We start from the raw sequence: 53,823 nt of genomic DNA, 5'->3' as shown, positions 1-53,823 counted from the left end.
GAAGGCACGGCGAACGACCGCCAGCTCCCGCTCGCCGAACGGCTCGCCCGCCACCGGCCGCGCCATGCCGCCCCTCCTCAGTCGCCGCTGGCGACGCGGCGGGCGGTCTCGCCGATGTTGGAACCGACCGCCAGCTCGGTCTCGTCGAAGTCGCCGACGGTCCGGTCGGGCGGCGTGATGATGCCGCCCGAGACGACCAGCTTCAGGCCTTCCTCGACGGTCATCGACAGGCGGACCACCTCGGAGTCCGGCACGAACATCAGGAAGCCGGAGGTCGGGTTCGGCGTCGTCGGCAGGAAGACGTTGATGACGTGACTGGCGGTCAGCTCCTGGACGTGGCCCTCGGTCTTGCCGGTGATGAAGCCGACCGCCCAGACGCCGCGCCGCGGGTACTGGAACAGCACGCACTCCCGGAAGGCGTCGGAGCGCGCCGCCATCACGGTCTCCATGATCTGCTTCAGCGCGCCGTAGATCGAGCCGACGATCGGCACGCGGGCCAGCGCCAAGTGGGTCGCCCGCATCAGCGAGCGGCCGATCAGGCCGGCGGCGAGCATGCCGATCAGGGTCAGGCCGACGAAGACGATGAGCAGGCCGACGCCGGGAATGTCGACGCCGACGCCGCCGGCCGGAATCCACTGGGCGGCGTGCCAGCCGGGCGGCAGCAGCGGCACCAGGTAGTCGTGGAAGCCGCGCGCCAGCAGGAAGCCCGGGCTCCAGTGCAGCGGGATCGGCGGCGCGACCCGGGCGTCGACGAAGGAGACGACGCGCCAGGCCAGCCACAGGGTGATCGCGAAGGGCGCGGTGACCAGCAGGCCGGCCAGGAAGTAGTTGCGCAGCTTGGCGAACAGCCCGAGGCGCCTCGGCGGCGGCGGGGCGGCGACCTGCAGCGCGCTCGGCCGCGCGTTCGGGTCGGGCACGACGATGCCGCCGGAGATCACCAGCTTCAGCCCCTGCTCGACCGAGATGTCGAGGGGATGGACCTGGGGCTTCGGCACGAACAGCAGGAAGCCGGTGGTCGGGTTCGGCACGGCCGGGATGAAGACCGCGACGACGTCCTCGCTGGTCAGGCGCTGGACCTCGCCGCGCGCCTCGGCGGTGACGAAGCCGATCGCCCAGCAGCCCTCGTAGGGGTACTCGACCAGCACGACCTGGCGGAAGGCCTGGGAGCGCTGGGCCAGCACCGTCTCGAAGATCTGCTTGATCGCGGAATAGACGCTGCGGAACACCGGCACGCGGGCCAGCAGGCGCTCGCCGTAGCCCATGAACAGCCGGCCCAGGTAGCCGGCCGCGACCATGCCGGCCAGGGTCACGAAGGCCAGGGTCAGGAGGACGCCGATGCCGGGCACCGAGAACGGCAGGTAGGTCTCGGGATTCCAGCCCTCCGGCAGCATCGGCATGACCGTCTCGTCGACGAAGGCGACGACGCCCCAGGCGATCCAGACGGTGATCGCCAGCGGTGCCGTGACCAGCACGCCGGCGAGGAAATAGTTCCGGATACGGCCGAGCGGTCCGCGGCGGTGCGCCAGCTTCGCCATCGGATCGCCGTCGGCCGGCCCGTCGTCCTTGTTCTTCCGCATCAATGTCCCGGATCGAGGGAGGGTTTCGCCTCTATATGGCCCTCTTTCGGGCCTGCGCTATAGGCGCCGCCGCGTCGCAGGCCCGCGACGGCCCGCAGGCCGCCGGCGTTGCTGCACCGCCGAAGGAGCTTAGCGCGACTCGGGCCTCCGGGGCCATGCCCGGCCGGGCCCGGCGGCCGCTCAGGAGGCGCCGCTGCCGAAGAAGCCCGAGAGCGCGGCCAGGGTCTCCTCCGGCGCCTCCTCGGGCAGGAAGTGGCCGCCGGGCAGCGGCCCGCCCTCGACCCGCTCGGCCGCCACGCGCCACAGGGCCGGCACGTCGTAGGTCCGGCCGACGAGGCCCTGCCCGCCCCAGAGCGCCAGCAGCGGGCACTCGACGAGGCGGTTCTCGTCGGCGGCGTCGTGCTCCAGGTCGATGGTCGCCGCCGCCCGGTAGTCCTCGCAGGTCGCGTGGATCGCCGCCGGCTCGCGGAAGCAGCGCTTGTACTCGGCGACCGCCTCGGGATCGAAGGCCCCGGGCGTGCGGCCCCAGCGGTCCAGGCAGGTCTGCAGCCAGCCGTCGGGATCGGCGCCGATCATGCGCTCCGGCAGGTCGTAGGGCTGGATCAGGAAGAACCAGTGGAAATAGGCCGTCGCGAAGGCCTGGTCGGTCGCCTGGTACATCGCCCGGGTCGGCGCGATGTCGAGCACCGCGGCGCGGATCAGGCGCTGCGGATGGTCGAGCGCGAGCCGGTGCAGCACGCGGCCGCCGCGGTCGTGGCCGGCCGCCGCGAAGCGGACGAAGCCGAGCGTCTCCATGACCTCGACGACGTCACGGGCGAGCGCGCGCTTGGAATAGGCCGAGTGGTCGCCGCCGCCCGGCGGCTTCGAGCTGTCGCCGCAGCCGCGCAGGTCGGGACAGACGACGGTGAAGCGCTCGGCGAGCGCCGGGGCGATGCGGTGCCAGATCAAGTGGGTCTGCGGATAGCCGTGCAGCAGGATCAGCGGCGGGCCGTCGCCGCCGATCCTGAGATGGATCTCCGCCCCCGAGGTCGCGATGCGCCTCGTCTCGAACCCGTCGAACACGTTGCCGTGACTCCGCCCGCCAGACTTTGCCTTCGCCGCGTTCCAAGCAATATCACGCACAAGCGCCCGCCCCGGAGCATAATCACCGAATGACACTCAGACCGCGCCTGGTCTCGCTGGCCACGGCACTGCCCCCCCATCGCCTCGACCTCGCGTCCGTCGAAGCCTTCGCGACCCGCCTGTTCGATCCCGCCGACAGCGAGATCGAGCGGCTGCTGCCGTCGTTCGGCAACACCGGCATCGCCGAGCGCCGCTCGGCCCTGCCGCTCGAACGGCTGGCCCGGCCGCGCGGCTGGCGGGAGCGCCACGCCGACTTCCTGGAGACCGCGCCGCCGCTCGCCGAGCGGGCGATCCTCGACTGCCTGGAGCAGGCCGACCTGGCGCCCGACGAGGTCGACGCCCTGGTGGTGACCTGCACGACCGGCTTCACCGTGCCCTCGCTCGACGCCCAGCTGATGCAGCGCCTGCCCTTTCGGGCCGACCTGCAGCGGCTGCCGGTCTTCGGCCTGGGCTGCGCCGGCGGCGCGCTCGGCCTGGCGCGCGCGGCCGCCCTGGCGCAAGCCGCGCCCGGCTCAAAGGTGCTGTTCCTGTCGCTGGAGCTCTGCACCCAGACCCTGCGGCCGCAGGACCACTCGAAGAGCAACATCATCGCCTGCGCCCTCTTCGCCGACGGCGCCGCCGCGGCGCTGCTCTCGACCGACGCCGAAGCGCCGGCGCCGGCGCTCGCCGGCTGGGGCGAGCGGCGCTGGCCGGACAGCCTGGACGTCATGGGCTGGCACGTCGAGGACGACGGCCTGGGCGTGCTCTTCTCGGTCGAGATCCCGCGCATCGCCCGCAAGGGCTTCGCCGAGGCAGCCGACGCCTTCCTGGCCGGGCGCGGCCTCGCCCGGGGCGACCTCGACGGCTACGTCCTGCACCCGGGCGGCGCCAAGGTGCTGGCGGCGCTGGAGCAGTCGCTCGGGCTGCCCTGCGGCAGGCTGCAGGACGAGCGCGAGGTGCTGCGCCTCTACGGCAACATGTCGGGGCCGACCGTGCTCTTCGCGCTGGCCCGCAAGCTGGAGCGCGGCCTGACCGGTCGGCACCTGCTGGGCGCCCTCGGTCCCGGCTTCACCGCCGGCTTCGTGCTGCTCGAGACCTGAGCCGTGGAGTTCGGCTGGCTCGGCTGGGCCCAGGCCGTCGCGCTGCTGGTCGCGGCGCAGCGGCTGGCGGAGCTCGCCTGGGCGACGCGCAACGAGCGGCGGCTGCGTGCCGCCGGCGCCGTCGAGCACGGCCGGCGGCACTATCCGCTCTTCGTGCTGCTGCACGGCGGCTGGCTGATCGCCCTCGGCCTCGGCGTGGCGCCGGCGACGCGCCCCGACTGGGCGCTGCTCGGGCTCTTCGTGCTGCTGCAGCTGGCGCGGCTCTGGGTCGTCGCCAGCCTCGGGCGCTTCTGGACGACCCGCGTCATCACCCTGCCCGGCGCGCCGCTGCGCCGCCGCGGGCCCTACCGCTGGATCGCCCATCCGAACTACCTGGTCGTCGCCCTGGAGCTGGCGGTGCTGCCGCTGGCCTTCGGCGCCTGGTGGCTGGCGCTCGCCGCCAGCCTGCTGAACCTGCCGCTGACCTGGCACCGGATCCGCGTCGAGGAGGCCGCGCTCGCCGATCGGGCGCCGGCGCCGCCCCGGTGAGCCGCCCTCTCACGCGCTTGTCATCGGCCGTGATTGGCCGCGACCGGCAGCGGGACTAGCTCCGCGCCTGGGCGGTGAGCCCTTCATTGGCAGGGAGTTGAACGACATGACATCTCTTCGCGCGGCGCCGGCCCTGGCCGCCGCCTCGATCCTGGTCGCGGCCCTGGTCGCCGGCTGCGCCGCGCCCGCCTTCGACGCCGGCGGACCGGGCGCGACCCGGCAGACCAGCGCCGGCAAGGTGCTGGTCGATGCGCACGGCATGACACTCTACGTCTACGACGAGGACAGGGACGGCCGCTCGAGCTGCACCGGCCTCTGCGCCGCCGCCTGGCCGCCGGCCGAGGCCGCGCCGGGCGCCAGGCCGCACGACGGCTTCAGCCTGGTCGCCCGCGGCGACGGCGCGATGCAGTGGGCCTACGACGGCCGGCCGCTCTACGGCTATGTCGGCGACACGAAGCCCGGCGAGGTCAACGGCGACGGCGCCGAGGGCGTCTGGCACGCGGCGCACGGCTGAGCCGGGCCGCCGCCGGGCAGGGACACGGCGCCGCCTCCCCCGGAGGGGGCGGCGTCTCGTCTCTGTCTGGAAGCCGTCGGACGAAGGGTTGGTGCGGCTGAGTGGACTCGAACCACCACGGGGTTTCCCCCACAAGAACCTGAATCTTGCGCGTCTACCAATTCCGCCACAGCCGCGGGACACGCACCAACCTCGGGCCCGTCCAGGCCCGTCCTGCCGCACCGGAAGCTCGCCTTCCAGCCCGCCCAAGGTCCTCGAGGAGGAGGCTTGGTGCGGCTGAGAGGACTTGAACCTCCACGGGGTTTCCCCCACAGCGCCCTCAACGCTGCGCGTCTACCAGTTCCGCCACAGCCGCCTAGGGCCGAGCCGTCCCGGCGCGGTAGGCCGCACTATCTAGCGGGGGCGAAAAGGAAAGACAAGGGCAGTCTTGCCCCCCTCGGCACGATTTTCGGGCGGCCCCGGCGGGCCACCGGACGGCACCTTGGAGGCGCCCCCGCGGGCGGCTATATGAAGCCCATGAAACGCCATCCCCGCCTCGCCCAGATCCTGCTCGTCTGCGGCCTGCTGCTCGCCTTCGCGGCCGTTTCCTGGAGCCGCATCGCCGGCACGGAGATGAGCTGGCAGGGCTGGCTGGCCTTCGCCCTGGGCTGCACGCTGTCGCTCGCCCTCGCCGTCGTGCTCATGGGCCTGCTGTTCTACTCCAGCCGGTCCGGCGCCGACGAGGAGGCGAGCGACCAGAGCGTCTTCGACCGCCGGGCGGCCCGGCGCCCGGGCGCGGCCCCGGGGGCCCGGACCGGCGACGGACGCCCCGGCGCGAAGCGCTGAGCGCTCGCCCCGGCGGCCTCGCCCGGCCGACGCGCAGGAGCCGTTAAGAAAGCGGGAACCTGCAGGCGGCAGGATGCCACGCCATGGTCACGGAATTCCGCCAGATCGTCTTTCCCATGCCGGTGCTGCGCCAGGCCCTCGACAGCGCCCAGTTCAGCAGCGGCCTCGCCTGCTACGCCCTGCCGCCCGGCACGATCGTCGGCGTCAAGCTGCACGAGGAGGTCACGCTGCTGATCGACGCCCTCGACGGCGGCGAGCAGGCCGACTGGACGCTGAGCGCCGCCGAGATCGGCGCGGCGATGATCCGCTGGTGCGTCACCGGCGGCGTGCCGCTGCCGCGCGCCGGCGACAAGCGCCTGTCCAGCGTCGCCGGGCACCTCTGCCTGGAGATCTACCTGCCCGGCGGCGTCGACCCGCTGCCGCCCGAGACCCTCGGCGCCGGGCTGCCCTTCGAGGCCGGCGCCGTCGAGATCCACTTCACGGAGTGAGGGCCGCGGAGGCGCGCGCCCCTACCCCGGCCCGTTCATGATCGAGGGCAGGTAGGTCGCGACCTCGGGGAACCAGACCAGCAGCACGACCGCCAGCACCATGATCAGGAACATCGGCAGGCTGGCGCGCGCGATGAAGCCCATGTCGTGGCCGGTCATGCCCTGCAGCACGAAGAGGTTGAAGCCGATCGGCGGCGTGATCTGCGCCATCTCGACGACGATCATCAGGTAGATGCCGAACCAGATCATGTCGAAGCCGGCCTGGCGGACCAGCGGCTCGATGACCGCCATGGTCAGCACGATCGAGGAGATGCCGTCGAGGAAGCAGCCGAGCACGATGTAGAAGACCGTCAGCAGCGCGATCAGCTCGAGCGGCCCCAGGTGCAGCGCCCCGATGCCCTCGGCCAGCGCCGCCGGGATGCCGGTGAAGCCCATGGCCAGCGACAGGAAGGAGCTGCCCATCAGGATGAAGGCGATCATCGCGGAGGTGCGCACGGCGCCGAGCAGGGACTCGCGGAAGGTCTCCCAGGTCAGGCTGCGCTGGATCGCCGAGAGCGCCAGCGAGCCGACGACGCCCAGCACCGCCGCCTCGGTCGCCGTCGCGAAGCCGGTGTAGATCGACAGGATGACCGCCAGGATCAGGCCGAGCACCGGCAGCAGGTCGAGCAGCGAGCGCAGCCGCTCGCGGGCGGTGAAGCGGATGTACTCGCGCTTGGTCTTGCCGCTGACCAGGTCCCAGACGACGACGTAGGTCATGAACAGCAGGGCCAGGCAGATGCCCGGCAGGATCCCGGCGATGAACAGCCGGGCGATCGATTCGTTGACCGTGACGCCGTAGATGATCATCGAGATCGAGGGCGGAATCAGCAGGCCCAGCGTGCCGGCACCGGCCAGGGTGCCGATGTTCATGCGCTCGGGATAGCCGCGCTTGCGGAGCTCCGGCACCGACATCTTGCCGACCGTCGCGACGGTCGCCGCCGAGGAGCCGGAGATCGCCGCGAAGATCGCGCAGCCGGCGATGTTCACGTGCAGCAGGCCGCCCGGCAGGTACTGCAGCCAGGGTGTCAGCCCCCGGAACAGCACCTCGGAGAGCCGCGAGCGGAACAGGATCTCGCCCATCCAGACGAACATCGGCAGGGCGGTCAGGGTCCAGGACGACTGCGAGCTCCAGATGGTGATCGCCATCGAGTCGCCGACCGGCCGGTGGGTGAAGAGCTCCATGCCGATGAAGGCGCAGACCAGCAGGCTGCTGCCGACCCAGACGCCCGAGCCGAGCAGGAAGAACAGCGAGAAGACGAAGAGCGCGATCAGCGGCAGCTCGCTCACGGCTCGCCTCCCGAGCCCTTGGTGTCGGCCTCGGGCGAGGCCAGGGCGCGCTCGGGCTCGATGAGCACGCGCAGGAAGGAATCGAGCGTCGCCAGGGCCAGCGCCGCGGCGCCGATCGTCACCAGGCTCTGGGGGACCCACAGCAGGAAGGCGGCCGAGCCCTCGCTGCGCTCGCCGAACAGCCAGGAGAACCAGGCGAGGCGCCCCATGTAGAAGGCGAGATAGCAGGCGCCGGCCGCCATCACCGCGCGGCACCAGCGCTCGGCGTTGACCCGGCCGCGGTCGCCGAAGCGGTTGATCAGCAGGGCGACGCGGATGTGCCCGCCGGTCTTGAAGGTCCAGGCGAGGGCGAAGAACGAGCCGGCCGCCATGGCATAGCCGGCCAGCTCGGTGACCCCGCCGAGGAAGACGCCGGCGAGGCGCGACAGGATCGACGCCAGGACGAGCCCCGTGAGCGCGATCAGGAAGCCCGCGGCGACCAGGCCGCAGGCGCGGTAGAGCGGCTCCAGACGGTCGAGCAGGCGCAGGACCGGCGAGGCGGACGAAGGGGTGTCAGTCACGGGACGGCGACCAATGGAGGGCGAGCGGGGCCGCAAGGGACCGCCGGCGCGGCGCCGTCGTCAGGCGCCGCGCCGGCCCGGTCCTACATCTTGCTGTAGGCGTCCAGGACCTTCTGGCCGGCCTCGCCGGCCTTCTCCTTCCACTCCTTGGCCATGGTCGCGCCGACCGTCTTGAAGCCGGCGGCCAGCTCGGCGCTCGGCGGGCCGACCTCCATGCCGTGCTTGGCGAGCTCGGTCTTGTACCAGTCCGACAGCTCCTCGGCCTTGGCCCAGCCCGCCTTCTCGGCCTTGGCGGCCTCGTCGCGGATGATCTTGCGGGTCGCCTCGTCGAGGCCGTTCCAGGCATCCTTGTTGGCGAAGACCATGTTCTTCGGCAGCCAGGCCTGGGTGTCGTACCAGTACTTCACGTACTCCCAGAGCTGCCGGTCGTAGCCGGTCGAGCCGGAGGAGATCATCGATTCGGCGACGCCGGTCGCGAAGGCCTGGGACAGCTCGGCGGTCTCGATCTTGGTCGGGATCGCCCCCATCAGCTCGGCCAGGCGCGAGGTCGCGGCGTTGTAGGCGCGGAACTTCACGCCCTTCATGTCCTCGATCTTGGTGACCGGCTTGTTCGTGTAGAGCCCCTGCGGCGGCCAGGGCACGGCGAAGAGGAAGACCAGGCCCTGCTCGTCCATGATCTTCACGATCTCCGGCTTCGAGGCCTTGTAGAGCTTCATCGCGTCCGCGAAGGAGGTCGCCACGAAGGGGATCGCGTCGATCTCGAACAGCGGGTTCTCGTTGCCCAGCGCCGACATCAGGCGCTCGCCGATCGGCGCGATGCCGCGCCGCACCGAGCTGTAGATCTCGCCGCCGCCGATCAGCGAGCCGCCGGGGTGGGTCTTGATCTCCAGCTTGCCGCCGGTCGCCTTGGTCACCGCGGCGGCGAAGGCGGCGTTGTTCTCGGAGTGATAGTTCGTCGCCGAATAGGCCTCCGGCATGTCCCAGGTCTCGGCCGCGGCCGGGCCGGCCGCGACGCCGAGGCCGGCGGCGAGCAGAAGCCCGGCGCCGAGGCCGAGCAGGCCTCCACGCAGGCTGCGGTGGCTGGTCTCGATCATCTTTTGGTTCTCCCTGTTCTTCTTGCCGGTCCCGGCGGACGCCGTCCCGAGGCGACCCGACCGAGCCGGTCGTGCCGCGCATTGCATCTTAGGGCCGCGCGCTACGCAAGCGCGAAAGGGCGACCGGCCGAGGGTTGCGGCACGCCAGCCCGGGGGCTAGCGTTCGCGCCAGGGGTGCACGCGACCTTGGGGGACCTGTCCGGGGGACAGGCCATGCGACTCCTGACGAAGGCGCTGGCGATCTCGTGCTGCGCCGCTTTCCCGGTCGCCTTCGCCGCCGCGGCGCGGGCTGACTGCACGATTCCCGGCTATGCCGCCGACGCCGAGCCGCGGCTCGGCGGCTCGGCGTCCTGCGACGACATCGCCACCTTCAACATCCAGACGCCGCGCGGGCCGCGCCAGGTGCACATGGTCCGCGACCAGACCATCCGCGACGACTGGGCGGTCCCGGTCGAGACGACCCGCATGGCGATCGAGCGCTCCGCCGAGACGCTGCGCGAGATCGGCAGAGGCACGGTGCCGAACCTGCTGGTCGTGGTCACCGGGCTGCTGCCCAGCGCGACCGCCCCCGATCCCCGCGATCCCGAGGCGGTCGAGGCCGACCGGCGCAGCTTCGCCGAGGGCGTCGCCGACGGCCGTTCCGGCGACGAGTGCCTGATCCTGGTCTATCCGGGCAACGTGGCCGAGGAAGAGCTCGACGTCATGGTCGCGCACGAGTTCTTCCACTGCGTGCAGTACGCCCTGGCGCCGGAGCAGATGCGCGGCCGGCGCGCCGGCCGGCCGGACGACTGGTGGGTCGAGGGCAGCGCCGAGTGGTTCGCCAACCTCGCCTATCCGGAGCGCGACGCCAGCGCCAGCTACCTGCCGGCCTACGACAAGCGCACGCCCGACCATCCGATCGTCGATTCCAGCTACGACGCCTTCGTCTTCTGGTCCTGGTACGGGCGCAGCTGGGGCCCGGCGGCGGTCTTGAACTACCTGCATCTGGCACCGGACGGCGGCAAGGCGGCGCAGCTGGACGCCGCCGCCGAGGTGATCGACCGGGAGCACTGGCAGGAGTACCTGCAGGACTACCTGGACCGGGACCTGCTCTATCCCGACGCCCGGCGGCTGCCGGTCAACCCGAAGCCGGGCGAAAGCTTCCTCTGGACCGAGGACGCGACCCGCAGCCTGAAGGGCGAGCGCCTGGCGCTCTATCGCGCCGACCTGATCTTCACCTGCGGCAGGTGGACGATCGAGACGCGCGACGAGGTCGGCGGCTGGAAGGTCCGCGACCCGGCGGAGACCGGCGGCTGGCGGGAGCTGCCGGAGCGGATCGAGGTCGAGGCCGGCGAGGAGAAGCGCTTCCGCCTCGGCGGCATCGGGCTGACCGACGAGGGCTTCCGCCTGACCATCCAGGCGACCCGGGACGAGGCAGGCCGCGAGGCCTGCGGCTGCGGCGGCTACCGGGAGCGGACCCGCGGCGCGGACCACGACTCCTGCCTGGTCGGCACCTGGCGGCTGACCTCCGGCGGCCTCAACGAATGGCTGGCGACCCAGCTCGAGGCGATCGAGCGGGCCTCCGGGACCTGGGCGAGCTACGACACCGAGACCACGGCCGACGACGAGGGGCGCAAGCTGACCGTCGGCGGCGACGGCCGCTACCACTATGGCGTCAGCACGATCGGCACGACGACCGACGCCTACACCGAGAAGGGCGACCACTACGGCAGCCGGATCCGGGCGAGCGGCGGCGGCGCCGGCTACTGGAGCACCAAGAACGGCATCCTCGACGTCTGCGCGCTCAGCGAAGCCTCGGCCGGCACCGCCGAGCTGATCCTGAAGGACGAGCGCATGACCGTGCGGCTGCCCCAGTACTTCTCGGAGCACCTCTACTCCGCCGGCTACGTCTACGACTGCTCGGAGGGTCATCTCCACCTGCGCATCGCGCGGATGCCGGGCGCTCCGGCGCCGATGGAGTGGGACTACGAGAAGGTCGGCCCGGGCCCGCCGCCCGACGACCCCTGACGCCGCCGCCGGCGCGCCGGCGGCTCTGCCCGGCCCCCGGTCGACCGGCGTCCCCCGCTCGGCTAGACTTCACGCCGCGGTCGATCGGGTTGTGGGGGACGGCGGTCGGCCCTGTTCGCAAGAGCTGAAACAGCGACGAACGGGGAGACGGCAATGACCAGACTTGGGGCCCTCGCCGGCCTGATCGGCCTTGTCGCGGCGCTCGCCGCGCCGGCGGCCGCGCAGGCCGCCGACGCCAAGGGGGCAGCGGACCATCCGATGATCCAGCGCTATCCGGGCGCCGAGATCATCCGCTACCAGCGCGACGCCTTCACCGACTACCACCTCTTCACGGAGCCCGCGACGGCCTACGGCGGGCTCGACAAGAACCTCGATCACACCGAGGAGCTCGAGGGTGCGGTCACGCGCATCACCTACCGCCTGCCGGAGAAGCGCTCGACGCTGGAGATCTTCCGCAACTACGAGCAGGGCCTGAAGAAGGCCGGCTTCGAGATCCTCTTCGACTGCTCCGACCAGGCCTGCGGCGGCCGCAACTTCAACAACGCCGTGGTGCCCTACAACGCGCAGTTCGGCGACAACTACCGCGACCAGCGCTATCTCGCCGCGCACCTCTCGCGGCCGAAGGACGGCGACCTCTACGCCATGCTCTACATCGCGCGGAACACGACGAGCGGCGGCAAGGACAAGAACCGCGTCTTCGGCCAGCTCGACGTGGTCGAGCTCACCCCCATGGACACTGGCCTGGTGACGGTCGACGCCGAGACCATGGCCAGGGGCCTGGAGGACGAGGGCCGGATCGCGCTCTACGACATCTACTTCGACACCGACAGCGCCGGGCTGAAGCCGGAGTCCGATGCCGCCCTGGCGCAGATCGCCAGGCTGATGACGGACGAGCCGATGCTGAAGGTGCTGATCGTCGGCCACACCGACAGCCAGGGCAGCCTGGACTACAACCTGATGCTCTCGCGCAAGCGCGCCGCCGCCGTGGTGGAGGCCCTGGCCAGCCGGTTCGGCGTGGCGGCGGAGCGCATGACCCCGGCCGGGGTCGGCTTCCTGGCGCCGGTCGCCAGCAACCGCACGGAAAAGGGCCGCGCCCTCAACCGGCGGGTCGAGCTGGTGGACTACCGATGACCCCACTTGCGACTCGCCCCGCGGCACCCCACACTGAAGGTCTCATTCAACAAACGAAAGGAGGTGATCCAGTGTCTCACTCTCATTCTCGGACGGCCGCCGGGACCTGGGTCATCACCGCCGCAGCGCTGGCGTGAGCTGACCCGGACTGACGGTCCTCGGCACCGACCGAGGTTTGACGAGGGGAAGGGCTGTCCGAGAGGGCAGCCCTTCTCTCTTTCCGGGGCCTGGACCGGCCCCGCGACGCCGGACGAACGGTCATGAGCCATGAACCCGCAGCGGCCCCCGTCGGCGTGGTCCTGCTGAACACCCGCTTCCCGCGGCTCCTCGGCGACATCGGCAACCCGGCCTCCTTCGACCGGCCGGTGCTCTACCGCCGCGTCCCGGCCGCGACCGTCGGGGCCGTGGTGCGCGCCGAGGGGGTCGAGGGCCCGCTCGCCGAGGCGATCCTGGCCGCGGCGGAGGCGCTGGTCGCCGAGGGTGCCGCGGTGATCGCGACCAGCTGCGGCTTCCTCGGCGAGCTGCAGGACCGGCTGGCGGCCGCCCTGCCGGTCCCGGTCGCCGCCAGCGCCCTCGCCCTGCTGCCGCGGATCCGCGCAGACCTCCGGACGCGCCAGGGCCCGGCCGCGCGGATCGGCGTGCTGACCTTCGATTCGCGGCGCCTGAAGCCGCTGCACTTCGCTGGGCACTGGTCCGACGACCTCGTCGTCGAGGGCCTCGAGCGGGGCCGCGAGCTCTTCCCCGTGATCACCGAGGACCGCGAGACGCTCGACCGTGCCGCCGCCGAGCAGGACGTCGCCGAGGCGGCGCAGCGGCTGCTCGCCCGCGCCGGTCGGCTCGACGCCGTCGTGCTGGAGTGCACCAACATCGGCCCCTATGCCGAGCGCGTGCGTTCGGTCACCGGCGCCGCCGTCCACGACCTGGTCGGCAGCCTGCGCGCGGGCCCTGCGACGACCTAGCGGGGGCCCGATCGGGTCGGCGCCCTAGATGTCGCCGCCCCATTCGACGAGGCAGCAGCCGGCCGCGCCGGGACCGCCGGAGCGGCTGTTGCCGCCCGACCCGCCGCCGCCACCGCCGCCGAAGCTCTGCCCCGGGATGCCGTCCCCGTTGCCGGTGCCGGGACCGCCGCCACCCCCTGGAGCGTTGCCCGCTCCGGGCGCGGCACCGCTGCCGGAGCCGCCGCCACCGGTAGCGCCCGCCGCTCCGCCGCCGCCACCTCCGGCCCGATTGCCGGCGCCGTCGCCCGCACCGCCGTTGCCCCCGGCGAAGCCGCCGGCGCCGCTGCCGCCGGCGCCGCCGGCACCGCCGTCGTTGCCGCGCAGGCCGGCCTGGCCGCCACCGGCCGAGAGGTAGGCGCCGAAGGCGCTGGTGCCGCCGCCGTTTCCGGTCTGCTCCGCGCCGCCCGGCGGCCCGCCGACGCCGATGGTCACGGGCACGGTCGCTCCCGGAGCGAGCTCGACGATGCTCCTGGCCGAGCCGCCGCCACCGCCGCCGCCGCCACCGCGTTCGCCGCTCTTCCCGCCCCCGCCGCCTCCGCCGCCGCCGACCAGCGTCACCCGCAGGCGTGTCACGCCGGCAGGGACGACGAAGGCGCCGTCGGCGGTGAAGGTCTGGGCGCCGTAGGCGATCACCGGCCGCACGCCCGGCAGCAGCTGGGGCAGCATCAGGCGTCCGTCCCCCGGCTGAGGGTGAAGGTGACGATCAGGCCGAGCAGGCGGGCGTCGCCGGCGTGGCTGTCGGCGGCGTCGGCGGCCTCGCGCCGGACCTGAAGGTGCAGCAGGTCCTCGGCGGCCGGCGTGCCGCCGGGCAGGACCGCGACACGCGCGCTGCGCCGGAGCACGCCCACCGTCGCGCCGAGGACGTCCGTCAGGCCGGCGTCCGCGCCCCAGGCCGGCGGGGCCGCCCCGTCGCTCGCCGCAGCGGCGCGCAGCACCCACCTGACGGCGCCGCCGCCGGTCGTGCCGGGCGCGTGCAGCACGGCCACCTCGAAGGGGCCGGCGTCCCAGCTCTTCGGGGTCGGCAGGGTCAGCTGGGCGTGCTCCGGAGTCGCCGGATCGAAGGGCAGGAACCACTGGCTCGGGCTCGTCGGCGCCTGGCCGTCGTCGGCCAGCGGGCCGCAGCCGCCGGACGGGCTCGGCTGGATCGCCTGGGCCGGCACCAGGATCGAGTGGGCGCCGAGGGTCAGCGCCCCGACGTCCTGGGCGACCTCCGCCGGCGAGCGCAGCTCCTGGCCGCTCTCGTCGGCCCGGACGCGCAGCATCTTGCCGGCGTCGCCCGACTGGATCGCCGGCAGCGAGAGCGCCGCCCGGGCCGCCTCGGCGGCGGCCTGCGCGGCCTCGGCGGCGGTCCGGGCGGCCTCGGCCCCGGCCTGCGCGCCCGCCGCGGCGTCGGCGCTGCCGGCGGCGGCCTGGGCGCGGCCCTGGGCGGCGGCGATCTCGTCGCCCTCGGGGCCGTTGGCCAGGCCGTCGGCGCCGGCGTTCCAGAGCAGCACCCGGCCGGCCTCGGGCGCCGGCAGGAACAGCTCGCCGAGCGCGCTCGAGGCCGGCAGCTTGGCGGTCCGCCCGACGGCGTCGGCGAGCTGCTGGCAGATCATCACGATGCGGTCGAAGAAGCCCTCGTGGGTCTCGGCGTAGAAGTTGCCCTGGTTCTGCAGGTCGATCTGCTGGTCGATGGTCAGGCGCCGCTCGATGGTCAGGCGCGCACCGGCCGGCAGCGGCGGCCCCGACAGCGGGTAGGCGATCGAGCCGCTGCCCGGGTAGCCGGCGACCGAGACCGCATAGTCGCTGTCCTGCGCCAGCAGGGTCTCGCCGCCGTCGGCCGCGGTCAGCGTGACGACCAGGTCGGCCGCCGCGGTCACCGGGAAGTCGAAGGAGAAGGCCGTCGCGCTGTCGTTGCCCTCGTGGATGCGGCGCGAGGTCGTGCTGGTCACGGTCATGGTCGGCGATCCCTGGCGGTCGGAGTCGTTGCGAAATTAGCAATGCCCGTGCTGCGTCGATAGCACCGGCGGCCCCGCTGGACCCGGCGGAGGAGACCTCCGCGCTGGCCATCCGTTCCCTCTTGTGGCACTCTTTGTTCGGTATCGCTGCGGTCCCGGCGCTCCCCGAAGAGCAGCATTCCGGCGCCTCTGGACCGAAGCCGGAGCCCGTCGACGGCGGCGCCCTTCCCACAGGAGGAGACGGCGATGTTCCACAGCTACGTGCGCGCCGCCTCCGGCCGGATCGTCGACATCGGCCGCGCGCAGTTCCTCATGGACAAGGACCTGGCCCGCGAGACGGCGGAATGGATCGAGACCAGTCCCGGCCGCGTCAGCGCCGCCCCGGCGGAAGCCGGCGCGGACGCGCCGTCGCCCCGCGACCAGGCCTTCTGGGAGCGCTACTGCGCCCGGCACAGAGAGAAGTACGGCACGCCCTTCGTGCCGGACAGCGACCCCGACTGGAGCTGACGGAAGGCCATCGATGTATCACGGCACGATTCGAAACGTCATCGGCGTCGCCATCGACCTCGATGAAGCACGCCCTCAGATGGAGGATGACCTCGTCCGAGATGCCGTCGAGATGACTGAAAGGGCCTGGCCTTCTTTCAGGCGACGGCTTAGGAGCGGCAAGCCCCAGCCGCCGAAAGTGCCCCCTGTCCGAACGAAACTGCAGCTATTCTGGGAATTCTACTGCATGCTGCACCAGGAGCGGCATGGCATGTCCTTCGATCTCGACCTCTACGTACCGGAAGCGCTACGGCCGCCGCCGATCACGGTCATCCGCCTCTAGGAGCGCCCCCGCCGGCCCGCTCCCCGGCTCGGCGGCCAGTACGTCGCTGCTCTCGCGCTTCGCGGGGTCGAAGGCGGCCTTGCGCAGGCGGATACCTTTCGGACCGAGCTTGAGCACGTCGCGCCCGCTGTCGATGGCGTCGTAGCCTGCCCGTCGCAGCAAGGCGAACGGTTGGTCTGCATTGATCTTGAGGAGTTGCCAGGCCATGCTGCCGGCCATCAGGACGACCTCGCTCCCTGCCTCCGCGAGTCGCAGAAACTGCTCGACGGTCCATGCGCCCCGGATCGGCGCGGCATTGACGAGACGTTGCGCCTCCTTCCGGGACCTCGCGTTGCGCACCAGCTCGGCCCAGTCGCTCATGGTGACAGCGTCTTCGTAGGCCAGCGACTTCTCGATACGCAGCATGAACTCGGCCGGCTCCTCGGCGCCGCCCTGACGGGCGAAGCCGGCGGCGTAGCCCCGCTCGCGGGAGAAGTGGGCACCGCCGGGGTAGCTCGCCGGCCGCGCCCCGCTCGCCTCGCCCCGGTAGTAGCCGCCTTCGTAGCCCATCTGCCGCGCCCGCGCCATGCGGCTCGCCTCGTCCGTCGGCAGGCTGCGTCCCTTGCCGCCCGCCATGCCGAGCGTCGAGGCGTCGAGCGCCTCACGGACGCTCTTGCCGCCAGCTGCGGCAACGCGCGCCGCCCGAGCCCCCGTGCCCAGTGCCCCGACGTCGAGGGCCATCCGGGTGGCCTCGTCCGGCGACCAGTCGCCACCCTGGGCGACGTGGCCGGGCAGCAGCAGCGACTGCAGCAGGTCGAGGGCCATGCCCGGCCAGGTCGCGACGATCCGGCCGTCGGCATCGCGGCTGACCGGCAGCAGGCTGCTGCGGTCGATCGCCGGATCGGCACCGGTCAGCGCGTAGACGCGCTCCCGGGCCGTCTTGCCGCGCGCCGCCGTCCAAGGCCCGTCCCGGACGGATCGCTCCGCTCCTCCCTCCGGAACGGTCTCAGCCGGAACGGGATCGGCCGGCGACACGGCCCCGGCGCCGCCGCGCGCGACGAGTTCCCGCACCAGGTCCTCCAGCTGCGCCCGGTCGAGCGGCCTGCCGGTGCGGCGCTCCTCGGCCTCGACGCGATGCCGGACCGCCCGGTCGAGCAGCGCCTCGGCGCGCGGCTCGTTGGCCGGCGTCGGCGGACCGGCTCCGCGCTCCGCGAGCGCGCGCTGGCGGGACAGCGCCTGCGCGACTGCCTCCTCCCGGTCGAGGAAGGCCAGGTCGGCGGCGCCCGCCCTGCCCTCGCGGCGCGCGGCGACCGCCGCCTGCAGCCGCTCCAGGTCCGCGAAGTCGCGATCGTCGAGGCCGTCGCGCGCCAGGGTGAAGAGGTCGAGCTGGGCCAGGTGCTCGGGGTCGTAGCCGGCGAGCCGGCGCAGGCCGTAGAGCAGCAGGGGGTCGCTGTCCGGCTGGTCCCCGGCGGCGATTCGGCGGGCGCGCCGGCCCAGCGCCAGGCGCTGCCACCCGGAGAGCCGCTGCGAAACCGCGAAGGGCAGCCCTTCGACGAGGATGCCCCGCTCGACGGCCTGCCGCGCCTCGGCCAAGGCCTGGCGATCGGCGGCCCGCTCCTCGCGCGCCCGGCGCGCCTCGCCGAGGTCGATGCGCTCGGCCACCAGCTCGCCGAGGGCCGGGTTGGCGAGCAGGCGCGCCTTGTCGCGCTGCTCCGCCGGCGTCAGGCCCTCGGCCTGCCAGCCGGCGAGCAGACGGTCGGCCGAGGCGCCGCGCGCCAGCTCCGCCGCCTTGTCGCGCGCCCGCTCGAGCAGCGGCTCGAGCGTGCGGCGGTCGCCGGCGGTCAGCTCGCCCTCGGCGCCGCGGAAGTAGGCGAAGGCCCGGCCGAAGTCCTCCTGCTCCAGCAGCCGGCGCACGACGCCGTCGTGCAGGCGCGAGCGCAGGGCGCGCCCGGCGAGCCGACGGCTCTCCGCCGGCCAGCCGCCGCGGCCGGCCAGGTTCTCCAGCCCCGCCGTGCCGCGGGCGAGCGCCGTGCCGATCGCCTCGGGCGCGCCGCCGCTCTCGGCGGCCGCCGTCCCGGCGGCGCGGATCTCGCCGAGATCGACGGCGTCGAGCCAGGCGCCGAACTGCTGCCGGGCATGGGCGTCGATCGCCTCGGCCGCCTGCCGCCGCTGCTCTGACTAGAGACCGGCGTAGGCCGGGCGCAGGGCCGGCTCCAGCTCCGCGAGGCCACGGCGCCCGACGGCGTCGAGCGACCGCAGCGTCTCGTCTCGCGCCAGCAGGGCGCCGCGGCCCGCCTTGGCCAGGTAGCCGCTCTCGGGATTCTTCAGCAGGTCCTCGACGGCGGCGGCGCTGGCCGTCTCCGCCTCCTGCAGCAGCGCCCTGCCCCGTTCCGCCGCCTGGCGCTTCGCGAGGTCGTCGGCGATGCCGCCCAGCGCGCCGCCCAGGCCCGACAGCGCCTCCCCGCGCGCGCTCAGGGCAGCGCCGCGTTCGTCGCGCGGCACGCGGATCGCCGGCAGGGAGAAGGACTGGACGGGGATCGAGACCGGCGCGATCGCCTGCCGGCCGAGGCCGGCCGCCTGGGCCGTGGGCACCCTGGGCATGCTAGAAGACTCCCGCCTTGCTGAGGCCGTACCAGCGCTCGGCGACCGAGCCGGCGCCGCTCAGGAGCGCGCTGCTCGAGGCCTGCGAGGGGCTCGGGCCGGTGTAGGCGTAGGTCACCGGCGCCGACGCCGCGCCGTAGTCGTCGAGCGCGGCCTGGCTGTCGAAGTTCATGGCGCGCAGGCGCTGCTCGTAGGCCCGGCGCTCGGCGTTGCGCCGGATCACGCCGACGTCGTAGGCAGCCAGGGTGTCGGTGTCGGCCAGCACGTCGAGGGCGCTGGAATCGTCGTCGAGGGCGACGCCGCTTGCGGCCAGTACGGCGACCTGGCGGGCGCGCAGGGAGCCTGCCTGCTGCCGGTACTGCCGCTCCTCGACCACGCCCTGGGCCAGCTCGTCCTGGGCCAGGGACTGGGCGGCCTGGGCGTTGTTGCGCTCGACGGCCGCCTGGTACTGGTACTGCTGCTGGGCGACCTGGGTCTGGGCCGCGGCCTGCTGCTGGCCGGCGGCGGCGGTCTGCGCCGCGCCGCGGGCCTGGTTGAGCGTGCCGAGCACGGTGAAGCCGAGCGAGACGACGGCCAGCGCCGCGGTCACGTCGCACATGACGAGATCCGGCGGGGCGAAGTCTTCGGGGTATCCATCGGAAGTCCCTCCATCCAGAAGCGGCGGAACGGCAGGCCGAAGGGGCCGTAGGGTGCCGGCGGCTCGAAGCGGAAGCCGAGCCAGGCGAGCCAGCGGCGCGACAGCGCGTTGCGCTCGTCGACCCAGTTGTGCAGCAGGGCGTGGCCGCGTCGCATCTCCCGCAGGTAGCCGGGGCAGCGGCGCAGGAAGGCACGCTGGTGGCGGACCAGCAGCGCCGAGCCGAGCAGCCAGGGCAGCCCGCAGTCGGCGAGCAGGCTCGGGCGCGCGACGCCGAACATCACGGCCGGCTCGTCGCCGACCCAGCCGGTCCAGGCGAGCGGCGAGTGGTGCAGACTGGTCGAGAGCGCCGTGAGGCCGTCGACGCCGCCGCCGGCGAAGACCTCCCGCCGGTCGGCGGCGCGCAAGTGCGGCGCCAGCCGGCGGGCGTCTTCGGGTCTCGCCGGCAGGACCCGGATCTCCGGGAGGTCAGCCACCGATCTCGAGCTCCGCGGTCATGCCGAGCACGGTGATCGGCAGCGGATCGCTCTGGCGCACCAGGATCGTCGTGTCGTCGGCCCACTCGGGCGCGACGTTGAGGCCGATCTGGCCGGTGAAGGGCCGGGTCGGCGTGCCGTAGGGCTCGCCGGCGCGCTGCTTGACCTCGACCAGCTCGCCCGCCCCGCCGCCGGGCCCGACCCGGACGCCGCGCGCAGCGAGCACGCGCAGCAGCACCCGGTGGATGCGCAGCCGTTTCGCCGCCGCCGCCGGGTCGCTCAGGGTCACCGGCAGGGTCTCGATCGTCGCCTCGTAGGGCAGCCCGACATGGACCCGCTCGGCCGCCGTCTGCAGGCTGATGCGGCCGCCGGTCACGACCTGGCGCGGCTGCACGCCGCCGTCGGCCAGGATCGCCACGGTCTCGCCCTCCAGGTGGCCGAGGCCCGACAGCTCCCTGGTCGCCGGCCCGTCGTAGCTGAGGCCGCTGTCGAGGAAGAAGGCCTCCTCGATCGCCCGGTCCTCGCGCTCCTTCATGCGCTCGAGATAGACCCGCTCGCTGCCCTCGACCGTGCGGCGCACCGCCAGGTAGACGACGTCCTCGTCGTTCTCCCGGACCACCGCGACGGACTCGAAGGCGCCCTCGGTGACATGGCTGTGCCAGGCCCAGACATCGTGCTCGCGCATGTAGGTCAGGGCCGCCAGGCGCCCGTCGCCGAGCACGCACCAGACCACCGACCAGGGGGTCTGGGCATAGGCCATCTCGCGGATCCGGCCCTCGCCGCGGAACAGGTGCTTGGCCAGCACCGTGACCTCGTTGCCGCTGTAGCCGTCGACCGCGAGCTGGTAGCCGAGGTCGTAGACCGCGCGGCCGTCGTAGCGCACGAACAGCACGGTGTTGCCGATCACGACCGGCGGCACGTGGCTGCAGCCGCGGTAGGACTGCGGCTTGACGTTGACGTTCGAGGGGGTGAGCGCCACCTCGTCGCCGCCGTTGACCTTGAACTCACCCCCCGAGGTGAAGAGCAGCAGGTCGCTCAGGCTGACGTAGTGGCGGATCTCGTTGACCTGCCGCGCAGCGATCGTGAAGGTCACCGCGTCGTCGTCCTTCGACGGCGTCGAGACGTTGAGGTTCTCGTAGTTCGCCGAGGTCGACATCCAGGTCTTCTGCGGATCGTCGTCCGAGGCGCCCCAGACCGAGCGCTGCTCGTGCAGGCCGACGGTCGCCGGATAGGCGCCGGCGGCGGCGAAGGGGTTGCGGCCGGTCGGCGGCGTGTCGCTGACATCCGGGGCGATGTTGTCGTCGGCGAAGGCGGTCGTCTCGCTGGCGCCGATCCAGCCGTAGATGCCGTTGTCGAGCTTGTAGACGTTGTACTTCGCCGCCCCGGCGACGGCTGCCCAGGAGAGATTGACCGGGCTGCCGCTGGTCGGCGAGGCGCCGACCGAGGCGCTGGCCGGCGTCGATTCCTCGAAGGTCTCGGCCTTGACCGCCGTCACCCGGTAGTACTGCGCCGGCCCGCCCGAGCCGCCCGAGGCCGACAGCCCGCCCGGCGGCGCGATCGAGGGCTGGAAGTCGATGACCTCCAGGCTCCAGGCGTCGTCGGCGCTGCGCGTCAGCTTGCGCGGCGCGTAGCCCGGATGGGCGAGATACATCGTGTCGGCCGACTGCACGAACTTGAGCCGCTCCAGCTCGTCGGCCGACCAGGGGGTGGCGATCCGGTAGACCCGCTCGGCGGTGCCGCCGCCGCTCCAGGCCGGCAGGCCCGTGCCGTCGAGCGGCCGGCCGTCCAGGTCGGAGAGGCTGACGCTGTCCGCGCCGGTCACCGTGACCGCCCAGAACCGGCCGTTGAGCGCCGTCGGTCCGGTGAGACCCTCCAGGAAGATCCAGTCGCCGTTGCCGTAGCCGTGCCCCGCGACCGTCAGCACGACCGGATCGCCCGGGGCGACACCGGCGACGGCCCGGCTCGGCTCGGTCACGACGGCGCCGTCCTTGACGACCCTGAGATAGCCCTCGCCGAGCTCCAGCACGTAGGTCTGCTCGGTCGAGAAGGCGAAGGGGATCAGCCGGATCCGGTCGCCGCGGGCGCGCAGCACGAACTCCGTGCCCGGCCGGTTGCTGACCCCGCCCTCGGCATGGACGAGGAAGTTCTCCAGCGTCTTCGCGCCGAGGTCGAACTTCGAGAGGTCGACCCGCGCGAAGAGCGCCGGCGACAGCACGCCCGCGGTGAAGCCGGACTTGGTGAGGGCGATGTCGGACATGGTGCTCTCTTCTTCCGCTAGCGCCGCGCCGCCAGCGCCTCCGGCTCCGCTCCTGCCCGGCTGCCGTTCTCGGCGAGATCCGCGCGCCTGGCGGCGTCGCGACGCTGGGCATAGAGCTGCAGCAGGGTGTCGCGCTTGCGCAGGTCGCCGATCAGCGACTGCGCGAGGTCGACCGCCAGGCGTGCCGCGAGCGCCCCGACGAAGCCGGCGTCGAACAGCGTCGCGTTGGCGACGTTGGCGCTGTAGCGGCCGACCGCCAGGGCCCGGTCGGCCAGGATCACCTTGCCGTCGAGGCCGCGGTTGACGGCGATCTCGAAGGGCTCGGGCGGCTCGGCGGCGGCCTCGCGCAGGATCTCGCGGAAGGCCAGGCAGTCGCTGGGGTAGCCGTAGGCATAGCGCCAGGGCCGCGGCACCGGCTGGCCGCCGACCAGGGCCAGGGCCTCGCTCTTGCTGGCGAAGCCCCAGTCGTGGTCGCGCAGCACCTCGCGCCGCGCCGGGTCGTAGTAGAGCTTGCACAGCTGCGCCTCGCGCGAGGCCTCGTCGATCGACTGGATCTGCGCCTTGGCGCCGACGTCGCCGAGCGCGAGGTTGCAGATCTGCACGACGCTGCTGGTCATCCGCCCACCTCCGGCGGCTCGACCGGCCGCGCCTCCGCCTCCTCCGCCGCCGAGAGCTTCGGCCGCCGCGTGCCGACGATCTCCATCCAGGAGCCGAGCTCGCGCCGGCCGGCGATCCGGAAGACCTCCCCGGCCTCGCGCAGCTTGCCGTGGTAGCCGGGCCTGAGCGCCCTGACGGTCAGCATGACGGCCTCAGGGGTTCTGCTGCAGGCCGGCGACGATGCCGGCGGTGAGGCGACCGGTGGAGCCGCTTCCGACCATGAGATACTGCAGTCGCAGGTAGCGCCGGTCGCTGCCGCGCGGCAGGCGGTCGAGATTGAAGACGAAGCCGGCCTTGAGCTCGGCGACCGGCACCGCGCGGCTCGAGACCAGCGTGGCCGGGGCACCGAAGCCGGCGTCGTCGTCGACCTCGACCGCGACCTGCAGGCTGGTCGGCCCGGTGAAATCCTCGGTGACCAGCACGGCGATCGGCACCGCGCTGGTCCCGACATCGCGGGCGAGCGGCGCGGCGCCGCCGTGCGGCGTGCCCCGAGCCCCCAGGTCGAGGACGTCGCTGACGGCGGTCGTGGTGACCCGCTGGTCGTCGCTGAGCAGGCACTGCTTGTCGAAGATCATGGGGATGGTTCCTTGTGTTTGCGATTTTGGCATTGGACGGTGCCGCCACCTCACCCTCCCACGGCCTTCGGCCGCGGGCCCCTCCCTCTCCCCCAGAGGTGGAGAGGGGTTGTTTTTCCCTCTCCGCTTCAGGGGAGAGGGAGGGGCCCACGCGGAGCGTGGGAGGGTGAGGTGCACTACGCCACCGCGGCCTCGCTGTTGAGGATCGCGTCGCACTCGCGGATCGGCATGCCGAGGAAGGACATCTTCTCCTCGCCGTCGACCTCGGCCAGGCGCACGAAGGTGTTGGCGTTGGCCTTGAGCGCCTGCTTGTGCAGGTACTCCTTGATCCGCGTGTTGCAGTAGATCGCGGCCTTGCCGCCGGCGATGCGCCGCTGGTGCAGGCGGTAGTAGGCCTCGGTCAGCTTCTCGTGGAGGTCGGCGCCGGCCGAGGCGTCGCTGGTCAGCGCCGTGACGTCGATGTTGCAGACCCGGGCGACGTAGCGCCAGTCGCGCAGGCTGAGGCCCATGTCCCAGCAGAACTTCTCGCGGAACACGTCGTAGACCGAGCCGTCGGCCTGGTCCTTGGTCTGCTTGCCCTTGTCGTCGCGCTGCAGGCCGGCCCTGGAGCCGCGCGGATAGAGGCCGTGGACCGTGCGCTCGCCCCAGACGACGAACCAGACCGAGGTGTTGTCCGAGCCGCTGCCGCCGGCCTTGACGATCTGGCTGCCGTTCTCGGCGCCGCTGTCGTTGAAGCGCGGCGCCAGGCCCAGGAACTTCTCGGGCTCGGCCGCGGTGTCGCCGTAGAACAGGGTCGCCGCCATGGTCTGCGACAGCGCCTCGATGAAGGCCTGGGCTTCCGAGAGGCGCGTGCCGGCCGGGTCGCTGGAGATCTCGACCAGCTTGGCGTCGATCTCCGACCAGGCCTCCAGCGAGCCGACCGTGTCGTAGACCTGCCGCGTCGTCGACTTCGAGGGCTGGACGCCCTCGTAGAGCTTGCGCCAGGTCGCGCTCGGCAGGCCGGTCCTGACCGTGGTCAGGTGCCGGGTGCCGCTGTTGCACTCGACGACCGGCATGTCCTCGAGCAGCGGATTGATCTCGGCCAGCATCTCGATGATCGTCGCAATCGCCTTGGTCTCGTCCTGGCGGCTGAACAGGTCCGCCAGGGTCAGGTAGGTGTTGCCGATGACGGCCATGGGTCCTTACTCCTTCGCAGTCGTCGGGGTCGGATAGAGCGAGCGGGCCCAGGCCTGCGGGCCGCTGCCGGGGCCGGCGGCCGAGAGGCCGCCCTCGACGAAGCCGTCCTCGCCGGCGGCGCGGCCGAGGCGGTAGAGCGCGCGCAGCAGGCCCGGGCTGTTCGGGTGGATCGGCCGGCCCTCCTCGATGGCACGGGCCAGATCCCGGTCGCCGAGGGTCGAGAGGCCGCGCTTCATGACCGCGCGCCTGGCGGCGAAGGCCGCCTGGCTGCCGCCGATCTCGCGGTCGGCCAGCACCGCCTCGGCGAACTGGTCGGTCTGGCGGTTCCAGCCCTCCAGCTGACCGGCCGCCAGGGCCTGCATGCGCCGGGCGTAGGCATCGGCCAGGCTCTGGGCCTGAGCGTTGGAGAGGCCCAGCTCGCGGGCGACCGGCGTGAACTCGGCGAGCATCGCCTCGTCGAGGTCCATGCCCTGGGGCACCGAGAGCTCGTAGCGCTCCGGAGCCGCAGGCCCGGCCTCCCCGGCTGGTGCGTCGTCGGCCCGTGCCTCCTCGGCCGTGCCGGTCAGCCCGGCATCGGACGCCCCGGGCGCCGGTCTTGCGATATTCGCATCACCATGGGCAAGGCTGCCGGCGCCTTCGCCGGCCGCCGCCTCAGGGCTCGCGGCCGGGCTCCCGCCCAGAGTCTCCATCGTCTCGCTCATCGCTGTGGTTCTCCGTGATCATGGTCACCAGGGCCTCGGGCACCGTCTCGGTGATCTCGGTCAGCACCTTGAGACCGACGTTGCGCATGCCCTCGTTGAAGAAGGTCGCCGTGTCGCCGGTGTAGGAGCTGGTCCAGATCCGGCAGTCCTCGAGCAGCGACCAGAGCCAGTCGCGGCCCCTGCGATCCTCCAGGACATAGCGCAGGGCGGCGGCGCGTCGCTGCTGCTCCCGCGTCATCCGCTTCGCGCGCTCGGCGACGGCCGCGGCCTCGCCGGCGTCGAAGTGCCCGGCGTCGAAGTGCCCGGCGCCGGTCACGGCCGGCCTCCGGCGGCCTGCAGCAGGCCGCTCAGCAGGGTCTCGCCGCCGGTCGGCGTCTCGCCGAGCGCCTTGACGCCCTCGGCCGCCCGGCCGGCGAGCTCGACCGCCTGCCCGGCCTGGGCGAGCTGCTGCTGCCGGGCCCGGCCGGCGCGCAGGGCGGCGACCGCCTCGGCGCCGCGAATCAGGCTGGGCGGCACCGAGAGGCGCGCGCCGTAGAGCTCGACCGCCTGGTCGAAGTCGAGCTTGTCGAGCGCCTCGGGATTGGCCTGGGCGAGGCGCCCGACGAAGCCGGCGAAGCGCTCGATCGAGCCGCTGTCGACGGCCTTCTGGGCCTGGGCCAGCAGCGACACGAAGGCGACCTCCAGCTCGCCGCCCTGCAGCTCCGGCGGCGCCGGCGGCAAGAGCTCGGCGCGCGCCAGGATCGCGAAGCTGCGGTCGATCAGCGGACGCAGCAGGTCCTTGTGGAGGCGCTCCAGCACGGGCCCGAGGGCCAGCAGCTTCTCCTCGTGGCGCTCGGCGACCTCGGTCGCGGTGATCTGCCGGCGGTCGCTCTCGACCATCATCAGGAAGAGGTCGGCGTAGAAGGCGCGGTTGATGCGGCTCTCCAGCTTCTCGATGTCGAGCATCAGCGGCTGGATCTGCGGGTCGAACTGGTAGGCCGGGCGGAAGCCGGCCTGGCCCTGCTGGACGTCGACGTAGGTGATCGAGCCGGGCAGGATCGAGGCGGCGCGCTTCTGCAGGCTGGTCGGCGCGATCATCGGCGGCCGGACCAGCTTCTCGATCGCCTCGGCCTTGCGCCTCTCCTCGTTCTGCAGCTGCTTGACGTCGCCGAGCGCGTCCATCGCCGGCGAGCGGCCGTAGATGTCGCCGCTCATCAGGTGCCAGCGCGGCGCCATCAGCGGAAACTCCTCGAAGCCGCGCTCGGCGAGCGCCTTGCCGGCGGCCCCTCCCCCCGTCTGGCCCTTCTCGAAGTAGAGCGAGCGCCAGGGCTTGTCCGCCTCGAGCGCGACGCCGTCGAGCGGCCGGTTCGGCTCGATCGCGTGGACGACCTCGACCCACTGGTCGTAGCCGCCGCGGTCCCAGAGGCCGCGCACCGTCCCGGAGACCGCCTCCAGGCCGAACTGCTCGACCAGCTGCGCCACGGTCATGGCGTATTCGCGGTAGAAGGTCTCGACCCGGCCCTTGTGGTCCTGGGCGATCATGTACTCGCCGGCGGTGAAGCCGCGCACCCGGATGACGTCGTCCCGGTCCTCGAAGACCGCCAGCACGGCGGTGCCGAAGCAACCGAGCTCCTCGTACTGGGCCTGCAGCACGGGATAGAGGTTGGAGCGGTCGAAGACCGCCTGCATCAGCGTCTCGACCCGTTCCAGCCAGAGCTTGACCGGCTGCCACTCGGCGAGCTCGGGATCGGGGGTCGCGAGCTTGAACCAGGGCCGGGCCGGGCTGGTGACGCCGGCCGAGAGGCCCGACTGCAGGGTCCTGAGCGCGATCGTCGCGGTGCCGTTGACGATCCGTCCGTTGCGCTTGCCGCCCTGGTTGGGGCGCGCGCCGCCCTCCCCGCCCAGGAAGCGGCCGCGGCGCGGCAGCAGGTGCTCGCTGAGCTCGCTCCAGTGCGGCATCCAGCTGCTGCGCTCCTGGCGCAGCGCCTCCAGCCGGCTCTCGACGTGCTGTCGCAAGGTTCTCATCGGGGTCCTTTCGCGGGGCCGGTGCCCTTTTCGCTCCGCCCTTCGACAGGCTCAGGACGAAGCGAATCTTGTGAACTCCACCAAGAAATCCGCTTCACCCTGAGCCTGTCGAAGGGTGGGGCGGACCGGGCACGGACCTCACCCGCCCAGCAGGGTCTTCTTGGCGCTGTTGCCCTGGCCGAGCCGGCTGCCGGCTGCGATCGCGGGCGAGCGGCCGGCGACGCGGGCCTGGCCGGCGGTCTTGCGCCGGGCCTGCTTCTCGCCCTCGGTGACGTCGCGGGGCGGCTCGGCCTTCTGGGCGACGCTGCCGGCCTGGGGAGCCGTCTCGCCGCCGGACGACGACGACGAGGCCGCCGGCGAAGCCCCCTGAGCCGACGCCGGCTGCGCGATCTCGCGCCCCCAGCGGTCGATCCTGCCCTCGGCCTCCAGGCGCTGCAGGTTCTGGTAGTCGAGGCGGTCGGTCTGCTTGTCGAGGTCGAGCGTGCGGCCGTAGATCTGCAGCACGTTGCGCGGGGCCGGAGCCGTCGGCACGCGGGGCGCCATGCACATCACCTCGTCTCCCTCATCCGCCGAGCAGCGTGCGCTTGGCGGTGTTGCCTGCGGACAGCACGCCCTGGCCGGAGGTCAGGATCGTCGCCTTGGCCGGGCTGGTCGCGACCAGGGCGGTGCGGCGCTCGTCCTGGCGCGCCGCCTTCTGGGCCTGGCTGACCGGGCGCGGCGCCTCGCGCGGCCGCTCGGCGAGCTGCTGGTTGGCCGGCTCGTCGCGCCGGCTCTCGACCTGCGGGCTGGGCGGCGGCGGGGGTGGTGGCGGCGGCGGTGGCGGGGCCGGAACGGCCGGCACCGCCGGAGCCGAGGGGCTGGAGAAGAAGCACATCGATGTCTCCGATCAGTCCTCGAAGGGGTTCCAGTCGGCCTTCAGGCCGCCGTGGCGGCCGCCCGAACCGAAAGACGGATCGAGCGCCGCGGGATCGCGGGCGCCCCACTCGGCCCAGAAGGTCAGGGCCAGGGCGTCGGCGCGGTCCGGCGAGGCGAGGCCGCGCGCCTTCATGTCCTGCTTGCGCTCGAGCTTGATCTGCAGGGTCGGGCTGTAGCCGTACTCGCGGCCGATCAGCTGATCGCGCAGCAGCGGGTCCTCCGGCAGCGCGCCGCCGGCCAGCCAGTCCCTGAGCCGGCCCCACATCTCCGCGCCCTTGTCGGCATAGACGCGCGGGTCGTCGGCACGGCCGCCGAAGTTGGCCTCGGTCACCGGATGGCCAATCTCGCGCAGCCGGTCGATCACGCCAGCCCCGACGCCGCCGCCGTCGACGACCACGGCGTCGGGCCTGAGGCGCCGCACGACCTCGACGACCCGCGCGGCGACCTGCATGGAATCGAGGCCGCGCAGCGGGATCCAGGGATGGGTGCGGGCGTCGCGGCCGACGCGGATCGCGATCACCGTCTCGTCGCCGCCATAGCGCGCGACGTCGACGCCGACGACCACCGGGTCCTGCAGGCCGTGGGCGGCCTCGCGCGCCTGGGCCTCTTCGACCAGGTCGGTCGCGACGAACTGCGCCGAGCCGACCCGCGGGAAGACGCCGCGCACCCGGACGCGCACGAAGTCGCTGTCCTCGCCGTAGTCCTCGACCCACTGCCCGATCTGCGCCTTGTTGGTGAAGCCGACCGAGCGGCTGTCGATCTGCCGGCAGGCCCAGCGGTGGCTGTAGCGCCCGAAGCACTCGCGGAAGCGACCGGTCGCCTTGGTCGGATTGCCGGCGACCAGCCAGAGGATCTCGGTGTCGCGGTCGGTCAAGGCACCCTCGGCGGTCTCCCAGATGATGTCGGGGATCGCCGAGGCCTCGTCGAAGACCAGCAGGATGCGGCCGCCCTGGTTGTGCAGGCCGGCGAAGGCCTCGGGGTTGGTGTCGTTCCAGGGAATCGCGTCGCAGCGCCAGATCCGCGCCTGCTTCGGGTCGGCCGCCGCCAGCGACAGGCCGGAGAGCTTGAAGCCCCTGGAGAAGCGGCAGCGCCGGTGCCAGGTCGCGAGCTGCACCCAGGTCTTGGTCCTGAGCTGGGTCTCGGTGTTGGCGGTGACCACCGCCTGGGTGTCGGGCCGCGTGGTCAGGGCCCAGAGGATCAGCCAGGCGACGAAGGCTGACTTGCCGATGCCGTGGCCCGAGGCGACGGCGATGCGGATCGCCTCCTCGACCGGATCGATCTCGGGTGTCGTGGCGGCGGCCTCCCCGACCGCTGCCTGGGGCGTCTCGTGGCGCGGCTCGGGCAGCGCCGCCAGGCGGTCGCGGACCAGGCCGAGCAGCTCGCGCTGCCAGGGCTGCGGGCCCTCGTGACCGGCCAGACGGCCGCGGTTCCAGGCGAAGGCCTCCTCGACCCAGCGCAGCGGATCGCGCCGGCAGGCCTCGAGCAGCACGGCCGTCGCCTGGGCCTCGTCGCCCTCGCTTTCGGTTTCGGGTGCCGCGCCGCCGGCCGGCGGCGCCGCCTCGAGGGGAGCCGGTCGCCTGGTCTCGCAGGAGGCACGCTTGCGGGAGGAAGAGACCATGCGACGGGAACATCCTCGGCGGTTGGCGGACAGGCCGGCGAACGCGGCGATGCGATTTTGTCAACAGGTGGCTGCGCGTCGCAACGCGGCCGTGCGACAATGGACCCTCTTTGTTCTCGTCCTGTCCCGCGCTAGACTGTCGTCATGGAGCCGCGCATCACCCTGGTCACCCTCGCGGTCCGCGACCTGGCGCGGGCCACCGCCTTCTACGAGCGGCTCGGCTGGACGCAGCGCGTGCGCGCCGCCGAAGGCGTCGCCTTCTTCCAGGCCGGCGGCCTCGGCCTGTCGCTCTATCCGCTCGAGGAGCAGGCGCGCGACCTCGGCCTGCCGGCCGAGGCGATGGCGCCGCCGGCCGGCGTGGTGCTGGCCCACAACGTGCGGACCAGGGACGAGGTCGCCGCCGTGCTGGCCGAGGCCGAGGCGGCCGGCGCCGAGATCCTGAAGCCGGCCGCCGAGGCCTTCTGGGGCGGCTGGTTCGGCTTCTTCCGCGATCCCGAGGGCCACCTCTGGGAGGTCGCCTGGAACCCCGGCTTCGCGCTGGCGGACGACGGCAGCCTCGCCCTGCCCGACTGAGATCCCCGCCCGGCCCGTTGCCGCCGGGCTCGTCGCCGCCCGCTCCCTTCAGCCCGACCTTTTCGGAACGAACGCCCTGCCCGTCCGTTGGCCGGGCGACCGGGTGCCTGCGCGCCCGGCCGCGACCCGACCACGACACGGGAGAATTTCGATGCTCCGACACAGCCTGACCGGCGCCGCCCTGGTCGCCGGCCTCGCCCTCGCCGCGCCGTCGGTCGTCCCGGCCGCCGCGGCCGCCGGGCCGACCTACGCGCCACCGGGCACGACGATGACCTGGATCGCGACGACCAACGGCACGACCAGGACGGTCAAGACGGAGGTGCTGGCGCCGAAGGGCAGCGAGGCCCGCTTCAGGCGCGGGACCGACGGGCCGGCGCGCGGCTGGTACCCCTCCTGCTGGTCCTGCGTCGGCCAGGACTTCGACCACGCCAAATACGGTGCGCTCTGGCCGCTCGAGGCCGGCAAGTCCGTCGACTTCCTCCAGCGGGCCGGCAAGGACGGCCCGGTCTGGCGCCACCACCTGGAGGTCACCGGCAAGCGGGGGGTCACGACGCCGGCCGGCCGCTTCGAGACCTATGTGATCCGGCAGAGCGTGACGTCCGACAAGGGCGGCTGGAAGGGCAGATCGACGACCTGGTGGGCGCCGTCGCTGGGCTGGGCGGTCAAGTACCGTTCGTCCGACAACGAGGGTCACCACTGGTCCGAGCAGCTGGCCGCGGTGCAGCGGCCCTGAGGACCGCGCCGGACAAGACGACGGCGCCGCCGAGGGGTGCGGCGGCGCCGTCGGCCGGACAGTCAGGGGAGGCTGCCCGGCATCGCCGGCCGATCGCTGCCGGAGGTGGTCGCTTGGCTCGGCCACCCGGGCGCCAGCCTGAAGCGCCTACCTGACGGCAGGCTGACGGCAAGCTAGCAGCAGGCTGGCGGCGCCGGGCGACGACGGCGCCGCCGGGGGGAAGCGGCGGCGCCGTCTGCGGGAGCCGGACGTCAGGGGACGTCGCCCGGCTCCGGCGGCCGCTTGCGGCCCGTGACCATGGCGCGCACCAGGTTCTCCCGATGGCGCAGGCTGGCCAGCAGGACGCCGGCGAGATGCAGGCCGACCAGGCCGAGCAGCAGGTTGGCCAGGACCTCGTGCAGGCCTTCGACCCAGTCGACGCCCCAGAAGGCGTCGGTGGTGCCCAGCCAGCCGGTCAGGCAGAGCCCGGCCATGCTGGCGAGCAGCGCCACGATCATCGCGCCGCCGGCCGGATTGTGGCCGAGGTGGCGCGCCTCGCGGCCGCGCAGGACCTCGCCGAGGTAGCGGCGCACCGCCGCGGGCCGCTTCACGAAGCGGGCGAAGCGCGCGTGGCGCGGGCCGACCAGCCCCCAGAGCAGCCGGAAGGCGATCAGCCCGCCGGCGGCATAGCCGGCCCAGTAGTGCAGCGCCCGGATCTCCTCGGCGCTCAGCCAGGCGACCGCGAAGCTGAGCACCAGGCTCCAGTGGAAGAGCCGCACCAGGGGGTCCCAGACGCGGACGCCGTCACGGCTCCCCGCGCTCCGCGGCGGCCGGCTCGCGCCGGCCGCTCCAGCGACGCTGCTCGCGACGCTGCCCATGGCGCCGCTCAGTCCTCGCTGCCGACCGGCTGCAGGGTCCGCGGGTCGTAGTAGACCTCCTTGCGGTTGCCGGCCTTGTCGTGGGCGTAGACCTCGTAGCAGCCCTCGTCGACCTTGATCCGCTTGATCTGCCAGCCCTGGCCCTCGAGCTGCTGGCGCAGCGCGGCCTCCGGCTGCCACTCGCCCTGCGGCGCGGTGCAGTGCACGCTGGCGGCGGCCGGCAGCGGCATCAGCAGGCCGCTGCCGACGGCGGTCATCGCGGCGACAGCGGTGGTCAGGAGAAGATACCTCATCGAACTGCCTCATCTTCGTTGGGGAAAGGAGTGGGGAGGAAGGATCCGGCCGATGCGACCGTGATGGCGGCGAGACTGCCGCTGCTGTCTGACGGCAGCCTGACCACCGCTGAGAATCTTCGTCAGCATGGCGTAAGCTTGCGGCGGTCAAAGACGGGGGTGCCGCGCGCAACCGGTCTGCTTGAGGACGAAGGGCTATGAGGGTTCTGCTGATCGAGGACGAGCCGCGCCTGGCCGAGGCGGTGCGCGAGCAGGTCGCCGCCGCCGGCCATGCCGTCGACGTCGTCGGCCGGCTCGACGACGCCGAGGCGGCGCTGCGCGCCGTCGACTACGACCTGGTGCTGCTCGACCTGCACCTGCCCGACGGCCTCGGCCTGGACCTGCTGCGCACCCTGCGCCGCGCCGGCGACACCCGGCCGGTGATCATCCTGACCGCGCGCGACCAGGTCAGCGACCGCATCGCCGGCCTCAACGCCGGGGCCGACGACTACCTGGTCAAGCCCTTCGACCTCGACGAGCTGTCGGCCCGCGTCGCCGCCGTCGCCCGGCGCTACGGCGGCAACCCCAACCCGCTGATGCGCCTCGGCCCGCTGGAGATCGACCGGGCGGCCCGCCGCCTGACCCGCGACGGCCAGGAGGTCGCGCTGACCCGGCGCGAGTGGGCGATCCTGGAGCAGCTGCTGCAGCGGCCGGGCGCGGTCGTTCCCAAGGAGCGGATCGAGGAGACGCTCTACGCCTTCGGCTCGGAGATCGAGAGCAACAGCGTCGAGGTCCATGTCAGCCGGCTGCGCAAGAAGCTCGGCCGCGACGCCATCCGCACCCAGCGCGGCCTCGGCTACCAGCTCGCGCTCGAGCCGCGCGACGCCCCCCCCGGCCAGCCGGCTCCCGGGACGGCGAGCCGGTGAGCGGCGGCTTCAGCCTGTCGCGCCGCCTGGTCGGGCGCCTGACCCTGGGACTGAGCGCGCTGTGGCTGATCGCCGTCGCCGGCTCGGCGCTGGCGCTGCGCGACGAGCTCGACGAGATCTTCGACAGCGCCCTGCAGGAGACCGCCCAGCGCCTGCTGCCCCTGACCATCGACGAGCTGCGCGACAGCGGCTCCGACCGGGACGAATCGCGCGACGAGTCCCACAACGAGTCGGGGGACGAGCACGAAGAGCGCGCCATCGACCGGCCGGACACCGTCCTGGCCGAGCACGAGGAGTACCTGATCTACCAGCTGCGCGACGCCGCGGGCCACGTGCTGCTGCGTTCCCACGACGCGCCGCACGAGCCCTTCCCGGTGGCGCCGCAGCGCGGCTTCGGCGAGGCAGGCGGCCTCAGGGTCTACGGCGAGCGCGGCCCGCGCGGCCTGACCCTGCAGGTCGCCGAGCCGCTGGTGCATCGCACCGAGGCGATGAGCGAGCTGTTCGTCTGGCTGGCCGCGCCCCTGCTGCTGCTGGTGCCGCTCGCCGCCGGCGCGATCTTCTGGACGGTGCGCGGCAGCCTGCAGCCGATCGGCCGGCTGCGCGACGCGATCCACGCGCGCGGCGGCGGCAACCTGGCACCGCTGCCCGACGAGGGCCTGCCGCGCGAGCTGCAGGCGATCATCCGCGACGTCAACCGCCTGCTCGGCCGCCTCTCCCAGACCCTGGAGGGCGAGCGCGCCTTCGCCGCCAACAGTGCCCATGAGCTGCGCACCCCGGTCGCCGCCGCCCTGGCCCAGAGCCAGCGCCTCGCCGCCGAGCTGCGCGCGCGGGGGCCGGAGGGCGGCGCTCCGGGCACCGCGAAGCTGCAGCAGCGCGTCGCCGGCCTGATCGACAGCCTGCACGGCCTTTCCGGGCTGGTCGAGAAGCTGTTGCAGCTGGCCCGCGCCGAGGCCGGCCTCGGCCTCGACAACGCCGAGGCCGACCTGCTGCCGGTCGTGCGGCTGCTGGTCGACGAGATCGGCCGCAGGCCGGCCGGCGCCGGACGGCTGGTGCTGGCGCCCGGCGGGCCCGAGCGGCTCGACGCGCGGCTCGACCTCGACGCCTTCGGCATCGCGCTGCGCAACCTGATCGACAACGCCCTGCGCCACGGCAGCGCCGACGAGGCGGTGACGGTCACGGTCGGCAGCGACCGCAGCGTCGCCGTGGTCAACGCCGGGCCTGTCGTGCCGCCCGACCGGCTGGCGAAGCTGGGCACCCGCTTCGAGCGCGCGGGGGCCACGACCTCGGGCTCCGGCCTCGGCCTGGCGATCGCCGGCACGATCCTGGAGCAGGCCGGCGGCAGCCTCGAGCTGCGCTCGCCGGCGAGCGGCCGCAGCGACGGCTTCGAGGCCCGCATCCGGCTGCCCTGACGCCGGTTCCTGCCCCCTCGACCGCGGGCGCATCCCGGCGCATGCTTGGGCCCCGGGGACAAGCGCAGCGGGGAGACCGCCATGGCCAAGCAGACGATCGGCGCCCTGGTGTTTCCGGGCTTCGAGCTGCTCGATCTCTACGGGCCGCTCGAGATGTTCGGCTTCTTCACCGAGCACTTCGAGATCCAGATCCTGTCGCGCACCTCGGACCCGGTCGCCAGTCGCGCCGGCCCGCGCACCCTGGTCGACGTCGCCTGGGGCGAGGGCTGCAGCGGCGGCGCGGCCTGGAGCGAGCTCAACCCGGGCGGCATCGCCGCGCCCGACCTGCTGCTGGTGCCCGGCGGGCCCGGCACGCGCGCCCTGGTCGACGAGCCGGTGACCCTGGCCTGGCTCGCCGACATCGCGCCGAAGGCCGGACACACCCTGTCGGTCTGCACCGGCAGCGCGCTCCTGGCCCGTGCCGGTGTGCTCGACGGCCTGCACGCGACGACCAACAAGGCGGCCTTCGCCTGGGTCGAGTCCCAGGGGCCGCAGGTCCACTGGGTGCGCCAGGCGCGCTGGGTCAAGGACGGCAGCTTCTACAGCTCCTCGGGCGTTTCGGCCGGCATCGACATGGCGCTCGCCGTGATCGCCGACCTGCTCGGCCGCGCGCAGGCCGAACAGGCCGCGCTCTGGGCCGAATACACCTGGCACGACGACCCGGGCCGCGATCCCTTCGCCGGCCGCCACGGCCTGATCTGACCGTCTAGCTGCAGGACCCCATGGATACCCACGCAAATGCCGCCGCCCCCGGCCTCTTCGACGACCAGGCCGGGCCGCCGGTGCTGATCCCGATCGACGTGCAGCGGGGCTTCGACTTCCCGCCCTGGCCGCGGCGCGGCAATCCGGAGATGGAGGCCAGGGGCCTGGCCCTGCTGGCCGCCTGGCGCACCGCCGGCTGGCCGATCCTCCACGTCCGCCACGACTCGATCGAGCCCGGCTCGACCCTGGCGCCGGCGCATGCCGGCAACGCCTTCCGGCCCGGCTTCGAGCCCCGGGAGGGCGAGCCGGTCGTCGCCAAGACGGTCAACTGCGCCTTCGTCGGCACCGACCTCGAGCTGCGGCTGCGCCGGCTCGGCGCGACGGCGGTCGTGCTGTTCGGCATCTCGACCGACATGTGCGTCTCGACGACCGCCCGGATCGCCTCGAACCTCGGCTTCCGCACCCTGCTCGCCGGGGACGCCTGCGCGGCCTTCGACCTGCCCGACGGCCAGGGCGGCACGCTTCCGGCCGAGGAGGTCCAGCGCGTCCACCTGGCGACCCTGGGCTTCGAGTTCGCGACGGTGCTGCCGGCCGCGGCGCTGGCTGCCGCCGCCAAAGAGGCAGCGGCCCGGGCCGCTCAGCCGACGGCGTAGAGCGGCGGCCCGCCGGCCGGCGGCAGCTCGTCGAGCGTGCGCTTCAGCTCCAGGGCGATCTCGGCGCCCAGCGCCGCCTGCAGCCCGGCGTCCTCGGTCGGGCGCTGCGCCGCCTTGCACAGGGCCTCGAGCCGGACGAAGCCGAGATAGCCGGCGGTGCCCTTGACGCTGTGCGCGGCGCGGGCCAGCGCCGTGCCGTCGCCGGCCGCCAGGGCCTGCTCGATCAGGGCGCGGTGCTCCTCGGCGAAGGGCGGCCAGAGCGCGAGGATCTCCTCCAGGCGCGCCGGCGCCATGGAATCGGCCAGCGCGCGCCTGACCTTGGGATCGTAGGTCGGACGCCCGCCGCAGGCCGCCGCGATGCGCGCCGCCGGCGAGTCGTCGGACGGCAGGGCCTCGCCGTCCCGGTCCGCCTCGGGGGCGGACGGGCCGGCCGGCGACGTCGCCTCGGCGCGCCCCCGCCGCTCCGCGACCAGCGCGGCGATGCGGGCGGTCAGCACCGGCCAGTCGACCGGCTTGTACAGCAGGTCGCTCAGGCCGGCCTCGAGGTAGCGCGGCCGGTTCCCGGCGACGACGTCGGCGGTCAGGCCGACGATCGGCAGGGACGCGAAGCCGCCGCCTAGCGCGCGGATCCGGCGCGTCGCCTCGACGCCGTCGAGCCGCGGCATCTGCATGTCCATCAGGACCAGGTCGAAGGTCCGCTCCCGGAGCCGCTCCAGAGCCTGCCGGCCGTCCTCGACCAGCACCGGCTCGGCGCCCAGCCTGGCCAGCATCTCGCCGAGCAACAGACGGGTGACGGCGGTGTCCTCGGCGACCAGCAGGGCGAGCCCGGCGAGCGGCTCGCCGGCCGGCTGCGCGACCGCTGGCCCGCGGTCGGCCCCGCGGTCGGCTCCGCGGTCGGCTCCGCGGTCGGCCCCGTGGTTGCCCCCCCGGTCGGCCCCCGGCCCCGCCGCCGCGCCGACGGGCGCCAGCGGCAGCTCCAGCACGAAGATCGAGCCGAGCCCCTTCTCGCTGCGCACCGTCAGGCGGCCGCCCATCCGCTCCGCGAGGCCCCGCGAGACGGCGAGCCCCAGGCCGACGCCGCCGGCCGTGGCGTCACCGGGCTCGAAGGGCTCGAAGATCCGCTCCAGGCGGCCGGCCTCGATGCCGGGGCCGCTGTCCCGGACCTCGAAGACCAGACGGCCGGCGCCGGCGCCGGCGGCGGTGTGCAGGCTCAGCTCGACGTGGCCGCGCTCGGTGAAGCGGAGGGCGTTGCCGAGCAGCTTGAACAGGATCTGCCGGACCCGCCGGTCATCGCAGAGGATCGTCTCGGGCACCGCCTCGTCGATCACCAGGCGCAGGGTCAGGCCCTTCGCCTGGGCGCGCGGCTCGAAGACGCTCACGACGTCGAAGGTCAGGCGATGCAGCGAGACCTCGCCCGGCGAGATCGTCAGACCGCCGCCCTCGAGACCCGAGAGGTCGAGGATGTCGTCGATCAGCGTCAGCAGGATGCGGCCCGAGCCGCGCAGCGCCTCCAGATAGCCCTGCCGGGCCTGCGGCGTGGCGTCGCGCGCCATCAGGTCGACCATGCCGAGGATGCCGGTCAGCGGTGTTCTGAGCTCGTGGCTCATGCGCGCCAGGAAGCGCGACTTCGACGCGTTCGCCAGGTCCGCCGCGCGGCGCGCCGCCTCGGCACCCGCCAGCGCCTCGCGGCGCCGGTCGTCGAGCAGCAGCAGGTAGCCGAACAGCGCCGTCGCCCCGGCCACGGTGGTCAGGTAGGCCGGGCCCAGGCCGGCGACGAGGCCGACCGCCGTCTCGCGGCCGAGCAGGAACAGGCCGGCGAACAGGGCCGCCGAGGCGGCGAGGCCGCCGAGCGCCAGGATGCCCGCGTCGAACCGGCCGCCGCGGCTGCGCAGCAGCCAGAGCCCGCTCGACAGCGCGACGACCGCCAGAGCGACGACCAGCGACGGCAGCACGCCGTCGCCGCCGATCGCCAGCCGTCCGGCCGCGACCAGCAGGCCGGCGGCCAGGGCCGCGAGCGGGCCGCCGCCGAACGGGCCGGCGAGCAGCAGCGGCACGGCGCGGCCGTCGAAGATCAGGCCGGAGCCGGTCTCGAAGGGAAAAGCCATGAGCAGCAGGCCGGACAGGCCGAACAGGCCGCCGAGCAGCAGCTGCCGGACCGCGGCCGGCAGCGCCGCGACCGCGCAGGCCAGGCCGCCGTAGGCGACGACCAGCAGCGCCAGCAGGCCGACGTTCTGCGTGAGAGCCAGGAAGCCGGAATCGAACATGGGCGGCAGCCGTCCGCTCGGCCATGGTCAGACCCGTCAGATTGGCGGCCAAGAATGAACAGCCCCTTAACTCCGACGGTCTGCCCGCCGGGAAGCGCCGTTCCATCCGGAAATGATCCGGCTGTCCGGACCGCAGTGAGCGAAGAATCCACCATGTTTACAATCCAGACGGTTCTCATTCACATGACATTTACCTAAAATGCCGCAGAACCGGATCGGCATCGACCTCTGACCTGCGAGCCCGCGCCGTGACCAAGCTGCTTCTCGTCGACGATCTGGAACGCGACCTGACGGCCATGAGCGCAGTGCTGCGCAACGCCGGCTACGAGGTCGAGACCTGCAACAGCGGCGCCCAGGCCGTGGCCTGGGCAGCCCGGCACCCCGGTCTCTACGACGCCATCCTGGTCGACATCTACATGCCCGAGATGGATGGCCTGGAGACGATCCGCACGCTGCGCAGCCGCAACTACCGCGGCGCCATCGTGGCGGTCACCGGCAGCAGTTGCTGGCACAGCGGCCTCGACGTGCTGCGCCTGGCCTGCCTGCTCGGCGCCGACGAGGGGACGGCGAAGCCGCTGGCCGACAGCGTGCCGGGCACCCTGGCCCGGCTGATCGAGCGCAAGGCCGCCGCCTGAGCCCCTGCCCTGCCCGGGCAGCCGCGGATCACGGCTGTCGGGCGAGCTCGCGCCAGACGATCCACAGCCCGAGCAGCAGCAGCGCCGCCAGCAGCACGCGGCGGAAAGCGACCTCGTCGAGGCGTCCGCGCAGCCGCCGGCCGAGCCACAGCCCGGACAGCGCCGGCGCGATGGCGGCCAGCGACAGGCAGCCGAGCTGCGGAGACAGCAGGCCGCGACCGCCGAGCGCGACCGCCAGCGCGACGGTCGAGACGCCGAACAGCAGCCCCATCGCCTGGACCAGGGCGTCGCGCGGCAGGCCCAGAGCCTGCAGGTAGGCGACGCCCGGCACGACGAAGGAGCCGGTCATGCCGGTCAGCAGGCCGTTGGCGAGGCCGGCCAGCAGGCCGATCCAGGGCTCGCCCCGGCGCGACAGCAGCAGCGGCGGCCGCGCCAGGCCATAGAGGGCGTAAAGCACGAGCAGCAGGCCGAGCAGCGCCGACAGCCAGCGCAGCTCGATCCGGGTCAGGGCCGCCGCGCCGAGCCAGATCGTCAGGCCGGCAGTCAGCAGGAACGGCCAGAGCCGGGCCAGCAGCGGCCGCAGCCGGCCGCCGCCCAGGCCCTGCCAGAGATTGGTCAGGAAGGCCGGCGCCAGCATCAGGGCCATCGCCGGCTGCAGGCCGACGGCGGCGGTCAGCAGGGCCAGCGAGACGGTCGGCAGGCCGAGGCCGATCAGGCCCTTGACGAGGCCGGCGAGCAGGAACACCGCGGCGACCAGCAGCAGGGTCGCCGGATCGGTCGGGAAGACGGTCGCGGCAGGATCGGCGCTCACGGGGCGGGCTCCATCGGGGCGGGCTCCATCGGGGCGGGCTCCATCGGGGCGGGCTCCATCGGGGCGGGCTCCATCGGGAAGAGGCGGCATGCTAAGGCCTTTCGGCCGCGGCGATGCTGCGGCCGCGGCCGAAAGGTCGCGAGGGCGCGCGGGCCGCGCCGTCGATTGTGTTCCCGCCGGATTCGCCCTATCCTCTCAACCCTCGGTTATGAAACACTGTTTTCCAGTGCGCTGTTAGGTCACGAGATCTCGTCGAGCGTTTCTGTTTGTCTTCCGTCTCGGCCCCGGCACGGACAGCCGGAGCCGTCCCGCGGCCGGGCACCCGAAGCGGTGCCGGGCGGCAGCGGCAAGCGTTGAACGAAAAAGAAATCGAGGGAGGAAAACGATGATCGGACGGTTCACCAGACGCAGGTTCCTGCAGGCCGGCGCGACCGCAGCCGCCGGCCTCGGCGTTGCCGGTTCCCTGGCGCTGCCGCAGCTCGCCCCCGGAATCGCGAGGGCGGCCGACAAGAAGTTCACGATCGCCCTGTCGAACTCCTTCATCGGCAACAAGTGGCGCATCGAGATGGAGAACGTCTTCAAGGCGGCGCTGCAGATGGAGCCCTTCGCCTCCCAGGTCGAGGGCTCGTGGTTCAACTCGGGCAACGACGTCTCGAAGCAGTCGCAGCAGATCTCCAACCTGATCGCCAAGAAGGTCGACGCGATCGTCGTCAACGCCGCCTCGCCGACCGGCCTCAACGGCATCCTGACCCAGGCGACCCAGCGCGGCATCCTGGTCGTGTCGTTCGACAACATCGTGACCGCGCCCTCGGTCCTGAAGGTCAACACCGACCAGGTCGAGTTCGGCAAGAAGCTGGCCCAGTGGCTGGTCGACAAGCTGGGCGGCAAGGGCAACGTCATCATGGTCACCGGCGTCGCCGGCACCTCGGTCGACCTGGACCGCAACAAGGGCGCCGACGAGGTCTGGAAGGCCAACCCCGGCATCAAGGTCGTCAACCGCTACACCGGCATGTGGGACTCCTCGACCGCCGAGCGCAACACCACGGCGATCCTGCCCTCGCTGCCGCAGATCGACGGCATCTGGTGCCAGGGCGGCACCGACGGGGTGCTCAAGGCCTTCATCGCCGCCAAGCGGCCGCTGCCGCCGACCGCCGGCGAGGCCGAGAACGGCTTCCGCAAGTTCATGATCGGCTACGACGGCCACAAGGTCGACGGCATCTCGATCGGCCAGCCGCCGTTCCTCTCGGTGATCTCCCTGGAGCTGGCCCGCCGCGTCCTGGCGGGGACCTACCCCAAGAAGGATATCACCATCCCCTTCCCCTACGTCACCAACGACACGGTGAAGGTCGGCGAGACGGTCTTCCCCGACCTGCCCGACAGCTTCTTCGCCGACTTCACCGACAGCGGCCCCGACGCCACCGTGAAGATGTGCATCGACGGTGCGACCGACGGCAAGGCCTGCCCGGGCGAACTGAACGTCAAGCTGCCGCCTGCATGAGCGAGGCGACGCAGACCGCCGGCGGGGTCGTCCCGCCGGCGGTCGAGGGCATCCGGCTGGCCAAGGCCTTCGGCGGCGTGCAGGCCGTCGACAGCGCGACCTTCTCGGCGAGACCCGGCGAGGTGCATGCCCTGGTCGGCGAGAACGGCGCCGGCAAGAGCACGCTGATCAAGCTGCTCGGCGGCCGGCTGCGTCCGGACGCCGGCGAGGTCCGCGCCGCCGGCCGCAAGGTCGAGCTGCACGGCGCCGACGACGCCCACGCCCTGGGCATCTGGACGGTGTTCCAGGAGCTGACCCTGCTGCCCTGGATGACGGTCGCGGAGAACCTGCTGATCCGCCGCGAGCCGCGCGGCCGGCTCGGCCTGATCGACCGCGACCGCATGGTCGGGGAGGCCGACCGGGTGCTGACCTGGCTCGGCATCGACCACATCGACCCGCGCGCGCTGATCGAGGACCTGTCGCTCGCCCAGCGGCAGATGGTCGAGATCGCCCGGGTGATCATCCAGGATCCCTCGACCCTGCTGCTCGACGAGCCGACCTCCTCGCTCGGCGAGAAGGAGGTCGCCTGGCTGTTCGAGCTGATCCAGGGCCTGCGCGCCGACGGCAAGTGCATCATCTTCACCTCGCACCGCTGGAACGAGATCACCTCGATCGCCGACCGCATCACGATCTTCCGCAACGGCGCCGAGGTCGGCACCTTCACCGAGATCGACGAGGACCGGGCGGTCACCCTGATGACCGGGCGCCAGCTCGAGGCCTTCTACCCGCAGCCGCCGGCGCGGGCGCACGACCGCGCCGTCCTCGAGGTCGAGGAGCTTGCCGGCGAAGGCCTCAGGAACGCCTCGCTGACCCTGCACGCCTCCGAGATCCTCGGGGTCGGCGGCCTCGCCGGCCACGGCCACCGCGAGCTGTTCTTCTCGCTGTTCGGCGCCCAGGCGCACAGCGGCCGCATCGTCGTCGACGGCAGGCCGGCGCGCATCCGCAGCCCGCGCGACGCCGCGCGCCTCGGCATGGCCCTGGTCCCCGAGGACCGCAAGACCGAGGGCCTGCTGCTGCCGCTGTCGGTGCGCGCCAACCTGACCCTGGCGGTGCTGCCGGCGGTCTCCTCGCTCGGGCTGATCGGCGGCGCGCGCGAGCGCGGCCTGGCCCAGGGCATGGTCGACGCGCTGAAGATCCGCACGCCCGGCCTCGGCAACCCGGTGCGCCAGCTCAGCGGCGGCAACCAGCAGAAGGTGCTGCTCGGCCGCTGGCTGCTGGCCGATTCGCGCATCCTGCTGCTCTACGACGTGACGCGCGGCGTCGACGTCGCGACCAAGCACGAGATCTACGAGCTGATGATGCGCCTCGCCGGCGAGGGCCGCGCGCTGCTCTACTATTCCAGCGACGCCGAGGAGCTGGCGCACCTCTGCCACCGGGTCCTGGTGATGCGCGAGGGCCGCATCGCTGCCGAGCTCTCCGCCCCCGGCATCACCGCCGAGGACATCGTCACCGCCGCCGTCAGGGAATCCCGTGCCGCCGATTGACACGCCCGCCGTCCCGCCCGACCCCACGGCCGCAGCCGGCGGGCGCCGCCCGCGGCGCGGCAAGGTCACGCACTTCCTCGGCCAGAACGTCGGCCTGGTCCTGGCGCTGGTCATGCTGGTCGCCGCGATCGTGCTCTATTGCGCGGTCTACTGGGCCGAGACGCAGTCGCTGCCCGGCAATTTCGAGCTGACCTCGACGGTCAACAACACCATGCCGCTGGTGCTCGCGGCGATCGGCCAGTCCTTCGTGGTGCTGACCCGCGGCCTCGACCTCTCGATCGGCGGCACCATGGACCTGGCGAACGCCCTGGCCGCCGTGCACATCCACGACAGCCCCGGCAGCATGGTGCTCTGGAGCGTGATCGTGCTGGCGATCGGCGCCGGCCTCGGCCTGGTCAACGGCCTGCTGGTCGGCGTCGGCCGGCTGCAGCCGATCCTGGCGACCCTGGCGACCCTGTCGATCTACCAGGGCATCGCCATCAAGGTGCTGCCCCAGCCGGGCGGCAGCATCCCGCCGGTCTACACCTCGGTGCTGGTCAACCCCTTCCAGCCCTACGCCCTGCTCTACGTCCTGCTGGTCGCGCTCGTCTGGTACGCCTTCCGGCGCAGCCGGATCGGCGTCGCGATCTTCGCCATCGGCAACGACGAGCAGTCGGCGCGGGCCAACGGCATCGACACGGTGCGCGCCCGGGTCACCTCCTTCACGCTGAGCGGGCTGTTCGCCGGGGCCGCCGGGCTGTTCCTGGCGGCGACCGCGACGGCCGGCGACGCGACCACCGGCAACGGCTTCACCCTGACCTCGATCGTCGCCTGCGTGCTCGGCGGCATGAACCTGTTCGGCGGACGCGGCAGCGGCATCGGGGTGATCGCCGGCGCCTTCGTGACGACGATGATCGTCAACATCCTGTTCTTCTCGAACATCGATCCCCTCTACCAGTCGTTCTACGAGGGGCTGTTCCTGGTCGTCGCGGTCGTGCTCTCGACGGCGATCGGCCGCTTCCTGAGGCGGAGCCGCTGATGGCCAAGTGGAACGCTGCCCTGCTGCAGCCGCTCGAGCGGGCCGGCCTGAACCGCGACCGGCGGCGCATCCTCTACGCCTTCCTGGCGGCGATCCTGCTGTTCGCCGTCGGCGAGATCGTCCATCCCGGCTTCGCCAGCCCGGGCAGCATCGGGGCGATCGTCATGGTCGCCTCCTTCGTCGGCCTGGTCGCCGCCGGCCAGACCTTCGTCGTGCTGATCGGCGGCATCGACCTCTCGGTGCCCTGGGTCCTGAACGGCGCCTCGATCCTGCTGGTCACCAGCTCGCTCGGCCAGGACGACCGGGCGCCCTGGGCGCTGCTCCTGACCCTCGGCATGGGCGCAGCCGCCGGCCTGGTCAACGGCGTCGCCATCGCCTTCCTGGGCGTGCCGGCGGTGGTCATGACGCTGGCCATGAACGGCATCATGGAGGGCCTGACCCTGGGCCTGAGCGGCGGCCTGACCTGCGGCGCCTGCGCCTCCTACGCGCCGCCGGTGGTCGCCGACGCGGTGCACGGCAGCCTCTTCGGCATCCCCTCGGCGCTGGTCCTCTGGCTGGTCGTCATCGCGCTGGTGTCGCTGCTGCTGTCCTTCACGACCTTCGGGCGCCGCACCTACGCGACCGGCAACAACCCGCACGCCAGCTACCTCGCCGGCGTCAACGTGCGGCTGATCACCATCCTGCTCTACGTGCTGAGCGGGCTCTTCGCGGCGCTCGCCGGCATCCTGCTGGTCGGCTTCGGCGGCCAGGCCTCGCTCGGCATGGGCGATCCCTACCTCTTCCAGTCGATCGCGGCCGTGGTGATCGGCGGCGTCTACATGCTGGGCGGCCGAGGCCACTACCTGGGCGTCGCCGCCGGCGCGGTCACCCTGGTCGCGCTGGTCAGCGTGCTGCTGGCCATGAACATGCCGGACTACGGCCGCAACATCATCTACGGCATCGTCATCCTGCTGCTGCTGCTGCTCTACGGCCGCGAAGAGGCCGAGGACTAGCCTGGGCCCTGGCGCCGCTGCGCCGGTCGGGCTGTCGTGGAGGGAGGACCGAGCAATGACCGACGAACTGACACTTGCCGCCGAGCCGATGACGGCCGACAGCTTCGCCCCGTTCGGCGATGTCTGGGAGGCGACGGAGCAGCCGGCCGACCGGCGCCTGATGACGCCGACCGGCTATTCGCACGACGGCCGCACCACGGTGAGCGTGATCTGGCAGCCGCAGGCCGGCCTCGGCTTCCACGTGCTGGAGCGGCATTTCGGCGTGACGCAGAGCTTCGTGCAGCTTTCCGGAGCGCCGGCCGTGGTCTGCGCCGCTCCGCCGACGGCGAGCGACGATCCCGCCGACGTGCCCGACCCGGCGAGCGTACGCTGCTTCCGCATCGACCCGGGCAAGGGCTGGTCGTTTCGCCGCGGCACCTGGCACTCGCTGAACCGCTTCGTCCTGGGCCCGCCGGGCGGCACCTTCCTGATCCTGAACTCGGCGCCCAATCCGACGCAGATGGTCGACTACGCGGCCGGCAAGGCCACGGTCTACCGTGACCTGGGAGCCGACGAGGAGCCGGAGAGCCTGACGCTGCCGGACCTGCCCCGGGTCAGCTTCAGGGTCGCGGCCGGGACGTGACGCCGGGATCGAGCCTCGGCGGCCGCTACCCGGCCGACGCCACCGGGACGCCGCGGTCGGCCTTGCGGCGCAGCTGGACCAGCTCGGCGAGGATCGAGAGCGCGATCTCCTCCGGCTCGATGGCGCCGATGTCGAGGCCGGCCGGCCCGTGCAGCTCGGGCAGGCGCGCCGAGGCCTCTGGCGACAGCTCCTCCCTGAGCCTGCCGGCCAGGGTCTGCACCTTGCGCCGGCTGCCGACCATGCCGAGATAGCCGGCGCCGCTCTCCAGCGCCGCCTTCAGCGCCTCGCGGTCGCGGCGGCCCTGGGTCGCCACGACGACGGCGTCGCGGGGCCCGAGCCGAAGGCCCGCCAAGTCGTAGCCGTCGAGCAGGACGTCGGCGCCGGCGAGGCGCTCCTGCTCCTCGGCCGGGGCGGCGGCGATCACCCGCCGGCCGACCGCGGCGGCCTGGGCGACCAGGGCCTGGGCGACCGGCGACGCGCCGCAGACGACCAGGCGCGGCGCCTGGCCGAGCGGCTCCAGGAACAGCTCGACCGTGCCGCCGCTCGGGCACATCGAGGCGTGCAGCGGCACGCCGTCGGCGTCCTGCGGCCCGTTGCCGGCCCCACGACCAGCCTGGGCGACCTCCTCCTTCGGGCGTACGCGGATCATCGTCGGCTCGTTCCGCCTGAGCGCCTCCAGGCCGGCCTTGCGCACCGCCCCGGTGACGCAGCCGCCGCCGACGAAGCCGTGCAGCAGCCCGTCGGCGGTCACCACCGCCTTGGCGCCGGCCTTGGCCGAGGTGGCGTTGGCGGTGCGCACCACCGTCGCGACGCAGAAGTCGGCGCCCTCGGCGCGCAGCCGTTCGATCAGGTCGAGGATCTTCTCCGCACTGGTCATAGCGTCGCGAGCTCCGGCTCGAGGGCGGCCAGGGCGTCCAGCGTGTTGGCCGCGGCGAAGTGGTCGATGTAGGGCAAGGCCGCCTGCATGGCCGCGGTCACCGGCCGGTAGTCGCGCCAGCCGAGCAGCGGGTTCAGCCAGATCAGGCGCGGCGCCCGCTTCTTCAGCCGCCCGAGAGCCGCGGCCAGGGCCTCGGGGCTGCCGGTGTCGTAGCCGTCGCTCAGGATCAGCACGACCGAGCGGGCGTTGAGCGCCCGCTTGGCGTAGTGCGCGTTGAAGGCGGCCAGGCCCTCACCCAGCCGGGTGCCGCCGCCGAAGCCCTCGGCGAGCAGCGCGAGCTGCGTCATGGCCTTCAGGGAATCGCGCTCGCGCAGGGCATCGGTGACCCGCACCAGGCGGGTGTGCAGCAGGTAGGCGTCGCTCTCCGCCCAGCGCCCGACCAGGCCCTTCACGAACTGCAGGAAGAAGCGGCTGTAGTGCTGCATCGAGCCCGAGACGTCGAGGAAGACGACCAGGCGCACCGGCCGGTCCGGGCGCTCGCGCCAGGCCAGGCGCAGCGGCTCGCCGCCCTGGGCGAGCGAGCGGCGGATGGTCCGGCGGAGGTCGAGCCGTCGGCCCCGGGGTGCGATCCGCTGGCGCCGCGACAGGCGATAGCGGATCGCGCTGGCGAGCCGGAAGGCCAGTTCCTCGGCGGCCGCCATCTCCGCCGGATCGACGACGTGGCGCAGGTCGGTGCGGCGCAGCACCTGCCGGCGCGAGGCGATCAGGCGGCCGCTCGACTCGCCCTCGGCCTCCGCGCCGGCGGCACTCTCGAGCCTGGGTCCGCGCGCGTCGGCGGGCTCGCTCGCGGCCTCGTCGCCGAGATGGCCGCGCCACAGCGCCTGCTGGGCGCGGTTGCGCTGCTGGCGATGCCGCGGCCGCTCGACCCGCTCGCGCACCCGCCCCCGGCCGAACCAGTAGGCTTCGAAGAGCGCATCGAAGCGCTGCCACTCCTCGCGCCGGCCGGCCAGCAGGCAGCGCAGGCGGCGACGCGCCTCGGCGGTCGTATGGGGCCCGCCCTCGACCACGCGCAGCGCCCCCGCCGTCTCCTCCGGCCCGAGCGCGAAGCCGTTGAGCCGGAGGTGGCCGACGAAGCCGGCCATGCGCGCCGCGAAGGGCGGCGCCGCGGCCACCGGCGCGGCGGGCACAGCCATCACTCCGCGGCCAGCCGGGCCGTCACCTCGGGCGTCACGGCCTTGAGGTCGGCCTCGGTCTTCAAGAGGCAGATCAGCGTGCGCTGCAGCTTCTCCGGCTCGGCGCCGAGCCGCTCGATGCCGAGCCCGGCCAGCGCCGCCGCCCAGTCCAGGGTCTCGGCGATGCCCGGCTTCTTCTCCAGCTCCTCGCGGCGCAGGGCACGCACGAAGGCCGCGACCTGCCCGGCGAGGCGCGCGTCGATCCCGGGCAGGCGGCGGCGCAGGATCTCCAGCTCGCGCCCGGGCTCCGGGAACTCGACCCAGCTGTAGAGGCAGCGCCGGCGCAGCGCGTCGCTGAGCTCGCGCGTGCCGTTAGAGGTCAGGATGACGACCGGGATCGAGCGTGCCCGGATGGTGCCGAGCTCCGGCACCGTGACCTGGAAGTCCGAGAGGATCTCCAGCAGGTAGGCCTCGAACTCCTCGTCGGCGCGGTCGATCTCGTCGATCAGCAGCACCGGCGGCTGCTCCTGGCTCAACGCCTCCAGCAGCGGGCGGCGCAGCAGGTAGTCCTCGGAGAAGATCTCGGCCTCGATCTGGCGGGCGCTCAGGTGCTCCTGCTCGCGCGCCCGGATCGCCAGCAGCTGGCGCTGGTAGTTCCACTCGTAGATCGCGTGGCCGGCGTCCAGGCCCTCGTAGCACTGCAGGCGGATGAGGCGCGTGTCGAGCAGTGCCGCCAGGGCCTTGGCGACCTCGGTCTTGCCGACCCCGGCCTCGCCCTCGAGCAGCAGCGGCCGCTTCAGCTCGAGGGCGAGCTGAAGCGCGGTCGCGAGGCCTTCGTCGGCGACGTAGCCGACGTCGCGCAGGCGCTCCGCGAGATCGGGTCCGGCTTCGGTCATGGGCAGAATATGGGTCTTCGGGTGGTCGGGCAGGAGGGCGTCCGAAGCCGCCCTCCTGCCCGCTCCCTTTCCTCCCCCGGCTTCTGTCTCGGGGGTTGTCGCGTCACCCGGTCACGCCCAGCCGCTGAGCGGTCTGCCAGACCCGCCAATGGTCGTGCGGCATCTGGGTATGGGTCAGTCCGAGGTGCGCGAAGGCGTCGTTGACGGCGTTCGAGAAGGCCGACACGCCGCCGACGTTGGGGCTCTCGCCGACGCCCTTGGCGCCGATCGGATGGTGCGGCGAGGGGGTCTCGGTCCAGTCGGTCTCCCAGGCCGGGGTCTCGACCGCGGTCGGCAGGAAGAAGTCCATCAGGCTGCCGCCGTGGACGTTGCCGTCCGCGTCGTAGGAGATCTCCTGGCCCATGGCGATGGCCAGGGCCTCGGTCAGGCCGCCGTGGACCTGGCCCTCGATGATCATCGGGTTGATCCGGGTGCCGCAGTCGTCGAGGGCATAGAAGCGCTCGATCTCGGTGACGCCCGTGTCGACGTCGATCTGGACCACGCAGAGATAGGCGCCGAAGGGATAGGTCATGTTCGGCGGGTCGTAGTAGGAGACCGCCTCGAGGCCCGGCTCGAGCCCCGGGATCGCCTGGTTGTAGGCGGCGAAGGCGAGCTCCTTCATGGTCTTGAAGCGCTCCGGGTTGCCCTTGACCTGGAAGCGGTCGACCTCCCACTCCAGGTCGCCCTCGTGGACCTCCAGCAGGTAGGCCGCGATCATCTGCGCCTTGGCCCGGATCTTCCGCCCGGCCATGGCCGTGGCGGCGCCGGCGACCGGCGTCGAGCGCGAGCCGTAGGTGCCCAGGCCGTAGGGCGCGGTGTCGGTGTCGCCCTCCTCCAGGGTGATGTCGGCGGCCGGGATGCCGATCTCGCTGGCCAGGATCTGGGCGAAGGTCGTGGCGTGGCCCTGGCCCTGGCTGATCGTGCCCAGGCGGGCGATCGCCGAGCCGGTCGGATGGATGCGGATCTCGCAGGAGTCGAACATCCCGAGGCCCAGGATGTCGCAGTTCTTGACCGGGCCGGCGCCGACGATCTCGGTGAAGAAGGCGACGCCGACGCCCATCAGCTTGCGGGTCTCGCCCCGCTTGAAGGCCTCGCGACTGGCCTTCTGGCGGGCCCTCAGGCCGTCGTAGTCGACGCTCTTCAGCGCCTTGGCGAGCGCCGTGTGGTAGTCGCCGGAGTCGTATTCCCAGCCGAGCGCCGACTGGTAGGGAAACTGCTCCTTGCGGATGAAGTTGATCATCCGGATCTCGGCCGGGTCCCTGTCCAGCTTGCGCGCCAGCACGTCGATCATGCGCTCGATGAAGTAGCTGGCCTCGGTGACCCGGAAGGAGCAGCGGTAGGCGACGCCGCCCGGCGCCTTGTTGGTGTAGACGCCGTCGACCGAGACGTAGGCCACGGGCACGTCGTAGGAGCCGGTGCAGATGTTGAAGAAGCCGGCCGGGAACTTGGTCGGGTCGGCGCAGGCGTCGAAGGCGCCGTGGTCGGCCAGCACGTGGCACCAGAGGCCGGTGATCCGGCCTTCCGGGGTCGCCGCGATCCTGCCGGTCATGTGGTAGTCGCGGGCGAAGGCCGTCGTGGAGAGGTTCTCCATGCGGTCCTCGATCCACTTGACCGGCACGCCCAGCACGATCGAGGCGACGGCCGAGCAGATGTAGCCCGGATAGACGCCGACCTTGTTGCCGAAGCCGCCGCCGATGTCCGGCGAGATGATCCGGATGTTGTGCTCGGGGATGTTGGTGATCAGCGAGGCCACGGTGCGCACCGCGTGCGGCGCCTGGAAGGTGCCCCAGATCGTCAGCTTGCCGTTGATCTTGTCCATCGAGGCGACGCAGCCGCAGGTCTCCAGCGGACAGGGATGGACCCGCTGGTAGGTGATCTGCTCCTCGACCACGACCGCGGCCGCGGCCAGGGCCTGCTCGGTCGCCGCCTTGTCGCCGACCTCCCAGGTGAAGATGTGGTTCGGGTGGCGGCGCGGCCCGTGGGCCCCCTCGGTCTTGTCCTTGATGTCCTCGCGCAGGATCGGCGCGTCCGGGTCCATCGAGCGGTGCGGATCGACCAGCGGCGGCAGCTCCTCGTAGTCGACCTCGACCAGCTCGACCGCGTCGGCCGCGGCGTAGCGGTCCTCGGCGACGACGAAGGCGACCTCCTGGTTCTGGAACAGCACCTTCTCGTCGGCCAGCACCGCCTGGACGTCGCCGGCCAGCGTCGGCATCCAGTGCAGGCCGAGCGGCCTCAGGTCGTCGGCGGTCAGCACCGCCTTGACCCCGGGCACGGCCAGCGCCGCCTCCTTGTTGATCGACTTGATGCGGCCGTGGCCGATCGGCGAGCGCACGAAGTCGCCGAACAGCATGCCGGGCAGCTTGATGTCGTCGACGTAGTGGCCCTTGCCCTGGGTGAAGCGGGCATCCTCGACGCGCTTGCGCGAGCAGCCGAGGCCCTGGAGCTTGTCCTTGCGCTCCTCGAGCGAGACGGGGGTCTGGACGGTCATTCCGCGGCCTCCCCAGGGGCAGTGGTAGCGACGGCCATCTGCTGCGCCGCCGCCTGGATCGCCTTGACGATGTTCTGGTAGCCGGTGCAGCGGCAGAGGTTGCCCGAGATGCCGAAGCGGATCTCCGCCTCGCTCGGGTTCGGGTTCTCCTGCAGCAGCCGGTAGGCCCGGGTGATCATGCCCGGCGTGCAGAAGCCGCACTGCAGGCCGTGATGCTCGCGGAAGGCCTCCTGCAGCGGGTGCAGGCTGCCGTCGGCGGCGGCCAAGCCCTCGATGGTCGTGACCTCGGCGCCGTTGGCCTGGGCCACGAAGACCGTGCAGGACTTCACCGACTTGCCGTCGAGGTCGACGGTGCAGGCGCCGCAATGGCTGGTGTCGCAGCCGATGTGCGGGCCGGTCAGCGCCAGCTCCTCGCGCAGGAAGTGGATCAGCAGGGTCCGCGGCTCGGCCAGGGCTTCGACGGCCCGGCCGTTGACCGTCATCTTGACGTGCATCTTCGACATGGAGTGCTCCCGGTAGGGGGATGCGGCGCTCGGAGGGCGCCGCCTCAGCTGGCGCGGCTTCGGGCCTTCTCGACGGCGCGGGTGACCATCACGTCGGTCAGGTGGACGCGGAACGCGCGCGGCCCGCGGCCGTCCTCGGCCGGCGCGGCGATCGCCTTCGCGGCCTCGGCCGCGGCCTTGACCGCCGCCGCGTCGACCGCGGTGCCGACCAGGGCCCGGCCGGCGGCCTCGGCGAGCAGCGGCGTGTCGCCGACGTTGGTCAGGGCGATCGAGGCCTTGCGGCAGGTGCCGCCCTCGAGCTCCAGCAGCACCGCGGCGGCGGCCGTCGCGTAGTCGCCGATCTTGCGCTTCTGCTTCTCGTAGGCCCAGCCGTGGCCGGCCGCCGGCGCGGCGATCCGCACTGCCGCCAGCACCTCGCCCGGGTCGAGCGCGGTCGTGAAGGGGCCCTCGTAGAAGGCGCGCGCCGGCAGCTCGCGCTCGCCGCCCGGCCCGCGCAGGAGGTAGCGGGCGTCGAGCGCCTGCATCAGGCCCGGCAGGTCGTTGCCCGGATCTCCGTTCGCGACATTCCCGCCGACCGTGCCGAGGCTGCGGATCTGCGGGTCGGCGATCTGCAACGCGGTCTCGCGCAGGATCGGGCAGAGCCTCGCCAGCTCCGCCGAGGCGATCATCTCCGCCTGGGTGGTCATGGCGCCGATGGTGATCTGGGAGCCGTCAATGCGGATGCCCTTCAGCTCCGCGACGTCCTGCAGGTCGACGAGGTGCTCCGGCAGGGCCATGCGCAGCTTCATCATCGGGATCAGGCTGTGGCCGCCGGCGACGACGCGCGATTCCTCGCCGAGCGAGGCGAGCAGCGAGACCGCCTCCTCGAGGGTACGCGGCCGGTGGTAGTCGAACGAGCCGGGAATCATGCTGTCTTCGATCCTCCCTGGACGGTCCCGCGGCTTGGCGCCGCGTGTTGCTTGCTTGGGACGATCGAGCATGACCCCGGGCCGCCGCGCCTTAAGGACAAAGGCACGAACGCCCGCCGCCTTTCACGAAATGCGCCTGGATTGCACGAAATGCAGAGTGAGTGGCGCGTGCATTGGCCCTGTCGCTGTTTCGTCATTCCGACGCGCGGCGCAGATGACACTCCCTCTCCGCCCCTGGGGGGCGGAGAGGGTCGGGGTGAGGTGGGGAAAAGGACGTCGAAGCCGGCTAGCGCGGACGAGGTGGACCGCCCCACCTCTCCCTGCCCTCTCCGCCCCCCGGGGCGGAGAGGGAAAGACCGAGTCACGTCAGGCCGAGCAGGGCCTCGACCTGCTGCAGGCGGCCGCGGCTGACCGGGACCTCGAGGCCGGTCCCCTCGCCCAGGAAGCAGGCGCCCTTGTCGCCGGACTTGCGGAAGCCGCTGATGTGCTGGCGGTTGACCAGGTAGCTGCGGTGGGTGCGCAGGAAGGTCTCGGGATCGAGCGCCGCCTCGATGCGCGAGATCGACCAGGGGCAGAAGAACTCGCCCTGGGCGTCCTGGATGCGCGTGTAGTGGCCCTCGGCACGTACGGCGAGGATCGCGCTGCTCGGCAGGAAGCGGATCGTGTTGTCCTTCTCGTAGGGAATGCGCGTGACCTGGGCGACCGCCGTCTGGCGGCCGCGCACGAAGGCCTTCGACAGGACCGCCGACTGGTCGGGCAGCCGGGCCGCGACGCGCTCCGCCAGCCTCGCCGGGGCCGTCCGCCCGACGGCCGCCTCGGGCCGTACGTCCCCGGCGTCCGCCGCCGACATCTCGCCCGGCACGGCCATCAGCAGGAACAGGCCGCAGATCACGAAGGCGGCGAGCGCCACGATCAGCGCCAGGCTGCCCTGGGACAGCGCCGGCACCGCGGTGACGCTCGGGCTGTCGGTCAGGCGGAAGGTCGTGAAGGCCATCGCCGAATAGTGCATGGCCGAGACCGCGAGGCCGAGCAGGACGCTGCCGGTCAGCGTCGCCCGCCGGGTCCGCTTGCGATAGGCCATCTCCATCGCCAGGATCGAGGCGCCGATGCCGATCGCCGAGGCCAGCGCGACGCCCCAAGGCCCGAAGGCAACCAGGCAGTTGCCGGTGATCGCCGACATGCCGAGGTAGTGCATCGCCACGATGCCGATGCCGGTCAGGCAGCCGGCGACGACGATCCGCCCCGGCGTACGTTCGCCGAAATGCAGCAGCAGCAGGGCCGTACCGGTGACCAGCACGGCGATCAGCGCCGAGCCGAGCGTCCGCAGGGGATCGTAGAAGATCACGACGTTGAGCTGCACCGCCATCATGGCGACGAAGTGCATCGACCAGATGCCGCCGCCGAGCGCGATCGCGGCCTCGGCGATGCGCGCCTTGCGGACGTCCGTCGAGGTCGCGCTGAGGCCGCTGGTCAGGCGCAGGCAGGTGAAGGCCGCCATGACCGCGACCGCGACCGACGCGGCGACCAGCCAGGGGTCGTAACGCACCTCGATCATCGTGCCCGGGCGTCCTCCCACCGGCAGCACCGGCCGCGGCCGTCTGTCGGGCCGCTCGCCGGGAACGGCCGGCACCCCAGGGCGGCACCCCGGGGCCGGACCGTCCGCCCCCGCAGAGGGGGGCCGGCGACAGGGTAGCTCCCGGGCTGCCGACGCTCAAGGGTTGCGCGTCGGGCCGACGCCTCGCCATAGTCCGGCCATGACGCTGGCAAGCTGGCTCGCCCTGCTGCTCGCCCTCACCCTGCTCGGC

At 72.8% G+C, this 53,823-nt stretch carries 58 protein-coding genes and 2 tRNA genes (2 of these 60 cut by a window edge); 24 read left to right on the top strand and 36 right to left on the bottom strand.

Annotated elements, in window-relative coordinates; translation table 11 throughout:
- The 3 genes from B9O00_RS23900 to B9O00_RS23890 all read right to left on the bottom strand — a co-directional run.
- Window positions 1-66: the start of a protein-L-isoaspartate O-methyltransferase family protein gene (locus B9O00_RS23900; RefSeq protein WP_085125260.1), read on the bottom strand. It extends 900 nt beyond the left edge of the window; 66 of the gene's 966 nt are visible here — the first part of the coding sequence; it begins with the start codon at window positions 64-66; the stop codon falls past the left edge of the window.
- An 11-nt stretch (window positions 67-77) separates the two neighbouring features.
- Window positions 78-1,577: a DUF502 domain-containing protein gene (locus B9O00_RS33895; RefSeq protein ID WP_235017187.1), complete on the bottom strand. Its 1,500-nt coding sequence runs from the start codon at window positions 1,575-1,577 to the stop codon at window positions 78-80.
- A gap of 180 nt (window positions 1,578-1,757) precedes the next feature.
- Window positions 1,758-2,639, bottom strand: coding sequence for an alpha/beta fold hydrolase (locus B9O00_RS23890; protein WP_085125259.1), 882 nt, complete (start codon window positions 2,637-2,639; stop codon window positions 1,758-1,760).
- Window positions 2,640-2,728: 89 nt separating this feature from the next.
- On the opposite strand from B9O00_RS23890, the gene B9O00_RS23885 reads away from it, so the two are divergent.
- The 3 genes from B9O00_RS23885 (at window position 2,729) to B9O00_RS23875 (ending at window position 4,820) form a co-directional block, all read left to right on the top strand.
- A complete protein-coding gene (locus tag B9O00_RS23885; protein ID WP_085125258.1) occupies window positions 2,729-3,778 on the top strand; it encodes a type III polyketide synthase in 1,050 nt (349 codons plus the stop codon).
- Between the two features lie 3 nt (window positions 3,779-3,781).
- Window positions 3,782-4,306, top strand: a complete 525-nt coding sequence (locus tag B9O00_RS23880) for an isoprenylcysteine carboxylmethyltransferase family protein (RefSeq protein WP_085125257.1) — start codon at window positions 3,782-3,784, stop codon at window positions 4,304-4,306.
- A gap of 106 nt (window positions 4,307-4,412) precedes the next feature.
- Window positions 4,413-4,820, top strand: a complete 408-nt coding sequence (locus B9O00_RS23875; RefSeq protein WP_085125256.1) for a COG4315 family predicted lipoprotein — start codon at window positions 4,413-4,415, stop codon at window positions 4,818-4,820.
- A gap of 89 nt (window positions 4,821-4,909) precedes the next feature.
- On the opposite strand, the gene B9O00_RS23870 is transcribed toward B9O00_RS23875, so the two are convergent.
- Both B9O00_RS23870 and B9O00_RS23865 read right to left on the bottom strand, forming a co-directional pair.
- Window positions 4,910-4,996 (bottom strand) — tRNA-Leu (locus B9O00_RS23870).
- 92 nt (window positions 4,997-5,088) lie between these two features.
- Window positions 5,089-5,175 (bottom strand) — tRNA-Leu (locus tag B9O00_RS23865).
- 161 nt (window positions 5,176-5,336) lie between these two features.
- On the opposite strand from B9O00_RS23865, the gene B9O00_RS23860 reads away from it, so the two are divergent.
- Both B9O00_RS23860 and B9O00_RS23855 read left to right on the top strand, forming a co-directional pair.
- The gene (locus B9O00_RS23860) at window positions 5,337-5,645 is read left to right on the top strand and encodes a hypothetical protein (protein ID WP_089229778.1); all 309 of its coding nucleotides are present in this window, start codon (window positions 5,337-5,339) and stop codon (window positions 5,643-5,645) included.
- An 83-nt stretch (window positions 5,646-5,728) separates the two neighbouring features.
- Entirely contained in the window at window positions 5,729-6,133 is a 405-nt protein-coding gene (locus tag B9O00_RS23855) for a hypothetical protein (protein WP_085125254.1), read from the top strand.
- Between the two features lie 21 nt (window positions 6,134-6,154).
- Here the strand turns inward: B9O00_RS23855 and B9O00_RS23850 are convergent, their stop codons facing one another.
- The 3 genes from B9O00_RS23850 to B9O00_RS23840 form a co-directional block, all read right to left on the bottom strand.
- On the bottom strand, window positions 6,155-7,459 hold the full coding sequence (locus B9O00_RS23850; protein ID WP_085125253.1) for a TRAP transporter large permease: 1,305 nt from the start codon (window positions 7,457-7,459) through the stop codon (window positions 6,155-6,157).
- On the bottom strand, window positions 7,456-8,019 hold the full coding sequence (locus B9O00_RS23845) for a TRAP transporter small permease (RefSeq protein WP_159460310.1): 564 nt from the start codon (window positions 8,017-8,019) through the stop codon (window positions 7,456-7,458). The genes B9O00_RS23850 and B9O00_RS23845 overlap by 4 nt, the downstream gene beginning before the upstream one ends.
- Window positions 8,020-8,102: 83 nt before the next feature.
- On the bottom strand, window positions 8,103-9,113 hold the full coding sequence (locus B9O00_RS23840) for a TRAP transporter substrate-binding protein (RefSeq protein ID WP_085125251.1): 1,011 nt from the start codon (window positions 9,111-9,113) through the stop codon (window positions 8,103-8,105).
- A 213-nt stretch (window positions 9,114-9,326) separates the two neighbouring features.
- Between B9O00_RS23840 and B9O00_RS23835 the strand changes: the two genes are divergently transcribed.
- From B9O00_RS23835 to B9O00_RS23825, 3 genes are all read left to right on the top strand, one after another.
- On the top strand, window positions 9,327-11,120 hold the full coding sequence (locus tag B9O00_RS23835) for a DUF2268 domain-containing putative Zn-dependent protease (protein ID WP_085125250.1): 1,794 nt from the start codon (window positions 9,327-9,329) through the stop codon (window positions 11,118-11,120).
- A 153-nt stretch (window positions 11,121-11,273) separates the two neighbouring features.
- Window positions 11,274-12,251, top strand: coding sequence for an OmpA family protein (locus B9O00_RS23830; RefSeq protein ID WP_085125249.1), 978 nt, complete (start codon window positions 11,274-11,276; stop codon window positions 12,249-12,251).
- Between the two features lie 260 nt (window positions 12,252-12,511).
- Window positions 12,512-13,210: an aspartate/glutamate racemase family protein gene (locus B9O00_RS23825; protein ID WP_085125248.1), complete on the top strand. Its 699-nt coding sequence runs from the start codon at window positions 12,512-12,514 to the stop codon at window positions 13,208-13,210.
- 24 nt (window positions 13,211-13,234) lie between these two features.
- On the opposite strand, the gene B9O00_RS23820 is transcribed toward B9O00_RS23825, so the two are convergent.
- On the bottom strand, window positions 13,235-13,915 hold the full coding sequence (locus B9O00_RS23820; RefSeq protein ID WP_089229779.1) for a glycine-rich domain-containing protein: 681 nt from the start codon (window positions 13,913-13,915) through the stop codon (window positions 13,235-13,237).
- Window positions 13,915-15,186: a hypothetical protein gene (locus B9O00_RS23810; protein ID WP_085125245.1), complete on the bottom strand. Its 1,272-nt coding sequence runs from the start codon at window positions 15,184-15,186 to the stop codon at window positions 13,915-13,917. Before B9O00_RS23810 ends, B9O00_RS23820 begins: the two co-directional genes overlap by 1 nt.
- 246 nt (window positions 15,187-15,432) lie before the next feature.
- Here B9O00_RS23810 and B9O00_RS23805 point away from each other — a divergent pair, with 246 nt between their 5' ends.
- Complete coding sequence (locus B9O00_RS23805) at window positions 15,433-15,693, top strand: hypothetical protein (RefSeq protein WP_085125244.1); 261 nt, start codon at window positions 15,433-15,435, stop codon at window positions 15,691-15,693.
- Between the two features lie 13 nt (window positions 15,694-15,706).
- A complete protein-coding gene (locus tag B9O00_RS23800) occupies window positions 15,707-16,015 on the top strand; it encodes a hypothetical protein (RefSeq protein ID WP_085125243.1) in 309 nt (102 codons plus the stop codon).
- On the opposite strand, the gene B9O00_RS23795 is transcribed toward B9O00_RS23800, so the two are convergent.
- The gene (locus tag B9O00_RS23795; protein WP_085125242.1) at window positions 15,980-17,908 is read right to left on the bottom strand and encodes a hypothetical protein; all 1,929 of its coding nucleotides are present in this window, start codon (window positions 17,906-17,908) and stop codon (window positions 15,980-15,982) included. The two genes, B9O00_RS23800 and B9O00_RS23795, sit on opposite strands and share 36 nt — an antisense overlap.
- 9 nt (window positions 17,909-17,917) lie before the next feature.
- Between B9O00_RS23795 and B9O00_RS23790 the strand changes: the two genes are divergently transcribed.
- The gene (locus B9O00_RS23790) at window positions 17,918-18,172 is read left to right on the top strand and encodes a hypothetical protein (protein WP_085125241.1); all 255 of its coding nucleotides are present in this window, start codon (window positions 17,918-17,920) and stop codon (window positions 18,170-18,172) included.
- On the opposite strand, the gene B9O00_RS23785 is transcribed toward B9O00_RS23790, so the two are convergent.
- The 14 genes from B9O00_RS23785 to B9O00_RS23720 form a co-directional block, all read right to left on the bottom strand.
- Window positions 18,173-18,595 (bottom strand): hypothetical protein, encoded by a 423-nt coding sequence (locus tag B9O00_RS23785; protein ID WP_085125240.1) that lies wholly within the window; start codon window positions 18,593-18,595, stop codon window positions 18,173-18,175.
- A gap of 1 nt (window position 18,596) precedes the next feature.
- Window positions 18,597-19,193, bottom strand: a complete 597-nt coding sequence (locus tag B9O00_RS23780; RefSeq protein ID WP_085125239.1) for a virion core protein, T7 gp14 family — start codon at window positions 19,191-19,193, stop codon at window positions 18,597-18,599.
- Window positions 19,181-19,705: a hypothetical protein gene (locus B9O00_RS23775; RefSeq protein WP_085125238.1), complete on the bottom strand. Its 525-nt coding sequence runs from the start codon at window positions 19,703-19,705 to the stop codon at window positions 19,181-19,183. Before B9O00_RS23775 ends, B9O00_RS23780 begins: the two co-directional genes overlap by 13 nt.
- Window positions 19,698-21,962, bottom strand: a complete 2,265-nt coding sequence (locus tag B9O00_RS23770; RefSeq protein ID WP_085125237.1) for a phage nozzle protein — start codon at window positions 21,960-21,962, stop codon at window positions 19,698-19,700. Before B9O00_RS23770 ends, B9O00_RS23775 begins: the two co-directional genes overlap by 8 nt.
- Window positions 21,963-21,979: 17 nt before the next feature.
- A complete protein-coding gene (locus B9O00_RS23765; RefSeq protein ID WP_085125236.1) occupies window positions 21,980-22,579 on the bottom strand; it encodes a phage connector family protein in 600 nt (199 codons plus the stop codon).
- On the bottom strand, window positions 22,576-22,764 hold the full coding sequence (locus B9O00_RS23760) for a hypothetical protein (protein WP_085125235.1): 189 nt from the start codon (window positions 22,762-22,764) through the stop codon (window positions 22,576-22,578). Before B9O00_RS23760 ends, B9O00_RS23765 begins: the two co-directional genes overlap by 4 nt.
- Window positions 22,765-22,771: 7 nt before the next feature.
- Window positions 22,772-23,194: a Bbp16 family capsid cement protein gene (locus tag B9O00_RS23755; protein ID WP_085125234.1), complete on the bottom strand. Its 423-nt coding sequence runs from the start codon at window positions 23,192-23,194 to the stop codon at window positions 22,772-22,774.
- 176 nt (window positions 23,195-23,370) lie between these two features.
- Window positions 23,371-24,369 carry a major capsid protein gene (locus tag B9O00_RS23750; protein WP_085125233.1) on the bottom strand — a complete coding sequence of 333 codons (999 nt, stop codon included), beginning with the start codon at window positions 24,367-24,369 and terminating at the stop codon, window positions 23,371-23,373.
- A 6-nt stretch (window positions 24,370-24,375) separates the two neighbouring features.
- Window positions 24,376-25,071 carry a hypothetical protein gene (locus tag B9O00_RS23745; RefSeq protein WP_143596334.1) on the bottom strand — a complete coding sequence of 232 codons (696 nt, stop codon included), beginning with the start codon at window positions 25,069-25,071 and terminating at the stop codon, window positions 24,376-24,378.
- The gene (locus B9O00_RS23740) at window positions 25,022-25,387 is read right to left on the bottom strand and encodes a Bbp19 family protein (protein ID WP_085125231.1); all 366 of its coding nucleotides are present in this window, start codon (window positions 25,385-25,387) and stop codon (window positions 25,022-25,024) included. Before B9O00_RS23740 ends, B9O00_RS23745 begins: the two co-directional genes overlap by 50 nt.
- Window positions 25,384-27,075, bottom strand: a complete 1,692-nt coding sequence (locus B9O00_RS23735; protein WP_085125230.1) for a portal protein — start codon at window positions 27,073-27,075, stop codon at window positions 25,384-25,386. The genes B9O00_RS23740 and B9O00_RS23735 overlap by 4 nt, the downstream gene beginning before the upstream one ends.
- Before the next feature lie 138 nt (window positions 27,076-27,213).
- A complete protein-coding gene (locus B9O00_RS23730) occupies window positions 27,214-27,624 on the bottom strand; it encodes a hypothetical protein (protein WP_085125229.1) in 411 nt (136 codons plus the stop codon).
- 13 nt (window positions 27,625-27,637) lie between these two features.
- Window positions 27,638-27,949: a hypothetical protein gene (locus tag B9O00_RS23725; RefSeq protein WP_085125228.1), complete on the bottom strand. Its 312-nt coding sequence runs from the start codon at window positions 27,947-27,949 to the stop codon at window positions 27,638-27,640.
- 12 nt (window positions 27,950-27,961) lie between these two features.
- Complete coding sequence (locus B9O00_RS23720) at window positions 27,962-29,608, bottom strand: hypothetical protein (protein ID WP_085125227.1); 1,647 nt, start codon at window positions 29,606-29,608, stop codon at window positions 27,962-27,964.
- Window positions 29,609-29,752: 144 nt separating this feature from the next.
- Here B9O00_RS23720 and B9O00_RS23715 point away from each other — a divergent pair, with 144 nt between their 5' ends.
- Both B9O00_RS23715 and B9O00_RS23710 read left to right on the top strand, forming a co-directional pair.
- On the top strand, window positions 29,753-30,181 hold the full coding sequence (locus B9O00_RS23715) for a VOC family protein (protein ID WP_085125226.1): 429 nt from the start codon (window positions 29,753-29,755) through the stop codon (window positions 30,179-30,181).
- A gap of 151 nt (window positions 30,182-30,332) precedes the next feature.
- On the top strand, window positions 30,333-30,914 hold the full coding sequence (locus B9O00_RS23710; RefSeq protein ID WP_085125225.1) for a TapB family protein: 582 nt from the start codon (window positions 30,333-30,335) through the stop codon (window positions 30,912-30,914).
- 251 nt (window positions 30,915-31,165) lie between these two features.
- On the opposite strand, the gene B9O00_RS23705 is transcribed toward B9O00_RS23710, so the two are convergent.
- Together B9O00_RS23705 and B9O00_RS23700 are read right to left on the bottom strand one after the other, a co-directional pair.
- Entirely contained in the window at window positions 31,166-31,771 is a 606-nt protein-coding gene (locus B9O00_RS23705) for a cytochrome b/b6 domain-containing protein (RefSeq protein WP_085125224.1), read from the bottom strand.
- A gap of 8 nt (window positions 31,772-31,779) precedes the next feature.
- The gene (locus tag B9O00_RS23700) at window positions 31,780-32,064 is read right to left on the bottom strand and encodes a PepSY domain-containing protein (RefSeq protein ID WP_085125223.1); all 285 of its coding nucleotides are present in this window, start codon (window positions 32,062-32,064) and stop codon (window positions 31,780-31,782) included.
- Window positions 32,065-32,261: 197 nt separating this feature from the next.
- Here B9O00_RS23700 and B9O00_RS23695 point away from each other — a divergent pair, with 197 nt between their 5' ends.
- The 4 genes from B9O00_RS23695 (at window position 32,262) to B9O00_RS23680 (ending at window position 35,772) form a co-directional block, all read left to right on the top strand.
- Window positions 32,262-32,969, top strand: coding sequence for a response regulator (locus tag B9O00_RS23695; protein ID WP_085125222.1), 708 nt, complete (start codon window positions 32,262-32,264; stop codon window positions 32,967-32,969).
- Entirely contained in the window at window positions 32,966-34,378 is a 1,413-nt protein-coding gene (locus tag B9O00_RS23690; protein ID WP_085125221.1) for a HAMP domain-containing sensor histidine kinase, read from the top strand. Before B9O00_RS23695 ends, B9O00_RS23690 begins: the two co-directional genes overlap by 4 nt.
- Before the next feature lie 81 nt (window positions 34,379-34,459).
- A complete protein-coding gene (locus B9O00_RS23685) occupies window positions 34,460-35,119 on the top strand; it encodes a DJ-1/PfpI family protein (RefSeq protein ID WP_085125220.1) in 660 nt (219 codons plus the stop codon).
- A 20-nt stretch (window positions 35,120-35,139) separates the two neighbouring features.
- Complete coding sequence (locus B9O00_RS23680) at window positions 35,140-35,772, top strand: cysteine hydrolase family protein (RefSeq protein ID WP_085125219.1); 633 nt, start codon at window positions 35,140-35,142, stop codon at window positions 35,770-35,772.
- On the opposite strand, the gene B9O00_RS23675 is transcribed toward B9O00_RS23680, so the two are convergent.
- On the bottom strand, window positions 35,757-38,036 hold the full coding sequence (locus B9O00_RS23675; protein ID WP_085125218.1) for an ATP-binding protein: 2,280 nt from the start codon (window positions 38,034-38,036) through the stop codon (window positions 35,757-35,759). The two genes, B9O00_RS23680 and B9O00_RS23675, sit on opposite strands and share 16 nt — an antisense overlap.
- Before the next feature lie 248 nt (window positions 38,037-38,284).
- On the opposite strand from B9O00_RS23675, the gene B9O00_RS23670 reads away from it, so the two are divergent.
- Window positions 38,285-38,671 (top strand): response regulator, encoded by a 387-nt coding sequence (locus tag B9O00_RS23670; RefSeq protein ID WP_085125217.1) that lies wholly within the window; start codon window positions 38,285-38,287, stop codon window positions 38,669-38,671.
- A 28-nt stretch (window positions 38,672-38,699) separates the two neighbouring features.
- Here B9O00_RS23670 and B9O00_RS23665 read toward each other — a convergent pair whose 3' ends face one another.
- On the bottom strand, window positions 38,700-39,482 hold the full coding sequence (locus B9O00_RS23665) for a sulfite exporter TauE/SafE family protein (protein WP_235017186.1): 783 nt from the start codon (window positions 39,480-39,482) through the stop codon (window positions 38,700-38,702).
- A 385-nt stretch (window positions 39,483-39,867) separates the two neighbouring features.
- Here B9O00_RS23665 and B9O00_RS23660 point away from each other — a divergent pair, with 385 nt between their 5' ends.
- From B9O00_RS23660 to B9O00_RS23640, 5 genes are read left to right on the top strand one after another with little or no spacing between them, the layout of a single operon-like run.
- Window positions 39,868-40,980 (top strand): sugar ABC transporter substrate-binding protein, encoded by a 1,113-nt coding sequence (locus tag B9O00_RS23660; protein ID WP_085125215.1) that lies wholly within the window; start codon window positions 39,868-39,870, stop codon window positions 40,978-40,980.
- On the top strand, window positions 40,977-42,503 hold the full coding sequence (locus B9O00_RS23655; protein WP_085125214.1) for a sugar ABC transporter ATP-binding protein: 1,527 nt from the start codon (window positions 40,977-40,979) through the stop codon (window positions 42,501-42,503). Before B9O00_RS23660 ends, B9O00_RS23655 begins: the two co-directional genes overlap by 4 nt.
- Window positions 42,490-43,521 (top strand): ABC transporter permease, encoded by a 1,032-nt coding sequence (locus tag B9O00_RS23650; RefSeq protein ID WP_218822922.1) that lies wholly within the window; start codon window positions 42,490-42,492, stop codon window positions 43,519-43,521. Before B9O00_RS23655 ends, B9O00_RS23650 begins: the two co-directional genes overlap by 14 nt.
- Window positions 43,521-44,513, top strand: a complete 993-nt coding sequence (locus B9O00_RS23645; RefSeq protein WP_085125213.1) for an ABC transporter permease — start codon at window positions 43,521-43,523, stop codon at window positions 44,511-44,513. Before B9O00_RS23650 ends, B9O00_RS23645 begins: the two co-directional genes overlap by 1 nt.
- A 55-nt stretch (window positions 44,514-44,568) precedes the next feature.
- Complete coding sequence (locus B9O00_RS23640; protein ID WP_085125212.1) at window positions 44,569-45,135, top strand: ureidoglycolate lyase; 567 nt, start codon at window positions 44,569-44,571, stop codon at window positions 45,133-45,135.
- A gap of 25 nt (window positions 45,136-45,160) precedes the next feature.
- On the opposite strand, the gene B9O00_RS23635 is transcribed toward B9O00_RS23640, so the two are convergent.
- The 7 genes from B9O00_RS23635 to B9O00_RS23605 form a co-directional block, all read right to left on the bottom strand.
- Window positions 45,161-46,012: an XdhC family protein gene (locus B9O00_RS23635; protein ID WP_085125211.1), complete on the bottom strand. Its 852-nt coding sequence runs from the start codon at window positions 46,010-46,012 to the stop codon at window positions 45,161-45,163.
- Window positions 46,009-47,205, bottom strand: a complete 1,197-nt coding sequence (locus tag B9O00_RS23630; protein ID WP_085125210.1) for a vWA domain-containing protein — start codon at window positions 47,203-47,205, stop codon at window positions 46,009-46,011. Before B9O00_RS23630 ends, B9O00_RS23635 begins: the two co-directional genes overlap by 4 nt.
- Complete coding sequence (locus B9O00_RS23625; RefSeq protein WP_085125209.1) at window positions 47,205-48,080, bottom strand: AAA family ATPase; 876 nt, start codon at window positions 48,078-48,080, stop codon at window positions 47,205-47,207. Before B9O00_RS23625 ends, B9O00_RS23630 begins: the two co-directional genes overlap by 1 nt.
- A 103-nt stretch (window positions 48,081-48,183) precedes the next feature.
- Window positions 48,184-50,607, bottom strand: coding sequence for an aerobic carbon-monoxide dehydrogenase large subunit (locus B9O00_RS23620; protein ID WP_085125208.1), 2,424 nt, complete (start codon window positions 50,605-50,607; stop codon window positions 48,184-48,186).
- Window positions 50,604-51,101: a (2Fe-2S)-binding protein gene (locus B9O00_RS23615; RefSeq protein WP_496196059.1), complete on the bottom strand. Its 498-nt coding sequence runs from the start codon at window positions 51,099-51,101 to the stop codon at window positions 50,604-50,606. The genes B9O00_RS23620 and B9O00_RS23615 overlap by 4 nt, the downstream gene beginning before the upstream one ends.
- 53 nt (window positions 51,102-51,154) lie before the next feature.
- On the bottom strand, window positions 51,155-52,018 hold the full coding sequence (locus B9O00_RS23610; protein ID WP_085125206.1) for an FAD binding domain-containing protein: 864 nt from the start codon (window positions 52,016-52,018) through the stop codon (window positions 51,155-51,157).
- A gap of 361 nt (window positions 52,019-52,379) precedes the next feature.
- Entirely contained in the window at window positions 52,380-53,573 is a 1,194-nt protein-coding gene (locus B9O00_RS23605; protein WP_085125205.1) for an MHYT domain-containing protein, read from the bottom strand.
- Window positions 53,574-53,772: 199 nt separating this feature from the next.
- Here B9O00_RS23605 and B9O00_RS23600 point away from each other — a divergent pair, with 199 nt between their 5' ends.
- On the top strand, window positions 53,773-53,823 hold the start of the coding sequence (locus B9O00_RS23600; protein ID WP_085125204.1) for a LysE family translocator. Its footprint extends 564 nt past the window's final position; 51 of the gene's 615 nt are visible here — the first part of the coding sequence; its start codon is at window positions 53,773-53,775; the stop codon falls past the right edge of the window.

Origin of the sequence: Tistlia consotensis USBA 355 (genome assembly GCF_900177295.1) — a bacterium.
Taxonomy (GTDB): Bacteria; Pseudomonadota; Alphaproteobacteria; order Kiloniellales; family DSM-21159; genus Tistlia; species Tistlia consotensis.
The sequence above is the reverse complement of the archived record's forward strand: the minus strand, read 5'-3'. Positions and strand labels throughout refer to the sequence as shown.

Bases quoted from the DNA above. Each gene is read 5' to 3' on its own strand.
- B9O00_RS33895 (WP_235017187.1), bottom strand. From the start codon at position 1,577: ATGCGGAAGAACAAGGACGACGGGCCGGCCGACGGCGATCCGATGGCG.
- B9O00_RS23885 (WP_085125258.1), top strand. From the start codon at position 2,729: ATGACACTCAGACCGCGCCTGGTCTCGCTGGCCACGGCACTGCCCCCC.
- B9O00_RS23875 (WP_085125256.1), top strand. From the start codon at position 4,413: ATGACATCTCTTCGCGCGGCGCCGGCCCTGGCCGCCGCCTCGATCCTG.
- B9O00_RS23860 (WP_089229778.1), top strand. From the start codon at position 5,337: ATGAAACGCCATCCCCGCCTCGCCCAGATCCTGCTCGTCTGCGGCCTG.
- B9O00_RS23855 (WP_085125254.1), top strand. From the start codon at position 5,729: ATGGTCACGGAATTCCGCCAGATCGTCTTTCCCATGCCGGTGCTGCGC.
- B9O00_RS23840 (WP_085125251.1), bottom strand. From the start codon at position 9,113: ATGATCGAGACCAGCCACCGCAGCCTGCGTGGAGGCCTGCTCGGCCTC.
- B9O00_RS23835 (WP_085125250.1), top strand. From the start codon at position 9,327: ATGCGACTCCTGACGAAGGCGCTGGCGATCTCGTGCTGCGCCGCTTTC.
- B9O00_RS23830 (WP_085125249.1), top strand. From the start codon at position 11,274: ATGACCAGACTTGGGGCCCTCGCCGGCCTGATCGGCCTTGTCGCGGCG.
- B9O00_RS23825 (WP_085125248.1), top strand. From the start codon at position 12,512: ATGAGCCATGAACCCGCAGCGGCCCCCGTCGGCGTGGTCCTGCTGAAC.
- B9O00_RS23820 (WP_089229779.1), bottom strand. From the start codon at position 13,915: ATGCTGCCCCAGCTGCTGCCGGGCGTGCGGCCGGTGATCGCCTACGGC.
- B9O00_RS23810 (WP_085125245.1), bottom strand. From the start codon at position 15,186: ATGACCGTGACCAGCACGACCTCGCGCCGCATCCACGAGGGCAACGAC.
- B9O00_RS23805 (WP_085125244.1), top strand. From the start codon at position 15,433: ATGTTCCACAGCTACGTGCGCGCCGCCTCCGGCCGGATCGTCGACATC.
- B9O00_RS23800 (WP_085125243.1), top strand. From the start codon at position 15,707: ATGTATCACGGCACGATTCGAAACGTCATCGGCGTCGCCATCGACCTC.
- B9O00_RS23785 (WP_085125240.1), bottom strand. From the start codon at position 18,595: ATGCCCAGGGTGCCCACGGCCCAGGCGGCCGGCCTCGGCCGGCAGGCG.
- B9O00_RS23780 (WP_085125239.1), bottom strand. From the start codon at position 19,193: ATGTGCGACGTGACCGCGGCGCTGGCCGTCGTCTCGCTCGGCTTCACC.
- B9O00_RS23770 (WP_085125237.1), bottom strand. From the start codon at position 21,962: ATGTCCGACATCGCCCTCACCAAGTCCGGCTTCACCGCGGGCGTGCTG.
- B9O00_RS23765 (WP_085125236.1), bottom strand. From the start codon at position 22,579: ATGACCAGCAGCGTCGTGCAGATCTGCAACCTCGCGCTCGGCGACGTC.
- B9O00_RS23760 (WP_085125235.1), bottom strand. From the start codon at position 22,764: ATGCTGACCGTCAGGGCGCTCAGGCCCGGCTACCACGGCAAGCTGCGC.
- B9O00_RS23755 (WP_085125234.1), bottom strand. From the start codon at position 23,194: ATGATCTTCGACAAGCAGTGCCTGCTCAGCGACGACCAGCGGGTCACC.
- B9O00_RS23750 (WP_085125233.1), bottom strand. From the start codon at position 24,369: ATGGCCGTCATCGGCAACACCTACCTGACCCTGGCGGACCTGTTCAGC.
- B9O00_RS23745 (WP_143596334.1), bottom strand. From the start codon at position 25,071: ATGAGCGAGACGATGGAGACTCTGGGCGGGAGCCCGGCCGCGAGCCCT.
- B9O00_RS23735 (WP_085125230.1), bottom strand. From the start codon at position 27,075: ATGAGAACCTTGCGACAGCACGTCGAGAGCCGGCTGGAGGCGCTGCGC.
- B9O00_RS23730 (WP_085125229.1), bottom strand. From the start codon at position 27,624: ATGTGCATGGCGCCCCGCGTGCCGACGGCTCCGGCCCCGCGCAACGTG.
- B9O00_RS23725 (WP_085125228.1), bottom strand. From the start codon at position 27,949: ATGTGCTTCTTCTCCAGCCCCTCGGCTCCGGCGGTGCCGGCCGTTCCG.
- B9O00_RS23720 (WP_085125227.1), bottom strand. From the start codon at position 29,608: ATGGTCTCTTCCTCCCGCAAGCGTGCCTCCTGCGAGACCAGGCGACCG.
- B9O00_RS23715 (WP_085125226.1), top strand. From the start codon at position 29,753: ATGGAGCCGCGCATCACCCTGGTCACCCTCGCGGTCCGCGACCTGGCG.
- B9O00_RS23710 (WP_085125225.1), top strand. From the start codon at position 30,333: ATGCTCCGACACAGCCTGACCGGCGCCGCCCTGGTCGCCGGCCTCGCC.
- B9O00_RS23705 (WP_085125224.1), bottom strand. From the start codon at position 31,771: ATGGGCAGCGTCGCGAGCAGCGTCGCTGGAGCGGCCGGCGCGAGCCGG.
- B9O00_RS23700 (WP_085125223.1), bottom strand. From the start codon at position 32,064: ATGAGGTATCTTCTCCTGACCACCGCTGTCGCCGCGATGACCGCCGTC.
- B9O00_RS23695 (WP_085125222.1), top strand. From the start codon at position 32,262: ATGAGGGTTCTGCTGATCGAGGACGAGCCGCGCCTGGCCGAGGCGGTG.
- B9O00_RS23685 (WP_085125220.1), top strand. From the start codon at position 34,460: ATGGCCAAGCAGACGATCGGCGCCCTGGTGTTTCCGGGCTTCGAGCTG.
- B9O00_RS23680 (WP_085125219.1), top strand. From the start codon at position 35,140: ATGGATACCCACGCAAATGCCGCCGCCCCCGGCCTCTTCGACGACCAG.
- B9O00_RS23675 (WP_085125218.1), bottom strand. From the start codon at position 38,036: ATGTTCGATTCCGGCTTCCTGGCTCTCACGCAGAACGTCGGCCTGCTG.
- B9O00_RS23660 (WP_085125215.1), top strand. From the start codon at position 39,868: ATGATCGGACGGTTCACCAGACGCAGGTTCCTGCAGGCCGGCGCGACC.
- B9O00_RS23655 (WP_085125214.1), top strand. From the start codon at position 40,977: ATGAGCGAGGCGACGCAGACCGCCGGCGGGGTCGTCCCGCCGGCGGTC.
- B9O00_RS23645 (WP_085125213.1), top strand. From the start codon at position 43,521: ATGGCCAAGTGGAACGCTGCCCTGCTGCAGCCGCTCGAGCGGGCCGGC.
- B9O00_RS23640 (WP_085125212.1), top strand. From the start codon at position 44,569: ATGACCGACGAACTGACACTTGCCGCCGAGCCGATGACGGCCGACAGC.
- B9O00_RS23635 (WP_085125211.1), bottom strand. From the start codon at position 46,012: ATGACCAGTGCGGAGAAGATCCTCGACCTGATCGAACGGCTGCGCGCC.
- B9O00_RS23630 (WP_085125210.1), bottom strand. From the start codon at position 47,205: ATGGCTGTGCCCGCCGCGCCGGTGGCCGCGGCGCCGCCCTTCGCGGCG.
- B9O00_RS23625 (WP_085125209.1), bottom strand. From the start codon at position 48,080: ATGACCGAAGCCGGACCCGATCTCGCGGAGCGCCTGCGCGACGTCGGC.
- B9O00_RS23620 (WP_085125208.1), bottom strand. From the start codon at position 50,607: ATGACCGTCCAGACCCCCGTCTCGCTCGAGGAGCGCAAGGACAAGCTC.
- B9O00_RS23615 (WP_496196059.1), bottom strand. From the start codon at position 51,101: ATGCACGTCAAGATGACGGTCAACGGCCGGGCCGTCGAAGCCCTGGCC.
- B9O00_RS23610 (WP_085125206.1), bottom strand. From the start codon at position 52,018: ATGATTCCCGGCTCGTTCGACTACCACCGGCCGCGTACCCTCGAGGAG.
- B9O00_RS23605 (WP_085125205.1), bottom strand. From the start codon at position 53,573: ATGATCGAGGTGCGTTACGACCCCTGGCTGGTCGCCGCGTCGGTCGCG.